At 66.3% G+C, this 56206-nt stretch carries 58 protein-coding genes (2 of these 58 cut by a window edge); 50 read left to right on the top strand and 8 right to left on the bottom strand.

The features are described from left to right. The 23 genes from BLR75_RS14645 to BLR75_RS14535 form a co-directional block, all read left to right on the top strand. Positions 1-738: the end of a multicopper oxidase domain-containing protein gene (locus BLR75_RS14645; RefSeq protein ID WP_371858119.1), read on the top strand. Its footprint begins 2058 nt before the window's first position; the window shows 738 of its 2796 coding nt (coding positions 2059-2796); its start codon lies off the left edge, out of view; the stop codon is at positions 736-738. Positions 739-1310: 572 nt separating this feature from the next. Next, on the top strand, positions 1311-4187 hold the full coding sequence (locus BLR75_RS14640; protein ID WP_090416083.1) for a multicopper oxidase domain-containing protein: 2877 nt from the start codon (positions 1311-1313) through the stop codon (positions 4185-4187). A 559-nt stretch (positions 4188-4746) separates the two neighbouring features. Beyond that, positions 4747-7626, top strand: a complete 2880-nt coding sequence (locus BLR75_RS14635) for a multicopper oxidase domain-containing protein (protein WP_084311349.1) — start codon at positions 4747-4749, stop codon at positions 7624-7626. Between the two features lie 471 nt (positions 7627-8097). After that, positions 8098-8427 (top strand): flagellar hook-basal body complex protein FliE, encoded by a 330-nt coding sequence (fliE, locus tag BLR75_RS14630; protein ID WP_084311348.1) that lies wholly within the window; start codon positions 8098-8100, stop codon positions 8425-8427. A gap of 20 nt (positions 8428-8447) precedes the next feature. After that, a complete protein-coding gene (gene fliF / locus BLR75_RS14625) occupies positions 8448-10223 on the top strand; it encodes a flagellar basal-body MS-ring/collar protein FliF (protein WP_084311347.1) in 1776 nt (591 codons plus the stop codon). Then, a complete protein-coding gene (gene fliG / locus BLR75_RS14620; protein WP_084311346.1) occupies positions 10216-11232 on the top strand; it encodes a flagellar motor switch protein FliG in 1017 nt (338 codons plus the stop codon). Before fliF ends, fliG begins: the two co-directional genes overlap by 8 nt. Further along, positions 11233-12009 (top strand): flagellar assembly protein FliH, encoded by a 777-nt coding sequence (gene fliH / locus BLR75_RS14615; protein WP_084311345.1) that lies wholly within the window; start codon positions 11233-11235, stop codon positions 12007-12009. Then, complete coding sequence (gene fliI, locus BLR75_RS14610) at positions 11999-13345, top strand: flagellar protein export ATPase FliI (RefSeq protein ID WP_084311344.1); 1347 nt, start codon at positions 11999-12001, stop codon at positions 13343-13345. Before fliH ends, fliI begins: the two co-directional genes overlap by 11 nt. Positions 13346-13364: 19 nt before the next feature. Continuing rightward, positions 13365-13805 carry a flagellar export protein FliJ gene (fliJ, locus tag BLR75_RS14605; RefSeq protein ID WP_084311343.1) on the top strand — a complete coding sequence of 147 codons (441 nt, stop codon included), beginning with the start codon at positions 13365-13367 and terminating at the stop codon, positions 13803-13805. Positions 13806-14102: 297 nt separating this feature from the next. Next, a complete protein-coding gene (locus BLR75_RS14600) occupies positions 14103-14408 on the top strand; it encodes an STAS domain-containing protein (RefSeq protein WP_084311342.1) in 306 nt (101 codons plus the stop codon). Positions 14409-14421: 13 nt separating this feature from the next. Next, on the top strand, positions 14422-16125 hold the full coding sequence (locus BLR75_RS14595; RefSeq protein WP_084311341.1) for a fused response regulator/phosphatase: 1704 nt from the start codon (positions 14422-14424) through the stop codon (positions 16123-16125). Positions 16126-16159: 34 nt separating this feature from the next. Further along, a complete protein-coding gene (locus tag BLR75_RS14590; protein ID WP_084311340.1) occupies positions 16160-16498 on the top strand; it encodes an Hpt domain-containing protein in 339 nt (112 codons plus the stop codon). A gap of 59 nt (positions 16499-16557) precedes the next feature. Next, positions 16558-17733, top strand: a complete 1176-nt coding sequence (locus tag BLR75_RS14585) for a flagellar hook-length control protein FliK (RefSeq protein WP_084311339.1) — start codon at positions 16558-16560, stop codon at positions 17731-17733. Positions 17734-17886: 153 nt separating this feature from the next. Then, the gene (locus BLR75_RS14580) at positions 17887-18426 is read left to right on the top strand and encodes an REP-associated tyrosine transposase (protein WP_084311338.1); all 540 of its coding nucleotides are present in this window, start codon (positions 17887-17889) and stop codon (positions 18424-18426) included. A gap of 183 nt (positions 18427-18609) precedes the next feature. After that, complete coding sequence (gene fliL / locus BLR75_RS14575; protein ID WP_084311337.1) at positions 18610-19125, top strand: flagellar basal body-associated protein FliL; 516 nt, start codon at positions 18610-18612, stop codon at positions 19123-19125. Positions 19126-19132: 7 nt separating this feature from the next. Next, positions 19133-20104 carry a flagellar motor switch protein FliM gene (gene fliM / locus BLR75_RS14570; protein ID WP_084311336.1) on the top strand — a complete coding sequence of 324 codons (972 nt, stop codon included), beginning with the start codon at positions 19133-19135 and terminating at the stop codon, positions 20102-20104. Between the two features lie 24 nt (positions 20105-20128). Further along, positions 20129-20590 (top strand): flagellar motor switch protein FliN, encoded by a 462-nt coding sequence (gene fliN / locus BLR75_RS14565; protein ID WP_084311335.1) that lies wholly within the window; start codon positions 20129-20131, stop codon positions 20588-20590. A 1-nt stretch (position 20591) separates the two neighbouring features. Next, positions 20592-21041, top strand: coding sequence for a flagellar biosynthetic protein FliO (fliO, locus tag BLR75_RS14560; RefSeq protein WP_084311334.1), 450 nt, complete (start codon positions 20592-20594; stop codon positions 21039-21041). Continuing rightward, a complete protein-coding gene (gene fliP / locus BLR75_RS14555; protein ID WP_084311333.1) occupies positions 21038-21817 on the top strand; it encodes a flagellar type III secretion system pore protein FliP in 780 nt (259 codons plus the stop codon). The genes fliO and fliP overlap by 4 nt, the downstream gene beginning before the upstream one ends. A gap of 100 nt (positions 21818-21917) precedes the next feature. After that, positions 21918-22187 (top strand): flagellar biosynthesis protein FliQ, encoded by a 270-nt coding sequence (gene fliQ / locus BLR75_RS14550; protein WP_084311332.1) that lies wholly within the window; start codon positions 21918-21920, stop codon positions 22185-22187. Continuing rightward, complete coding sequence (gene fliR / locus BLR75_RS14545; protein WP_084311331.1) at positions 22187-22963, top strand: flagellar biosynthetic protein FliR; 777 nt, start codon at positions 22187-22189, stop codon at positions 22961-22963. Before fliQ ends, fliR begins: the two co-directional genes overlap by 1 nt. 4 nt (positions 22964-22967) lie before the next feature. After that, a complete protein-coding gene (flhB, locus tag BLR75_RS14540; protein ID WP_084311330.1) occupies positions 22968-24107 on the top strand; it encodes a flagellar biosynthesis protein FlhB in 1140 nt (379 codons plus the stop codon). Between the two features lie 466 nt (positions 24108-24573). Continuing rightward, entirely contained in the window at positions 24574-25467 is an 894-nt protein-coding gene (locus tag BLR75_RS14535; RefSeq protein ID WP_084311329.1) for a PA4780 family RIO1-like protein kinase, read from the top strand. A gap of 34 nt (positions 25468-25501) precedes the next feature. On the opposite strand, the gene BLR75_RS14530 is transcribed toward BLR75_RS14535, so the two are convergent. After that, entirely contained in the window at positions 25502-26245 is a 744-nt protein-coding gene (locus tag BLR75_RS14530) for a class I SAM-dependent DNA methyltransferase (RefSeq protein WP_084311328.1), read from the bottom strand. A gap of 329 nt (positions 26246-26574) precedes the next feature. Here BLR75_RS14530 and BLR75_RS14525 point away from each other — a divergent pair, with 329 nt between their 5' ends. Next, positions 26575-26952, top strand: coding sequence for a hypothetical protein (locus BLR75_RS14525; protein WP_084311327.1), 378 nt, complete (start codon positions 26575-26577; stop codon positions 26950-26952). A gap of 216 nt (positions 26953-27168) precedes the next feature. Here the strand turns inward: BLR75_RS14525 and BLR75_RS14520 are convergent, their stop codons facing one another. Next, positions 27169-27735 carry a GIY-YIG nuclease family protein gene (locus BLR75_RS14520; RefSeq protein ID WP_245726147.1) on the bottom strand — a complete coding sequence of 189 codons (567 nt, stop codon included), beginning with the start codon at positions 27733-27735 and terminating at the stop codon, positions 27169-27171. A 284-nt stretch (positions 27736-28019) separates the two neighbouring features. Here BLR75_RS14520 and flhA point away from each other — a divergent pair, with 284 nt between their 5' ends. The 14 genes from flhA to BLR75_RS14450 all read left to right on the top strand — a co-directional run bounded on the left by flhA (position 28020) and on the right by BLR75_RS14450 (position 42011). After that, positions 28020-30143, top strand: coding sequence for a flagellar biosynthesis protein FlhA (gene flhA / locus BLR75_RS14515; RefSeq protein ID WP_084311326.1), 2124 nt, complete (start codon positions 28020-28022; stop codon positions 30141-30143). A 26-nt stretch (positions 30144-30169) separates the two neighbouring features. Further along, positions 30170-31435, top strand: coding sequence for a flagellar biosynthesis GTPase FlhF (gene flhF, locus BLR75_RS14510; protein WP_084311325.1), 1266 nt, complete (start codon positions 30170-30172; stop codon positions 31433-31435). 106 nt (positions 31436-31541) lie between these two features. Then, positions 31542-32375 (top strand): flagellar synthesis regulator FleN, encoded by an 834-nt coding sequence (fleN, locus tag BLR75_RS14505; RefSeq protein WP_084311324.1) that lies wholly within the window; start codon positions 31542-31544, stop codon positions 32373-32375. After that, positions 32372-33118: an RNA polymerase sigma factor FliA gene (fliA, locus tag BLR75_RS14500; protein ID WP_371858117.1), complete on the top strand. Its 747-nt coding sequence runs from the start codon at positions 32372-32374 to the stop codon at positions 33116-33118. The genes fleN and fliA overlap by 4 nt, the downstream gene beginning before the upstream one ends. Positions 33119-33300: 182 nt before the next feature. Further along, the gene (cheY, locus tag BLR75_RS14495) at positions 33301-33675 is read left to right on the top strand and encodes a chemotaxis response regulator CheY (protein ID WP_090416087.1); all 375 of its coding nucleotides are present in this window, start codon (positions 33301-33303) and stop codon (positions 33673-33675) included. Positions 33676-33695: 20 nt separating this feature from the next. Continuing rightward, the gene (locus BLR75_RS14490) at positions 33696-34481 is read left to right on the top strand and encodes a protein phosphatase CheZ (RefSeq protein WP_084311322.1); all 786 of its coding nucleotides are present in this window, start codon (positions 33696-33698) and stop codon (positions 34479-34481) included. A gap of 66 nt (positions 34482-34547) precedes the next feature. Then, complete coding sequence (locus BLR75_RS14485) at positions 34548-36731, top strand: chemotaxis protein CheA (RefSeq protein WP_084311321.1); 2184 nt, start codon at positions 34548-34550, stop codon at positions 36729-36731. Between the two features lie 50 nt (positions 36732-36781). After that, positions 36782-37864 (top strand): protein-glutamate methylesterase/protein-glutamine glutaminase, encoded by a 1083-nt coding sequence (locus tag BLR75_RS14480; protein ID WP_084311320.1) that lies wholly within the window; start codon positions 36782-36784, stop codon positions 37862-37864. Then, a complete protein-coding gene (locus BLR75_RS14475) occupies positions 37864-38604 on the top strand; it encodes a flagellar motor protein (RefSeq protein ID WP_084311319.1) in 741 nt (246 codons plus the stop codon). The genes BLR75_RS14480 and BLR75_RS14475 overlap by 1 nt, the downstream gene beginning before the upstream one ends. A gap of 10 nt (positions 38605-38614) precedes the next feature. Then, positions 38615-39451: a flagellar motor protein MotD gene (gene motD, locus BLR75_RS14470; protein ID WP_084311318.1), complete on the top strand. Its 837-nt coding sequence runs from the start codon at positions 38615-38617 to the stop codon at positions 39449-39451. A gap of 19 nt (positions 39452-39470) precedes the next feature. After that, positions 39471-40259 carry a ParA family protein gene (locus BLR75_RS14465; protein ID WP_084311317.1) on the top strand — a complete coding sequence of 263 codons (789 nt, stop codon included), beginning with the start codon at positions 39471-39473 and terminating at the stop codon, positions 40257-40259. A gap of 67 nt (positions 40260-40326) precedes the next feature. Further along, entirely contained in the window at positions 40327-41058 is a 732-nt protein-coding gene (locus tag BLR75_RS14460; protein ID WP_084311316.1) for a CheW domain-containing protein, read from the top strand. Positions 41059-41122: 64 nt separating this feature from the next. Continuing rightward, on the top strand, positions 41123-41602 hold the full coding sequence (locus tag BLR75_RS14455) for a chemotaxis protein CheW (protein ID WP_084311315.1): 480 nt from the start codon (positions 41123-41125) through the stop codon (positions 41600-41602). A gap of 1 nt (position 41603) precedes the next feature. Beyond that, positions 41604-42011, top strand: coding sequence for a DUF2802 domain-containing protein (locus tag BLR75_RS14450; RefSeq protein ID WP_084311314.1), 408 nt, complete (start codon positions 41604-41606; stop codon positions 42009-42011). Between the two features lie 6 nt (positions 42012-42017). Here BLR75_RS14450 and BLR75_RS14445 read toward each other — a convergent pair whose 3' ends face one another. Genes BLR75_RS14445 through BLR75_RS14435 form a run of 3 tightly spaced genes read right to left on the bottom strand, consistent with a single transcriptional unit; the run spans position 42018 to position 45225 of the window. Then, entirely contained in the window at positions 42018-43118 is a 1101-nt protein-coding gene (locus BLR75_RS14445) for a M48 family metalloprotease (protein WP_084311313.1), read from the bottom strand. Positions 43119-43146: 28 nt separating this feature from the next. Continuing rightward, positions 43147-43584, bottom strand: coding sequence for a hypothetical protein (locus tag BLR75_RS14440; protein ID WP_084311312.1), 438 nt, complete (start codon positions 43582-43584; stop codon positions 43147-43149). 12 nt (positions 43585-43596) lie between these two features. Continuing rightward, positions 43597-45225, bottom strand: coding sequence for a CHASE2 domain-containing protein (locus tag BLR75_RS14435; protein WP_139207027.1), 1629 nt, complete (start codon positions 45223-45225; stop codon positions 43597-43599). Between the two features lie 389 nt (positions 45226-45614). Here BLR75_RS14435 and BLR75_RS14430 point away from each other — a divergent pair, with 389 nt between their 5' ends. Further along, positions 45615-46052 carry a hypothetical protein gene (locus BLR75_RS14430; protein ID WP_139207026.1) on the top strand — a complete coding sequence of 146 codons (438 nt, stop codon included), beginning with the start codon at positions 45615-45617 and terminating at the stop codon, positions 46050-46052. On the opposite strand, the gene BLR75_RS26750 is transcribed toward BLR75_RS14430, so the two are convergent. Further along, a complete protein-coding gene (locus BLR75_RS26750; RefSeq protein ID WP_169720237.1) occupies positions 46010-46453 on the bottom strand; it encodes an autotransporter domain-containing protein in 444 nt (147 codons plus the stop codon). The genes BLR75_RS14430 and BLR75_RS26750 overlap by 43 nt on opposite strands. Before the next feature lie 107 nt (positions 46454-46560). On the opposite strand from BLR75_RS26750, the gene BLR75_RS26745 reads away from it, so the two are divergent. Beyond that, positions 46561-46785 carry a hypothetical protein gene (locus BLR75_RS26745; RefSeq protein ID WP_169720236.1) on the top strand — a complete coding sequence of 75 codons (225 nt, stop codon included), beginning with the start codon at positions 46561-46563 and terminating at the stop codon, positions 46783-46785. 250 nt (positions 46786-47035) lie between these two features. On the opposite strand, the gene BLR75_RS14420 is transcribed toward BLR75_RS26745, so the two are convergent. Both BLR75_RS14420 and fliK read right to left on the bottom strand, forming a co-directional pair. Next, positions 47036-47323 carry an EscU/YscU/HrcU family type III secretion system export apparatus switch protein gene (locus BLR75_RS14420; protein ID WP_084311309.1) on the bottom strand — a complete coding sequence of 96 codons (288 nt, stop codon included), beginning with the start codon at positions 47321-47323 and terminating at the stop codon, positions 47036-47038. Further along, positions 47320-48843 carry a flagellar hook-length control protein FliK gene (gene fliK / locus BLR75_RS14415; RefSeq protein WP_084311308.1) on the bottom strand — a complete coding sequence of 508 codons (1524 nt, stop codon included), beginning with the start codon at positions 48841-48843 and terminating at the stop codon, positions 47320-47322. Before fliK ends, BLR75_RS14420 begins: the two co-directional genes overlap by 4 nt. Before the next feature lie 146 nt (positions 48844-48989). On the opposite strand from fliK, the gene ccmA reads away from it, so the two are divergent. From ccmA to BLR75_RS14365, 10 genes are all read left to right on the top strand, one after another. Continuing rightward, positions 48990-49676 carry a cytochrome c biogenesis heme-transporting ATPase CcmA gene (ccmA, locus tag BLR75_RS14410; protein ID WP_090416081.1) on the top strand — a complete coding sequence of 229 codons (687 nt, stop codon included), beginning with the start codon at positions 48990-48992 and terminating at the stop codon, positions 49674-49676. Then, entirely contained in the window at positions 49669-50340 is a 672-nt protein-coding gene (ccmB, locus tag BLR75_RS14405) for a heme exporter protein CcmB (protein WP_084311307.1), read from the top strand. The genes ccmA and ccmB overlap by 8 nt, the downstream gene beginning before the upstream one ends. A 63-nt stretch (positions 50341-50403) precedes the next feature. After that, complete coding sequence (locus BLR75_RS14400) at positions 50404-51150, top strand: heme ABC transporter permease (protein ID WP_090416080.1); 747 nt, start codon at positions 50404-50406, stop codon at positions 51148-51150. Further along, on the top strand, positions 51147-51323 hold the full coding sequence (ccmD, locus tag BLR75_RS14395) for a heme exporter protein CcmD (RefSeq protein WP_084311305.1): 177 nt from the start codon (positions 51147-51149) through the stop codon (positions 51321-51323). The genes BLR75_RS14400 and ccmD overlap by 4 nt, the downstream gene beginning before the upstream one ends. Continuing rightward, positions 51320-51796, top strand: a complete 477-nt coding sequence (ccmE, locus tag BLR75_RS14390) for a cytochrome c maturation protein CcmE (protein WP_084311304.1) — start codon at positions 51320-51322, stop codon at positions 51794-51796. The genes ccmD and ccmE overlap by 4 nt, the downstream gene beginning before the upstream one ends. A 2-nt stretch (positions 51797-51798) precedes the next feature. After that, positions 51799-53772, top strand: a complete 1974-nt coding sequence (locus BLR75_RS14385) for a heme lyase CcmF/NrfE family subunit (protein WP_084311303.1) — start codon at positions 51799-51801, stop codon at positions 53770-53772. A 2-nt stretch (positions 53773-53774) separates the two neighbouring features. Continuing rightward, a complete protein-coding gene (gene dsbE, locus BLR75_RS14380) occupies positions 53775-54317 on the top strand; it encodes a thiol:disulfide interchange protein DsbE (RefSeq protein ID WP_084311302.1) in 543 nt (180 codons plus the stop codon). Beyond that, positions 54314-54799 (top strand): cytochrome c-type biogenesis protein, encoded by a 486-nt coding sequence (locus BLR75_RS14375; protein ID WP_084311301.1) that lies wholly within the window; start codon positions 54314-54316, stop codon positions 54797-54799. The genes dsbE and BLR75_RS14375 overlap by 4 nt, the downstream gene beginning before the upstream one ends. Next, on the top strand, positions 54796-56007 hold the full coding sequence (gene ccmI, locus BLR75_RS14370; protein WP_084311300.1) for a c-type cytochrome biogenesis protein CcmI: 1212 nt from the start codon (positions 54796-54798) through the stop codon (positions 56005-56007). Before BLR75_RS14375 ends, ccmI begins: the two co-directional genes overlap by 4 nt. 16 nt (positions 56008-56023) lie before the next feature. Next, a protein-coding gene (locus BLR75_RS14365) for a hypothetical protein (RefSeq protein WP_084311299.1) crosses the window boundary here: on the top strand, positions 56024-56206 show its beginning. It continues 225 nt past the right edge of the window; 183 of the gene's 408 nt are visible here — the first part of the coding sequence; it begins with the start codon at positions 56024-56026; the stop codon falls past the right edge of the window.

The raw sequence follows: 56206 nt of genomic DNA, 5'->3' as shown, positions 1-56206 counted from the left end.
CAGCCCTACGGTGGCCAGGACCTGGCGATGAATCCGGCGGACTACGAGCCGGCCAAGCCGGCGATCGGTGGGCACCCGGCCAAGCCGGAAGGCAAGCTGATGATTCCGCTCACCCTGCACCGCAACGACCCGGCCGACAAGGCGCTGCTCGCCCAGGCCCGCCACCGCACCTTCCTCTTCGGCCGTTCCAACGGTACCGACGAGCAGCCCTGGACGATCAAGACCGACGGCGGCGACGGCTTCAACATGGACCCGCGGCGCATCTCGGCGGCCCCGCAACTGGCCAGCGGACCGACGCCAGCCGGCGCGCCGACCACCCCGGGCACCCTGGAGATCTGGAACATCGTCAACGGCGGCAACGGCTGGGAGCACCCGGTACACGTGCATTTCGAGGAAGGCATCATCCTCAGCCGCGGCGGCAAGGCGCCGCCGGTGTGGGAGCAGGGCGCGCGCAAGGACGTGTATCGCATTGGCGATGGCAATCCGGAAAGCGGTGAGCAGGTGGAGATGGCGATCCACTTCCGCGAATTCGCCGGAACCTACATGGAGCACTGCCACAACACCCAGCACGAGGACAATTCCATGCTGCTGCGCTGGGACGTCGAGCATCCCGGCCAGGTCCAGCTGATGCCGACCCCGCTGCCGACCTGGGATGGCGTGACCTACGCAGCCTCCGCAGCCCTGCCGACCTACCACCGCGGCGACGGCAAGGGGCCGCAGGTGCAGGCGAAGAACTGATCCATCCCTCCGACCGGCCGGGCCGCAGTCCGCAAGGGCGCGGCCCGGCTGCCCCTTTCGAGGTCAGAATTTTTCGTTCTGAGCCTTCCCTCGCAAAGAGTCGAATGACAGCAGAATCGACAAGATCGTCATTTTGTTGACGTTGTCTTTTCAGCGCCTGATTCGACCCGTCTCCCTCAGGCACCTTTCTAGAGCCGTTTCGCTATCCGATTGGAAGAATCCGCAAGAAATCTAATTGCACTTTGCTATTGGGGTGCTGGTTGCGATTAACAATAATTTGACTTTTTTCATTTGAAAAATACGATTACAGGTACAAAAGTCAAATTACTGACAATGATGAGCCGCAGAGAATGCGGCCTGAGCTCTTTTTGCCTTGCGTTTTTCCATATAAAACAAAGATGTGGATTTCATAACCACATTATTAGCCAAAACCGTCAAGGTATTGGGGAATTGACGGGGGTGAGTGCCCGGCCACGAGTGCCGGGCGCTATGGCATGAAATGGATCGAGGCAAACCAGGGTTATTCCGCAAGAAGGAAGTATTCCGCGGGGGAATAACAATGGAGATGCCGTATGAGAACGCTAAAAGCCACCAAAGGCAGGGCTAGGGCAGAAACAACCACCCGTTCGAAAAACAGGGAATCCAGGATCGTACCCGGCGCATTCCTGTTGCTGGGGCTTTCCGTGGCGGTGGCCGCCGCCTCGCTGGATTACTTCGGGTCTCCGCCACCCGGAGACCCTTCGGCCTACACCGACGCGCCGAAGGACCCGGCGGCTGTCCTTCTCCAGGGCGCGGACCTGGCCAACGCCGGGGCTTTCGTGCAGGCCGGCGGGGTGGAGGGCAACCGCAAGACGCCGCTGAAGGAAAACGTCCTCCCGCCGAATGCGCAGACCTCCTTCAAGATTCCCACCAACGGCAAGCCGAGCCCGCTGTTCGGCGCCCAGCCGTTCACCCAGTCGCTGCTGCTGTTCGAGGAGTTCGGTCCGGAGCCCTTCGAGCCCAATCCCGAACCCTATCCGGGCATCTTCCCGCTGCCCAAGCCGGGCTATGCGCCGGAGCAGGACCCCATCGTCGCCCGCAGCTCCCCGCGGGGCGTGGAGCTGGACGCCTTCCTCAGCCATCCGGGGTTGTACCCGCTGCCCACCGAATACGCCAACGACCGCGATCGCAACCCCTGGTCCCCGCAGGTGAGCGCTTTCCTCAAGCGCATCGTCTATTCCCCCGCCGAAGGGCGGCCGCCGGGACGGGGCTGGGCGCACCAGCGCTACAACGAGTTCTATCCGCAGGGTGAGTTCAAGACCGTGCAGGCAGGGGCGCGGGTCAACAACGGACCGCGCGACAGCTACCAGCTGCACGGCTATGCCGGCGGCGAGTTCGGGCCGGGTGGCCTGTACTATTCCACGCTCACCTACCAGGGCAGCCTCAAGGTTCCGGGATACCGGGTCCAGGGCTCGACCAAGGGCATCGGCGTACGCTTCCACCCGGAAATGCCGGTGCAGAACCACAAGAGCCTGTGGACCTTCGATGGCACCTTGCCGCCGAAGCTGCTGATGGTGCGCTACGGCCAGCCGATCGTGATGCGCCACTACAACGCGCTGCCCATCGATCCGGCGGCGAACATGGGCTTCGGCATCCACACCATCTCCACCCACGAGCACAACGGCCACAATCCGGCCGAGAGCGATGGCTATACCAATGCCTTCTTCTTCCCGGGGCAGTACTACGACTATCGCTGGCCGCTGCAGCTGGCGGGCTACGACAGCATCAACACCACGGCGAGCGACCCGCGCGCGGCCTTCCCCTGCGAACCGGGCGAGACGCTGTACGTGAACGACGCGAATCCCGGCCTGAAGCAGTGCATGAACGGGCGGATCAACATCCGCGGCGACTGGCGCGAGACCATGAGCACCCACTGGTACCACGACCACATGCTCGATTTCACCGCGCAGAACGTCTACAAGGGCAACGCCGCGATGATGAACTACTACAGCGCCATCGACCGCGGCTACGAGGGGCCGCTGATGGACCAGTACGACCCCAACCTGCGCTTCCCCAGCGGCACCGCGCGGAGCTGGGGCAACCGCGACTACGACGTCAACCTGCTGATCGCGGACAAGGCCTGGGACAAGAACGGCCAACTGTGGTTCAACCCCTTCAACACCGACGGTTTCCTCGGCGACCAGCTCCTCGTCAACTGGCAATACAAGCCCTACATGGACGTGCGCGCGAGGAGCTACCGCTTCCGCATCCTCAATGGTTCGGTATCGCGCTACTTCAAGCTGGCCATCGTCAAGGAAGTGAAGGGTACCGGTGGCGAGTTCAAGGGACCGAGCACGACGGTTTCCTACAGCCGCGTGCCGTTCCACATGATCGGCAACGACGGCAACATCATGGAGCACGCGATTCCCTTCGACGGAACCATGGACCTCAACGGCGACGGCGACCTCAAGGACAACTTCGGCATCCTTCCGGTACAGGGCATCGCCGAGCGCTACGACATCATCGTCAACTTCGGCAAGAACGGCCTCAAGGCGGGCGACAAGATCTACTTCGTCAACCTGATGGAGCATGACACCGGCAGGGGCACCAAGCAGGTGATCCCGCTGGCCGACGTGCTGTCCGGCAAGTACAAGCCGGTGATCAAGGACGCCGACAAGCCGGACAAGGCCAAGTGGGAAAATGGCGACCCGGGCGTCGGCATCTTCATGCAGATGCGCGTGTACTCCTACGGCGGCCAGGACCTGGCGATGAACCCGGTGGACTACGAGCCGGCCAAACCGGCGGTCAATGGGCAGCCGGCCAAGCCGGAAGGCAAGAAGATGATCCCCCTGCACCTGGATCGCGACAGCCTGGCCGACAAGGCGCTGCTCGCCCAGGCGCGGCACCGCACCTTCATCTTCGGCCGCTCCAACGGCACCGACGAGCAGCCCTGGACCATCAAGACCGACGGCGGAGACGGCTACCAGATGGACCCGCGGCGCCTCACCGCAGCGATCCAGCTGGCCAGCGGACCGACCAAGGGCGGCGCGCCGACCACCCCGGGCACCCTGGAAATCTGGCGCATCGAGAATGGCGGGGACGGCTGGGAGCACCCGGTGCACGTGCACTTCGAGGAAGGCATCATCCTCAGCCGCGACGGCAAGATGCCGCCGGTATGGGAGCGCTGGGCACGCAAGGACGTGTACCGGATCGGCGGCTTGTTCGACAGCAGCGAAGTCGTCGAAGTGGCGCTGCGTTTCCGCGAATTCGCCGGGACCTACATGGAGCACTGCCACAACACCCAGCATGAAGACACCTCCATGCTGCTGCGCTGGGACGCCGAGTATCCCGGCCAGGTCCAGCTGATGCCGGCGCCGCTGCCGACCTGGGATGGCGTGACCTATGCGCCGTCCGTGGCGCTGCCGACCTTCCGCAAGGGCGACGGCAAGGGGCCGCAGGCGGGGAACTGATCGATCCCCAGCCAGCCGGACCGCAGGGACGCGGTCCGGCAGCTTTGCCCGTCAGAATTTTTCGTTCCGAACACTCCCCGTTAAAGAATCCAATGCCGGCAAAAAACGCGGATTCGTCATTTTATTGGCGTTACATTTTCAGCGGGTCATATGACCCACTCGTCCCAGGCGCCCGGCTAGAGCCATTTTGACGCTCTTTTGGAAATCTTTTGAAAAACTTAATAGCGCAGTGCTATTAGTTTGCCATCTTCCATTAACAATAACTTGACTACTTGAGATTGCAAAATGCATTGATCGGTATAAAAGTCAAAGTGCTGACTGAATTTGGGTCACAAAGAACGCGGCCAAGACTCTTTGCCTTGCGAATTTCCATATAAAACAAAAAGTAAGTACGAATAACGGCATCATGAGCTGGAAACGTCAAAGTACGGGGAGATCGGGCGAAGTGGCGGCCCGGCGCGAGTGCTGAAGCGCTTCGGCATGAGATGGATCGAGGCAAACCAGGGTTATTCCACAAAAGGAGGTGTTCCGAAGGGGGGAATAACAATGGAGAAGCCGCATGAGCATCCAAGAGGCCAATACAGGCACGACCAGGGCAGAAAAAAACACTCCATCCACTCGAAGCAGGAAATCCAGCAACCTCCCCGGCGTGTTCCTTCTGCTGGGGCTATCGGCGGCGGTGGCAGCCGCTTCACTGGAATATTTCGGACCTCCACCACCCGGCGATCCCTCCGCCTACACCGACCCGCCGAAGGATTCCAGGGCCTATCTGCTGGAAGGCGCGGAATTGGCCAACCTCGGCGCCTTCGAGCAGGCCGGCGGCGTAGCTGGCAGTCGCAGGACCCCACTGGCGGAAAACGCCCTGCCACCCAGATCGCAGACCTCCTTCAAGATACCCACCAACGGCAAGCCGAGCCCGCTGTTCGGCGCCAAGCCCTTCACCCAGTCGCTGCTGCGGTTCGAGGAGTTCGGTCCGGAGCCCTTCGAAGCCAACCCCGAGCCCTATCCGGGCGGCTTCCCGGTGCCCAAGCCGGGCAGCGCGCCGGAACAGGACCCCGTCGTCGCCCGCAGCTCGCCGGCGAGCGCCGAGCTGGACGCCTTCCTCAGCCATCCGGGGCTGTACCCGCTACCGGCGGAGTTCTCCAACGACCGCGACCGCAACCCCTGGTCCCCACAGGTGAGCGGCTTCCTCAAGCGCGCCCTGTACTCCCCGGCCGAGGGCCGGCCGCCGGGACGGGGCTGGGCGCACCAGCGCTACAACGAGTTCTTCCCGCAGGGCGAGTTCAAGACGGTGCAGGCAGGGGCGCGGGTCAACAACGGACCGCGCGACAGCTACCAGTTGCACCATTACCTGGACGGCGAGTTCGGGCCTGGCGGCCTGTACTACAGCACATTCGCCTTCCAGGGCAGCGCCAAGGTTCCGGGATACCGGGTCCAGGGCTCGACCAGGGGTATCGGCGTGCGCTTCCACCCGGACATGCCGGTGCAGGATCACAAGAGCCTGTGGACCTTCGACGGTACCTTTCCGCCCAAACTGCTGATGGTGCGCTACGGCCAGCCGATCGTGATGCGCCACTACAACGCGCTGCCGATCGATCCGAGCGCCAACATGGGCTTCGGCATCCACACCATCACCACCCACGAGCACAACGGTCACAGCCCGGCCGAGAGCGATGGCTTCACCAACGCCTTCTTCTTCCCGGGGCAGTACTACGACTACCGCTGGCCGTTGCAACTGGCCGGTTACGACAGCATCAACACCACGGCGAGCGACCCGCGCGCGGCCTTCCCCTGCGAGCCGGGCGAGACGCTGTACGTGAACGATGCGAACCCGGGGCTGAAGCAGTGCATGAACGGCCGCATCAACATCCGCGGCGACTGGCGGGAAACCATGAGCACCCACTGGTACCACGACCACATGCTCGATTTCACCGCGCAGAACGTCTACAAGGGCAATGCCGCGATGATGAACTACTACAGCGCCATCGACCGCGGCTACGAGGGGCCGCTGATGGACGCCAGCGACCCCAACCTGCGCTTCCCCAGCGGCACCGCGCGGAGCTGGGGCAACCGCGACTACGACGTCAACCTGCTGATCGCGGACAAGGCCTGGGATCGCAACGGCCAGCTGTGGTTCAACCCGTTCAACACCGATGGCTTCCTCGGCGACCAACTCCTGGTCAACTGGCAATACAAGCCCTACATGGACGTGCGCGCGCGCAGCTACCGCTTCCGCATCCTCAACGGCTCGGTGTCGCGCTACTTCAAGCTGGCCATCGTCAAGGAAGTGCAGGGCAAGGGCGGCGAGTTCAAGGGCGAGAGTTCGAAGGTGTCCTACGACCGCGTGCCGTTCCACCTGATCGCCAACGACGGCAACATCATGGAACACGCGGTTCCCTTCGACGGAACCATGGACCTGAACGGCAACGGCGACCTGAAGGACAACTTCGGCATCCTGCCGGTGCAGGGCATTGCCGAGCGCTTCGACATCATCGTCAACTTCGGCAAGAACGGCCTCAAGCCGGGCGACAGGATCTACTTCGTCAACCTGATGGAGCATGACACCGGCAAGGGCACCAAGGAGGCCATTCCGCTGGATGAAGTGCTGTCCGGGGACTACAAGCCGGTACTCAAGGACGCCGACCGGCCGGAAAAGACCAAGTGGGACAAGGGTGATCCGGGCGTCGGCATCTTCTTCCAGCTGCGCGTGCAGTCCTACGACGGCCAGGACCTGGCGATGAACCCCGAGGAATACGAGCCGGCCAAACCGGCGACCAGGGGCAAGCCGGCCAAGCCGGAAGGCAAGAAGATGATCCCCCTGCACCTGGACCGCAACAGCCCGGCCGACAAGGCGCTGCTCGCCCAGGCGCGGCACCGCACCTTCATCTTCGGCCGCTCCGATGGTACCGACGAGCAGCCCTGGACCATCAAGACCGACGGCGGCGACGGCTTCAACATGGACCCGCGGCGCATTTCCGCAGCGATCCAGCTGGCCAGCGGACCGACGCCGGGCGGCGCGCCGACCACCCCGGGCACCCTGGAGATCTGGCGCATCGAGAACGGCGGCAACGGCTGGGAACATCCGGTCCACATTCACTTCGAGGAAGGCATCATCCTCAGCCGCGACGGCAGGACGCCGCCGGCATGGGAGCGCTGGTCGCGCAAGGACGTCTACCGGGTGGGCGGTGATTTCGACAGCAGCGAAGTCGTCGAGGTGGCGCTGCGCTTCCGCGAGTTCGCCGGGACCTACATGGAGCACTGCCACAACACCCAGCATGAGGACACGTCCATGCTGCTGCGCTGGGACTCGGAATATCCCGGCCAGGTCCAGCTGATGCCGACGCCGTTGCCGACCTGGGATGGCGTGACCTACGCGCCGTCCGTGGCGCTGCCGACGTACCGCAAGGGCGATGGCAGGGGGGCGCAGGCGAAGAACTAGAGAACAGGGCGGGGAATGGGCCGCGCCAGGGGATTGGCGCGGCCTTTTTATTGGATGTCATTCGTCGTCCCCGCGAACGCGGGGAACCAATGAATCGTCGTGTGTAGGGTGGATCACGCTCCATCGATCCACCATGGCTGCGCAGGCGGCCCCTGGGGTGGTGGATGGAAAAGCGCCATCCACCCTACGCCCGCGGACAGCCCGTAGGGTGAATAACGCCGAAAGCGTTATCCACCATCCGAGAGGTACGCACGCACCGAACCTGTAGGAGCCAGCTTGCTGGCGAAGCCGGGCGATCCGGTGGCGTTGGCGTACCCGGCATACACCGATGATCGCCAGCAAGCTGGCTCCTACGAAAAGCCCATCGCCGCACCAGTTCGACGAGTTCACCAACCTGGCACCCTTGTTGCAGATCACCCCGGCAAAACCCGCGCGGCGTCAAAAAAGCCGCGGTCAGTCGGAGGGAAGGTGATGAGTCAGGGTGTCGAGTTCAATCGTCTGTTGCTGGAAATGCGCTCCATGCAGATGGAAGCCATGGCCAAGGCACGGCCGCAGCAAACGGAGCAGGTGCAGGGCATGCCCAGCTTCCAGGACCTGCTCGGCCAGGCGGTGAACAAGGTCAGCGCCACCCAGCAGACCGCCAGCGACATGGCCAGCGCCTTCGAGATGGGCCAGGGCGGCGTCGACCTGACCGACGTGATGATCGCCTCGCAGAAGGCCAGCGTTTCCTTCCAGGCCATGACCCAGGTGCGCAACAAACTGGTACAGGCCTACCAGGACATCATGCAGATGCCGGTGTGAGCGGCGGGGACGAGTGATTCATGGCTGAAGCCGTAGACAGCCGGGTACCCGCCAAACTGGGCGCGGACCTGCCGAAGAAGCCGCTGGTCGGACTGGCGTTCCTCGAGAACCTCGCGGACCTGCCGATGCTGCGCCAGGTCGGCCTGCTGGTCGGGCTGGCGGCGAGCATCGCCGTCGGTTTCGGCATCGTGCTCTGGTCGCAGCAGCCGGACTACAAGCCGCTCTATGGCAGCCTCAACGGTGTCGACGCCAACCGCGTGGTCGAGGCGCTGACCGTTGCCGACATCCCCTACAAGGTCGAACCGAATTCCGGCGCGCTGCTGGTCAGGGCCGACGATCTCGGCCGCGCGCGCATGAAGGTCGCCGGCGCCGGCGTGGCGCCCACCGACAACAACGTCGGCTTCGAGATCCTCGACAAGGAACAGGCCCTCGGCACCAGCCAGTTCATGGAAGCCACCAACTACCGCCGCGGCCTGGAAGGCGAGCTGGCGCGCACCGTGGCCAGCCTGAACAACGTCAAGGCGGCGCGGGTGCACCTGGCAATCCCGAAGAGCTCGGTGTTCGTTCGCGACGAACGCAAGCCCAGCGCCTCGGTACTGGTCGAGCTGTATGCCGGCCGCACCCTGGAACCGAGCCAGGTGCTGGCGATCGTCAACCTGGTGGCGACCAGCGTGCCGGAGCTGGAGAAAGGCCAGGTCACGGTGGTCGACCAGAAGGGCAACCTGCTCTCCGACCAGCAGGAGCTGGCCGAGCTGAGCATGGCCGGCAAGCAGTTCGACTACACCCGGCGCATGGAAGGCCTGTTCACCCAGCGCGTGCACAGCATCCTGCAGCCGGTGCTGGGCAACGGCCGCTACAAGGCGGAAGTCTCCGCCGACGTCGACTTCAGCGCCGTGGAGTCCACCTCCGAAACCTACAACCCGGACCAGCCGGCGCTGCGCAGCGAGCAGAGCAACAGCGAGGAGCGGCAGACCGCTTCCGGCCCGCAGGGTATTCCCGGCGCGCTGTCCAACCAGCCGCCCGGCCCGGCCAGCGCGCCGCAGCAGACCGGCAACCGCCAGGCTGCCGACTTCGTCGCCCCCGGCCAGCCGCTGAAGGACGCCAGTGGCCAGCCCATCATCGATCCGAAGACCGGCAAGCCGGAGCTGGCGCCGTATCCCACCGACAAGCGCGCGCAGAACACCCGCAACTACGAGCTGGACCGCTCGGTCAGCTACACCCGCCAGCAGCAGGGCCGCCTGCGCCGGCTTTCCGTCGCGGTGGTGCTGGACGACAAGACCATCGTCAATCCGAAGACCGGCGAGGTCAGCCACCTGCCGTGGAACGCCGAGGAACTGGCGCGCTTCACCCGCCTGGTGCAGGACGCGGTGGGCTACGACGCCAGCCGCGGCGACAGCGTCAGCGTGATCAACGCGCCGTTCGCCGCGGAGCAGGGCGAGGAGATCGTCGCGCCGCCGTTCTATTCGCAGCCGTGGTTCTGGGACGTGGTCAAGCAGGGCCTCGGCCTGGCCTTCCTGCTGGTGCTGGTGCTCGGCGTGCTGCGCCCGGTGCTGAGCAACCTCAGCGGCAGCAAGAGCAAGGAGCTGGTGCCGGTCGAGCCGGGCATCGGCGAGCTGTCGGCGCTGGACAGCGACCTGGCGGAAGACCGCGTCAGCCTCGGCGGGCCGCAGAGCATCCTGCTGCCGAGCCCGACCGACAGCTACGAAGGCCAGCTCAACGCGATCAAGAACCTGGTGGCCCAGGACCCGGGCCGCGTCGCCCAGGTGGTGAAGGAGTGGATCAATTCCGATGAGTGATACCCGCGTGACCGCCAAGCTGAACAAGGTCGACAAGGCCGCCATCCTTTTGCTGTCCCTCGGCGAGACCGATGCCGCGCAGGTGCTGCGCCATCTCGGGCCGAAGGAAGTGCAGCGCGTCGGCGTGGCCATGGCGCAGATGCGCAACGTGCAGCGCGAGCAGGTCGAGCAGGTGATGGGCGAGTTCGTCGCCACCGTCGGCGACCAGACCAGCCTCGGCGTCGGCGCCGACAGCTACATCCGCAAGATGCTCACCCAGGCCCTCGGCGAGGACAAGGCGAACAACCTGATCGACCGCATCCTCCTCGGCGGCAACACCAGCGGCCTGGACAGCCTGAAATGGATGGAGCCGCGCGCGGTGGCCGACGTGATCCGCTACGAGCACCCGCAGATCCAGGCCATCGTGGTCGCCTATCTCGATCCCGACCAGGCCGCCGAGGTGCTCGGCCACTTCGAGCACAAGGTGCGCCTGGACATCGTCATGCGCGTGTCGGCGCTGAACACCGTGCAGCCGTCGGCGCTGAAGGAACTCAACCAGATCCTCGAGAAGCAGTTCGCCGGCAACAACAACTCCACCCGCACCACCCTGGGCGGCGTGAAGCGCGCGGCGGACATCATGAACTACCTGGACAGCTCGGTGGAGGGCGCGCTGATGGACTCCATCCGGCAGGCGGATTCCGACCTGTCGGTGCAGATCGAGGACCTGATGTTCGTCTTCGACAACCTCGCCGACGTCGACGACCGCGGCATCCAGGCGCTGCTGCGGGAAGTCTCCTCCGACGTGCTGGTGCTGGCGCTGAAGGGCGCCGACGAGCCGGTGCGCGAGAAGGTCTTCCGCAACATGTCCAAGCGTGCCGCCGAGCTGCTGCGCGACGACCTCGAAGCGCGCGGCCCGGTGCGCGTCAGCGAAGTGGAGGGCGCGCAGAAGGAAATCCTCACCATCGCCCGGCGCATGGCCGATTCCGGCGAGATCGCCCTTGGCGGCAAGGGCGGCGAGGAGATGATCTAAATGGACGACACCCGCGAGAGCGATGCCGGCGAACTGATCCGCGCCCGTGATGGCCGCGGCTTCGACCTCTGGTCGCTGCCCAGCTTCGACCCGGTGGTCGAGCTGCCCGAGCCGGAGCCCGAGCCGGAAGCGGCGGAGGAAGCCGTCCAGGTCGAGGAAGTCCCGGTGGAGGACGTCAAGCCGCTGACGCTGGAAGAGCTGGAGGCGATCCGCCAGGACGCCTACAACGAGGGCTTCGCCACCGGCGAGAAGGACGGCTTCCACGCCGGCCAGCTGAAGGCGCGCCAGGAAGCCGACGCCATCCTGCAGCAGCGCCTGCACGGCCTGGAAACCCTGATGAGCCAGCTGTTCGAGCCGATCGCCGAACAGGACCAGCTGATCGAGCAGGCGCTGGTCAACCTGGTCCAGCACGTCGTCCGCCAGGTCATCCAGCGCGAACTCGGCCAGGATTCCAGCCATGTCCGCCAGGTCCTGCGCGAGGCACTGAAGCTGCTGCCGATGGGCGCCGACAACATCCGCATCCACGTCAATCCGCAGGATTTCGACCTGATCAAGGCGCTGCGCGACCGCCACGAGGAGACCTGGCGCATCCTCGAGGACGATGCCCTGCTGCCCGGCGGCTGCCGCATCGAGACCGAACATTCCCACGTCGACGCCAGCATCGAGACGCGCCTGGCGCAGGCCACCAAGCAACTGTTCGAGCAGCAGCGCGAACAGGCCACCCACCCGCTGCAGGCGGACCTCGGTATCGAGCTGGAGACGGCCGATGCGCCTTGAGCGGGTCAGCTTCGCCCGCCGCCTGGAGGGCTACACCCGCGCGGTGGACGTGCCGTCCCAGCCGGTGGTGGAAGGGCGCCTGCTGCGCATGGTCGGCCTGACCCTGGAGGCCGAGGGCCTGCAGGCGGCGATGGGCAGCCGCTGCCTGGTGATCAACGACGGCAGTTATCACCCGGTGCAGGTCGAGGCCGAGGTGATGGGCTTCTCCGCCGGGCGCATCTTCCTCATGCCGGTCGGCAGCCTCAACGGCATCGCCCCCGGCGCGCGGGTGGTGCCGCTGCCGGACAGCGGCCGCCTGCCGATGGGCAAGTCCATGCTCGGCCGCGTGCTCGACGGCCTCGGCCGTGCCCTCGACGGCAAGGGCGGGATGCGCGCCGAGGACTGGGTGCCGATCGACGGCCCGCTGATCAACCCGCTGGCGCGCGATCCGATCCACGAGCCGATGGATGTCGGCATCCGCTCGATCAACTCGCTGCTCACCGTCGGCCGCGGCCAGCGCCTCGGCCTGTTCGCCGGCACCGGCGTGGGCAAGAGCGTGCTGCTCGGGATGATGACCCGGTTCACCAAGGCCGACGTCATCGTCGTCGGGCTGATCGGCGAACGGGGCCGCGAGGTGAAGGAATTCATCGAGCACATCCTCGGCGAGGAAGGCCTGAAGCGCTCCGTGGTGGTGGCCTCGCCGGCGGACGACGCACCGCTGATGCGCCTGCGCGCCGCCACCTACTGCACGCGCATCGCCGAATACTTCCGCGACAAGGGCAGGAACGTCCTGCTGCTGATGGACTCGCTGACCCGCTTCGCCCAGGCCCAGCGCGAGATCGCCCTGGCCATCGGCGAACCGCCGGCGACCAAGGGCTATCCGCCCTCGGTGTTCGCCAAGCTGCCGCGCCTGGTGGAGCGCGCCGGCAACGGCGAGAAGGGCGGCGGCTCGATCACCGCCTTCTATACCGTGCTCAGCGAGGGCGACGACCAGCAGGACCCGATCGCCGACGCCGCGCGCGGCATCCTCGACGGCCACTTTGTGCTGTCGCGGCGGCTGGCGGAGGAGGGGCACTACCCGGCGATCGACATCGAGGCGTCCATCAGCCGGGTGATGCCGCAGGTGGTCAGCGCGGAACAGCTTTCCAGCGCCCAGCGCTTCAAGCAGCTGTGGTCGCGCTACCAGCAGAGCCGCGACCTGATCAGCGTCGGCGCCTACGTGGCCGGCGGCGACGCCGAGACCGACCTGGCCATCGCGCGCTTCCCGGCGATGCGCCAGTTCCTCCGCCAGGGCCTGGGCGAAAGCCAGAGCCTGGAGGAAAGCGCGCAGCTGCTGGACGGCGTGCTCGGCGGATGATGGTCATGCAGGGTAATCGATGACCCGCCGCGCCGAACGCCTCGCTCCGGTGGTGGACATGGCTGTCAAGGCCGAACGCGAGGCCGCACGCCAGCTCGGCCAGGTCCAGGCGCAACTGCTGCAGGCGCAGCGCCAGCTCGCCGACCTCGAACGCTACCGCCTCGACTACCAGCAGCAGTGGCTCGAACGCGGCCGCCAGGGCGTCAGTGGCCAATGGCTGATCGACTACCAGCGCTTCCTCGGCCAGTTGGAAGGCGCCGTCGAACAGCAGGGCCGCAGCGTCGACTGGCACCGCGGCGTGGTCGACAAGGCGCGCAACGCCTGGCAGGAGAAATACGCCCGCGTCGAAGGCCTGCGCAAACTGGTCGAACGCTACCGCGAGGAAGCGCGAAGGGCGGAAGACAAGCGTGAGCAGAAGCAGCTCGACGAACTCTCCCAGCGAGTGCGGCATACGCCGTGACGCAGCGGCAGTGACATAACCCCGTCCCGTAGGAGCGAGCTTGCTCGCGAACCTCGGCCCCGCCATTCGCGAGCAAGCTCGCTCCTACAAAAGAGCACGGCTATGGCCCCGCACGGGAGCCTGGGAACGATTGCCGATGCCAACTGTACAAGCGGGCCATGCCCGCGAATCGCGCGCATGGCGCGCGCACCCCCAGCGCGAGCCAGCCCTTTCCTCCGCCCCCGGTTGCCCCTCCCCGGGCAAGCTGCTACATCTTCATCGGCGCACTGGCGCATCCCCAGCATGAGGAGAAGTCCGATGGCCATCACTTCCGTTCCCTCCAGCGACGGGCAGGAGCTGAGCATCGTCATAGAGGGACGTTTCGATTTCGGCGCGCACCAGGAATTCCGCGACGCCTACGAGCGCGTCGAGATCACGCCGAAGCGCTACGTGGTGGACCTCAAGGGTGCCACCTACCTGGACAGTTCCGCGCTGGGCATGCTCCTGCTGCTGCGCGACCACGCCGGCGGCGAGCAGGCGCAGATCAGCCTGATCCACTGCAACCCGGACGTGCGCAAGATCCTCTCCATCTCCAACTTCGAGCAGCTGTTCAGCATCAGCTAGCCGGGGCGCAGCCATGGCCGATTACCTGACGGTACTGATCGCGGAAGACAACGCGGCGGATCGCCTGCTGCTGTCCACCATCGTCAGCCGCCAGGGGCACCGGGTGGTCACCGCGTCCAACGGCCTGGAGGCGCTCGCCCAGTTCTCCCAGGAGCGCCCGCAGCTGGTGCTGATGAATGTGATGATGCCGGTGATGGACGGCTTCGAGGCGGCGCGGCGGATTCGTGCGCGGGCCGGCGAGGAGCTGGTGCCGATCATCTTCCTCACCTCGCTCAGCGCCACCGGCGAGCTGGGGCAGGGGCTCGCGGCCGGCGGCGACGACTTCCTCATCAAGCCCTACAACCGCGTGGTGATCGAGGCCAAGATCCGCGCCATGGCGCGCCTGCATCACCTGCAGCGCGAGGTGCTGGAGCAGCGCGACCTGATCGCCCGGCACAACGAGCACCTGCTCAACGAGCAGCGCGTGGCCAAGGCGGTGTTCGACAAGGTGGCGCACTCCGGCTGCCTCGACGCGGCGAACATCCGCTACCTGCAATCGCCCTTCGCGGTGTTCAACGGCGACCTGCTGCTGGCGGCGTTCAAGCCGTCCGGCGGCATGCACGTGCTGCTCGGCGACTTCACCGGCCACGGCCTGCCGGCGGCGATCGGCGCCATGCCGCTGGCCGAGGTGTTCTACGGGATGACGGCCAAGGGCTACCCGATGCCGGACATCCTCCGCGAGATGAACGCCAAGCTGAAGCGCATCCTGCCGGTGGGCGTGTTCTGCTGCGCGAGCATGCTCAACCTGAGCTTCCACCGCGGCCTGGTGGAGGTGTGGACCGGCGGGCTGCCGGATGGCTTCCTGTATCGGCGTGCCAGCGGCGAGCTGGTGCCGCTGGTATCGCGTCACCTGCCGCTGGGCATCCTCGACGCGGCGTCCTTCGACGATCGCTACGAAGTGCACTCGATGAGCGAGGGCGACCGCGTCTTCCTGTTCTCCGACGGCGTGCTGGAGGCCGCCAATGCCGCCGGCGAGATGTTCGGCGAGGGGCGCCTGCGCGCGGTGTTCGAGGGGCAGCAGGATGCATCGCGGCTGTTCGACGACATCCAGGCGGCACTGTCGCGCTTCCGCGGCGGCGCGGCGCAGGACGACCTGAGCATGCTGGAAGTCGCCCTGGTACCCCAGGCCAGCGTGCAGCGCCCGCCGCTGGCGTTCTCCGACAGCGGCCTGAGCAACCCGCTGGACTGGTCGGCGAGCTTCGAGTTCCGCGCGCCGACCCTCAAGCACTTCAACCCGCTGCCGTTCCTGCTGCAGCTGCTGATGGAAGTTCAGGCCCTGCGGCCCAGGGGCGGCGCCCTCTACAGCGTGCTCGCCGAGCTCTACTCCAACGCCCTGGAGCACGGCGTGATGGGCCTGGATTCCTCGCTCAAGCGCGACGCCCAGGGCTTCGCCCGATACTACGAACAGCGCGCCACCCGCCTGGCACAGCTGCAGGACGGCTACGTGCGCTTCCATCTCGATCTTTCGCCCCATGCCGATGGCGGCGGCCGCCTGCTGATCCGCATGGAGGACAGCGGCGGCGGCTTCGACGTCGACGGCGCCCTGCAGGCCCAGTGCCAGGTCGACCGCTTCTGCGGCCGCGGCCTGACCCTGGTGCGGCAACTGGCGGATAGCTGCCAGTGGTCGGCGGACGGCAAGTCGGTGTCCGTGGAGTTCTTCTGGGAGGCTTCGGCATAATCAGGGAATGAGCAGTCACACCGGGAACCAGCGAATGTCTGATGTGCATCTCGATGACGCGGTACAGAGCGCTCTCCAGGAGGTCATGGAAGACGAATACCCGCTGCTGCTGGACACCTTCGCCGACGACTCGCGGGAGCGCCTGCGCAGCATCCGCCAGGCCGTGGCGCGCGGCGACATCGTCGCGCTGCGCCAGGAAACCCACAGCTTCCGTGGCAGTTGCAGCAACATGGGTGCGCTGCGGCTGGTCGAGCTGTGCAGCCAACTCGAAGCCAGCGCCGTGCAGCGGGACATGACGCGCGCCGGGGAGCTGTTCGCCGAGATCGAGGCGGAATTCGCCACCGTCCTGCGGCTGCTTGGCCGGGCGGCCTGAAAACCTGGCCTGCGCCTTGCTATCTCCGTTCACATCACCTTATCGAACGGAGAACCCCGATGGCTGTCGCCCCGGACCTGCTCTTGACCACGGCCCCTTCCGGCAAGCCCGCCGCGGCGCTGTCCCGGCCGCCTCACAACACGGCGCATGCCGCGCAGGACAAGGGCTCCAGCTTCGCCGACGTCTATGCCAGGGAGAACCGCCCGGCCGCCCCCGAGCGCCCCGCGCATGCCTCCCGCGCCGCTCGCGAACGCCCGCGCGACACCCAGCCCGAACCCGCCGCAGCCGACCGCACCGCCGCTTCTGAGCAGCCAAAGGTTGCCGATGACGGCAAGGACTTGCCGGCCGCCAGCGAGGACAAGGCGGAAACCACCGACAGCACCGCCCAGGACCAGGCCGGCGCGCAGGCCGTGGCGCCGGAGCAGGCATCGCAGGTGCTGGCGAACCTCGGCATGTTCCCGCAGAACGGCGACAGCGACCTGGAAAACCTCAACCAGGCCAATGCCCTCGATCTGGAGGGCGGGCAGAACCTCCAGCTCCAGCAGGACGGCAACGCGCGCGGCAAGCTGGACCTCTCCGCGCTGCAACTGAATGCCGCGCAGCCGCAGGTGGCCGAAGGCGAGGGCGGCGAGGGCGAGCTGCAACTGGCCGCCAGCCTGTTCCGCCTGCCGGAAAAGGCCGCCGATACCAAGCTGGAAGGCCGCAGCGAAACCTTCGCTGCCCGCCTCGACAGCCTGACCCAGGCACTGAATTCCCCCTCGGCGCTGAGCCAGCGGCCGGTGAACCCGCTGCTGCCCGGCCAACCCGTGCCGCTGCAGCACGGCGGCATGAGCGAGGCGCTGGTCGACCGGGTGATGTGGATGTCCAGCCAGAACCTGAAGTCCGCCGACATCCAGATGGAACCCGCCGACCTTGGTCGCCTGGAAGTCCGCATCCACATGAGCCCCGACCAGACCCAGATCACCTTCGCCAGCGCCAACGCCGGCGTCCGCGACGCCGTGGAAAGCCAGCTGCACCGCCTGCGCGACATGTTCGGCCAGCAGGGGATGACCAGCCTGGACGTCAACGTTTCCGACCAGTCGCTGTCGCGCGGGTGGCAGGGACAGCAGGGCGAGGGGCGTGGTGGTTCCGGGCGCGTGGTCGAGGAGGGTGAAGAGCCGGTGCGGGGTGGGGTGATGGAGGTGAGGAGCCAGCCGGGGCGGATGGGAAGGGGGTTGGTGGATTATTTCGCTTGAGGCATTGGTGGAAAACGCTTCGCGTTTTTCTCCCTGCGCCGCGAAAAACGCCATGTGATTTCTCACGCCATGGTTCGGGACCTGTAGGGTGGACGAGGCTTTTTTCGTCCACCACCGACGGCTGGATGCCGCCGCGTACGCTCAGGAGGAGCCATGTCCAACTACCGGCGCGCCCGTGTCACTGGAGCGACCTATTTCTTCACGGTCAACCTGGGTGACCGTTCCAGCGATCTGCTTGTCCGCCATATCGATCTGCTTCGCCATTCGGTTCGACTTGCAAAGGCTCACTATCCCTTTCATATCGACGCCTGGGTGGTCCTGCCCGAACACATGCATTGCCTGTGGACGCTGCCCGAAGGCGACGGCAATTTCTCCACTCGCTGGAAGATCATAAAGTCCGTTTTCTCCAGGCGTCTGCCGAATACCGAAGCAAGAAGCGCCACCAACTTCGCGCGCGGCGAGCGTGGCATCTGGCAGCGGCGTTACTGGGAGCACCTGATCCGGGACGCGGACGATTACCGCCGGCATCTCGACTACATCCATTTCAATCCTGTGAAGCACGGATATGTCCGGTGCGTGCGGGACTGGCCCTTTTCCAGTTTCCACCGCGCTGTCCGGGACGGGATTTATCCGATGGATTGGGGTGGCAATGGTGAGGAAGAAGGTGGAGTGCATTTTGGCGAGTGGCGATAAGATGCATGGCGCATTTGCAGGGTGAGTTTTCGGCCATCTGGTTGAGCCTTGCGATTGATTGGTGGAAAACGCTTCGCGTTTTTCACCCTACGGGGAGTTCGACCGCATCGCGCAAGCTGGCACACCCCTTGCTCCACTCCCTCCATAACCCCTTTCGCGCCGGATTAATGACGGATTCTTGGCATGGCTAGAAAAGATCAGCAGACTCCTTCCCCCATGGCCGGACGGCTGAGCAAGATCAAGCTGCCGCTCCTGCTGGGCGTGGCGTTCCTGCTGGCTATCGGCCTGTCGGTGGGTGGGACCTGGTTCTTCCTGAGCAAGCAGGACAAGGACGAAACGGCCGCCGAGAGCAGCGCCGAGCAGGCCGGGAATGGCAGGAAACCGGCGCTTTATGAGCAACTGGCGCCGGCTTTCGTGGTCAATTTCAGTCAGGGAGGGCGGCCGCGCTACATGCAGGTGTCGCTGGCGCTGATGGGCCGCGACCAGGCGCAGCTGGATGCGCTGCGCGAGCAGATGCCGCTGGTCCGCAATCAACTGGTGATGCTGTTTTCCGGTCAGAATTTCGATTCGCTGACCACGCCGGTGGGCAAGGAAATGCTCCGTCAGATGGCCACCGCCAAGGTCCAGGAGGTGGCGAAGAAGGCCACCGGCAAGGTGGTCGTGGAACAGGTATTTTTCACCAACTTCGTATTGCAGTAGGTGCCGCATGGCCGTGCAGGATCTGCTTTCCCAGGATGAAATCGACGCGCTGCTGCACGGCGTCGACGATGGCCTGGTGGAGCCCGAAGAGGAACTGGAGCCCGGTACGGTCAAGTCCTACGACCTGACCAGCCAGGACCGCATCGTCCGCGGTCGCATGCCGACCCTGGAGATGATCAACGAGCGCTTCGCCCGCTATACCCGCATCAGCATGTTCAACCTGCTGCGCCGCTCGGCGGACGTGGCGGTGGGCGGGGTGCAGGTGATGAAGTTCGGCGAGTACGTGCACTCGCTGTACGTGCCGACCAGCCTCAACCTGGTGAAGATGAAGCCGCTGCGCGGCACCGCGCTGTTCATCCTCGACGCCAAGCTGGTGTTCAAGCTGGTCGACAACTTCTTCGGCGGCGACGGCCGCCACGCCAAGATCGAGGGCCGCGAATTCACGCCCACCGAGCTGCGCGTGGTGCGCATGGTGGTCGAGCAGGCCTTCGTCGACCTCGCCGAAGCCTGGAGCGCGGTGATGCCGATCGCCTTCGAGTACGTCAACTCGGAGGTCAACCCGGCCATGGCGAACATCGTCAGCCCCAGCGAAGTGGTGGTGGTCTCGACCTTCCACATCGAGCTGGACGGCGGCGGCGGCGACCTGCACATCACCCTGCCGTACTCGATGATCGAGCCGGTCCGCGAACTGCTCGACGCCGGCTTCAAGTCCGACGTCGACGACCAGGACGAGCGCTGGATCAACGCCCTGCGCGAGGACATCCTCGACGTGCGCGTGCCGCTGGACGCCACCGTGGTGCGCCGGCAGCTCAAGCTGCGCGACATCCTGCACATGCAGCCGGGCGACGTGATCCCGGTGGAGCTGCCGGAACACATGATCATGCGCGCCAACGGCGTGCCTTCCTTCAAGGTCAAGCTGGGTTCGCACAAGGGCAACCTGGCGCTGCAGATTATCGATCCGCTCGAACGCCCGCGTTGAGCGCATCAACCAGAGGACTAACCCATGGCAGACCAGAACAACGTGACCCCCGAGGAGCAGGCGCTGGCCGACGAATGGGCCGCCGCGCTTTCCGAATCGGGCGACATCGACCAGAGCGGCATCGACGCGCTGATGACCCCGCCGAAGAGCCCGCCGCGCGCGCCCCGTGCGCCGATGGAGGAGTTCGGCATGGCGCCCAAGGCGCCGACCATCGCCGGCCTGGAAGGGCCGAACCTGGACGTGATCCTGGATATTCCGGTGACCATCTCCATGGAGGTCGGCCGCTCCGAGATCAGCATCCGCAACCTGCTGCAGCTCAACCAGGGCTCGGTGATCGAACTCGACCGCCTGGCCGGAGAGCCGCTCGACGTGCTGGTCAACGGCACCCTGATCGCCCACGGCGAGGTGGTGGTGGTGAACGAGAAGTTCGGCATCCGCCTCACCGACGTGATCAGCCCCAGCGAACGCATCAAGAAGCTGCGCTGACATGAACCGCCTGATCGCCTTCCTCGCCTTGCTGCCGGCGCTCGCCATCGCCGAGGAAACCCCTGCGCCGGCCATCGTCCACGCCACCACCACGCCGGGGATGATCACCGGCAGCGCTGGCACGCAGCTGATGCAGCTGCTGTTCGGCCTGGTGCTGGTGGTCGCGCTGATCTTCCTGCTCGCCTGGCTGTTGCGCCGGGTGCAGCAGGTCACCCCGCGCGGCAACCAGGTGATCCGCGTGCTCTCCACCCAGCCCCTCGGTCCGCGCGACCGCCTGGTGCTGGTGCAGGTGGGCAAGGAGCAGATCCTCCTCGGCCTCACCCCCGGCCGCATCACGCCGCTGCACGTGATGCAGGAGCCGGTGCACCTGGCCGATTCCGAACCCGCCAGCCCCGATTTCGCCCGTGGCCTGCTGGAACTGCTGAACAAGGACAAGGGCCGCCCGCAATGACCTTAGCTTCCGCGCGGTGCGCCCTGCTGCGCTGGGCGCCGCTGGCGCTCGGCCTGTTTCTGCTCGGATTGCCCCAGGCCTTCGCCGCCGACCCGCTGCAGATTTCGGCGATCACCGTGACCACCAACCCGCAGGGCCAGCAGGAATACTCGGTCAGCCTGCAGATCCTGCTGATCATGACCGCGCTGAGCTTCATCCCGGCGTTCGTCATGCTGATGACCAGCTTCACGCGGATCATCATCGTCTTCTCCATCCTGCGTCAGGCGCTGGGCCTGCAGACCACTCCGTCGAACCAGGTGCTGGTCGGCATGGCGCTGTTCCTCACCCTGTTCGTCATGGCGCCGGTGTTCGACAGGATCAACGGCCAGGCGCTGCAGCCCTATCTCAATGAGCAGATCCCGGCGCAGGAAGCGCTCAGCCGCGCCGAGGTGCCGCTGAAGGAATTCATGCTGGCGCAGACCCGGCAGTCCGACCTCGACCTGTTCGTGCGCCTGTCCAAGCGCACCGACATCGCCAGCGCGGACGCCACGCCGCTGACCATCCTGGTCCCGGCCTTCGTCACCTCCGAGCTGAAGACCGCGTTCCAGATCGGCTTCATGATCTTCATCCCGTTCCTGATCATCGACCTGGTGGTGTCCAGCGTGCTGATGGCGATGGGCATGATGATGCTGTCGCCGCTGATCATCTCGCTGCCGTTCAAGATCATGCTGTTCGTGCTGGTGGACGGCTGGGCGCTGATCATCGGGACGCTGGCGGGCAGTTTCGGAACCGTATGACGATGTTCGCTTTTCGTAGGAGCGAGCTTGCTCGCGAAGCTTTTCCATTGCCTGTGTTCGCGAGCGAGCTCGCTCCTACATTGATTGCGCAGGACCAGACATGACCCCCGAAATCGCCGTAGACCTGTTCCGCGAAGCGCTCTGGCTGACCGCCATGATCGTCGGCATCCTCATCGTGCCGAGCCTGCTGGTCGGCCTGCTGGTGGCGATGTTCCAGGCCGCCACGCAGATCAACGAACAGACCCTGAGCTTCCTGCCGCGCCTGATCGTGGTGCTGCTCACCCTGATCGTCCTGGGCCCGTGGCTGATCCGCCAGCTGATGGAATACACCCAGACGCTGATCGCCAATATCCCGACGCTGATCGGCTGATGCTGGAACTGAGCAACGCGCAGATCGGCGGCTGGATCGGCAGTTTCCTCTGGCCGCTGTTCCGCATCGCCGCGCTGCTGATGACCATGCCGATCATCGGCACCCAGCTGGTGCCGGTGCGCGTGCGCCTGTACCTGGCGCTGGCGATCTGCGTGGTGCTGGTGCCCAGCCTGCCGCCGATGCCGCAGGTGGACCCGCTGAGCCTGCGCGCGCTGCTGATCATCGGCGGCGAAATCCTCGTCGGCGCCATGCTCGGCTTCGTCCTGCAGCTGATGTTCCACGCCTTCGTCATCGCCGGGCAGATCATCTCCATGCAGATGGGCCTCGGCTTCGCCTCCATGGTCGACCCGGCCAACGGCATCTCGGTGCCGGTGCTCGGGCAGTTCTTCACCATGCTGGTGACCCTGCTGTTCCTCGCCATGAACGGCCATTTGGTGGTGTTCGAGGTGATCGCCGAAAGCTTCGTCACCCTGCCGGTGGGCGAGGGGCTGGCCGGCGCGCACCTGTGGGAAGTGGCCGGCAAGCTCGGCTGGGCGATCGGCGCCGGCCTGCTGCTGGCGCTGCCGGCGATCACCGCGCTCTTGGTGGTCAACCTGGCGTTCGGCGCCATGACCCGCGCCGCGCCGCAGCTGAACATCTTCTCCATCGGCTTCCCGCTGACCCTGGTTATGGGCCTGGTGATCCTCTGGATCGGCACCGCCGACATCCTCGCGCAGTACCAGGTACTGGCCGGCGAGGCCCTGCAACTGCTGCGCGAACTGGCCCGGGCGAGGTAGGCGGATGGCCGAGAACGACCACAGTGCCGAGGACCGCACAGAGGAACCCACGGAGAAGCGGCGGCGAGAGGCGCGAGAGAAGGGCCAGCTGCCGCGATCCCGCGAACTCAACACCCTGGCGGTGCTGGTCGCCGGCGCCGGCGGCCTGCTGATCTTTGGCGCGGCGCTGGCCGACGCCCTGCTGCGGCTGATGCGCGGCAGCTTCCAGCTGTCCCGCGAGACGGTGATGAACACCGACAGCATGCTCCAGCTGCTCGCCGCCGGCGGGAAACTGGCGGCTTCCGGCGCCTGGCCGGTCCTCGCGCTGCTGCTCCTGGCCGCGCTGGTCGGCCCGATTGCGCTGGGCGGCTGGCTGTTCTCCAGCGAGGCGCTGGCGCCGAAGTTCGAGCGCCTGAACCCGCTGGCCGGGCTGAAGCGGATGTTCTCGGCGAAATCCCTGCTGGAGCTGTTCAAGGCGCTGGTGAAGTTCGTCGTGGTGCTGCTGGTGGCGCTGCTGGTGCTGCAGTCGGACAGGGACGACCTGCTGTCCATGGCCCACGAGCCTCTGGAACAGGCCATCGTCCATAGCGCGAAAGTGGCGGGCTGGAGCGCGCTGTGGCTGGCGGTCAGCCTGCTGCTGATCGCCGCCGTGGATGTGCCCTACCAGCTGTGGGACAACCGCAAGAAGCTGATGATGACCAAGCAGGAAGTCCGCGACGAATACAAGGACAGCGAAGGCAAGCCGGAGGTGAAGGCCAAGGTCCGCCAGATGCAGCGCGAGATGGCGCAGCGGCGGATGATGCAGGCGGTGCCGAACGCCGACGTGGTGATCACCAACCCGACCCACTTCGCCGTCGCCCTCAAGTACGACCCCGACGCCGCCGGCGCGCCCAGGCTGCTGGCCAAGGGTGGCGACCAGATCGCCCTGAAGATCCGCGAGATCGCCAACGAGCACAAGGTGACGGTGCTGGAGTCCCCGGCGCTGGCGCGGGCGGTGTTCTATTCCACCGAGCTGGACCAGGAGATTCCGGCCGGCCTGTACCTCGCCGTGGCGCAGGTGCTGGCCTACGTGTACCAGCTCAGGCAGTTCAGGGCAGGGAAGGGCAAGCGCCCCGACCCGCTGGGCGAGCCGACGATTCCGGAAGATCTGCGCAGGGATCAGTAGGAACTGGCGTAGGGTGGATCAGCTCCATCGATCCACCATGGCCGCGCATGCGGCCCGCACGGGGTGGATGAAAAAAGCCTCATCCCGCCCCCGGCCCCTGGTGGAAATGCTTCGCGATCTCCACCCTACGGTTGAGACCTCTGTCGGACCTGTAGGAGCCAGCTTGCTGGCGATCAGTGGTGGGCGAGATTGGATCGCCAGCAAGCTGGCTCCTGCGAAAAGCAGTGTGCAGGGTGGGCAACGCTCCGCTTGTCCACCATCCCGCCCCCGGACCCTGGTGGAAATGCTTCGCGATTTCCACCCTACGGTTGAGTCCTCTGCCGGACCTGTAGATGCCCGCTCGCTGGCGAAAATTTGCGCAGGACTGCGACGCAGCCCGTCGCGTCATGGATAGCCGTATGCGGCGGCATGCCGTATAACGTCCCCCCTTTGTTTCCATTCTCCTGGTGCCGGCCGCTACACCCGCATGAAAACCCCGAAACGCCTTGAGCCATTGCTGGAAGATGGCCTGATCGATGAAGTCCTGCGCCCGCTGATGAGCGGCAAGGAAGCCTCCGTCTATGTGGTGCGCTGCGGCAGCGAGCTGCGCTGCGCCAAGGTCTACAAAGAGGCCAACAAGCGTGGCTTCCGCCAGGCCGCCGAGTACCAGGAAGGCCGCAAGGTGCGCAACAGCCGGGACGCCCGGGCCATGGCCAAGGGCTCGAAATACGGCCGCCGCGAACGCGAGGACAACTGGCAGAACGCCGAAGTCGCCGCGCTGTTCCGCCTGGCGAATGCCGGCGTGAGGGTTCCGAAACCCTACGATTTCCTCGATGGCGTGCTGCTGATGGAACTGGTCGGCGACGGTATGGGCGACGCCGCACCGCGCCTGAACGACGTCGACCTGACGCCCGAGGATGCCCGTGAATTCCATGCATTCATGATCGGCGAGATCGTCAAGATGCTCTGCGCCGGCCTGATCCACGGCGACCTGTCCGAATTCAACGTCCTGCTCGATCCCTATGGTCCGGTGATCATCGACCTGCCGCAGGCCGTGGACGCCGCCGGCAACAACCATGCGCTGCGCATGCTCGAACGCGACGTCGGCAACATGGCCGCCTACTTCGGCCAATTCGCCCCCGAGCTGCAGTTCACCCGCTACGCCAAGGAAATGTGGGCGCTCTACGAGGCGGGCGAACTGACCCCCACCACGCAACTCACCGGCGAATTCGCCGAACCCGAGGACGCCGCCGACCTCGACGCCGTGATGCGCGAAATCAAGGCCGCCCTGGCCGACGAAACCCGCCGCCAGGCAGCGCGGGCCGAGCAGGATGCTCCGCTCGAGAAGGAAGAGCCGACGCCGCCGTGGATGCTCCACTGAGGCCGGGCAGGGTGGAAAAGCGCTCGGCAGGTTCCTAGCGCTTCACGCAGACAAACAATGCATTCCCGGACGTTCCGCCCCAGGGAGTGATGCGTTCGTAGTCATGCTCGAAGACCTGCACCTCGAAGTGCGGCTGCAACAGCTGCTGCAGCTCGGTGAAACTCAGGGCGACCATGGCATGTTCGTCCTCCCAGACCTGGGTCACCCCCGCCGTGGTCTTCTCGATACTGAGGCGCAGCGCCTGCCGCTCGCCCTCGCCGCTGTAGTACCAGCCGGAACCAAAGGTGAAGTGGCTGCCCTCGTGCTCCACGCTATGGCGCACGAATGAGCGGTTGTCGATCTGCCGCTTGTCCACCGCGTTGAAGCAGAACACACCGTTATCCTCGAGCGCCCCGTGCACGCTGGCCAGGCACGCGCGCAACTGCTCCAGCCCGGCGTTGTAGTGGATCGAGTAGAGGAAGCAGGTGATCAGATCCACTGGCTCGTCCACCCGGAAGCTCGCCATGTCCTGCCGGCTGAACTGCGCCTCGGGGCAGCGCAGCTGGGCGATATCCAGCATCGGCTGATTGATGTCCAGGCCGGCACTGCGGTAGCCGAAGTCGAGGAAATGGCGCACGTGCGGCCCGGTGCCACAGCCGAGATCCAGGTGCCTGCGCCCCTGATTGCCGAACAACTGGTGCAGCCGGCGCACGCTGTGGCTCTGCGCCCGGTAGTCGATGTCGGCGCACATCAGGTCGTAGTAAGTGGACAGGTCGGTGTACAGCGCATTGGAGGACATAAGCGGCCAAGGGATTCGACGGAGGTTTCGGCGCAGCATGGTACCTCAGTCCCGAGCGGTCCCCAGCGAAAACGAATAGCCAGGTGGGCGCAGCCGGGTAGGGTGGAAAACCGCGAAGCGTTTTCCACCATGATCCATTTTGCGGAATACGGACTGCCTACTGGGGACGATAACAGCCGCTCCGTACTGGCTGGCCAGTTGTAGCCGTTCGCGGCAGTTTGCAGCCAGCCAGGACCAGAGCCAGGTTTGGGGGAGTCCAGCAAGAAACTGAATATGCCCCCGTTTTCGCAGACCATACTTGTCGCTTTCCAGGAACGTGAGGTGACGAGATGATTCGTGGAGCAGAGAACAGTGGGCTTTACCAAGAGTATTACGAGATCGTGCGTAGCCCGGAAGCTAAGCGCGCGTTCTTGTTCATGGTTGGATGGGCATCAACTCTGAGAGGCTATGACTTCTTCCCTGCCTCGCATGGGCACATCAAGGATTTTCGATTCTTGCGCGGTAATGATTGGGATTTTGCATTTATCCCTAACCAGAAGTGGCTGCTGTTCTACTTCAGGAAGCCTTGCCTGCGACTCCCAAAGTACTCAAGGGATGAAATCCTGGGTCAACTTTCGAGCGCAAGGCAAACCAACGCTGGCGAGTTCACTGTCAGGCTAGAAAAAGTGAGCGATGTAATACGATTGGCCAGCTATATCGAGAGTTGAAAGTGAGAAAAGAGGAAGGATTTGTTCAGTTTCGTTAGCTCTGTCTGCCCACCCTCATGCCTGCCTGCTGTTGAGCCGCCCATCACTTTCGCGCCGATCCAAGTTGGCCCATGCCTTCCCCTCCAAGGACACGAAAAAGGGACAAATTTATCTTTCTACTACTAGAGTAGGAAAATAAATCTGCCCCTTTTGCTCCTTTTCGCTTGCAGGGCTTCTTTAGACCCTTTCGAACAACAGACCACGAATCTCCAACTGACCAGCCTCCTTCCACTTAATCCGCGCAGTTTTGCGACCTGGGGTTGCTTCGCCGAATAGTTCAATCCACGCATTTCGGAAGCTCTTGTATGTCACGCCATTGACCCTGCATTGGGGACTATCCAAGCGTGCTGCTCGCACCTCCGGAATGTCCCAACCATTCATTCTGGACGGGACTTTGCTGTGGCCTTCGATATCGCACACCTGATAGCCCTCACCCAACGGTGACTCCAGCGCAGCGTAAAGGAGGTTTCTCACTAAGCGTAGGTAGCCAATACGAAAACATTCCGTATGGCCATCAGTGATACGACTCGCACCCTTGCCGCGTGCGCTTGGTAGCGAGCGCAGAATTAGCAACTCGATGTGACGGGCGGCGTCGATATTCGGCAGCTTGTAGAGCGTCCCCTCAGCGACAACAAAGTCTTGGCGGGTGTGTTTGTAGAGACGGCTGGTAGGCTCCGTGCTGATACCAACCTTGAACACATCGCCGTCACTGTGGACCAGCAAGTAAAGATACCCATGGGACATGGTCATTACTCCGGTGAGGATCGTCCAGTTGCAAATCATCGTATCCCATGAAGTAGGTGCCGAAGCACCACTCGCGAAGTGAATCGACCCTGATTTCGTAGACATCTTCGAACGGCGCTAGGGGGCAACGCTCTGCCTGCCGACCATCTGCTGTTGAGCCGCCCATCGCGTTCGCGCCTATCCAAGTTGGCCCACTTCCTGCACTTCCCCCTCCCAGCGCCAATTCGGCGTCAAGATTTTGATCTCGCGGGCTTTTTCGTCCGCCTGGGTAGCAGGGAGTCAAGGTGGACCGCACGCAACTGATCGGGCAGATGCGCAGCAATCTGGCAGGGCTGGGCCGGGGCAGTCTCGGGGTGCCGCTGCTGCTGCTGGCGATGCTCGCCATGATGACCCTGCCGATCCCGCCGTTCCTGCTGGACGTGCTGTTCACCTTCAACATCGCCCTGTCCATCGTCGTCCTGCTGGTCTGCGTGTACGCGCTGCGGCCGCTGGATTTCGCCGTGTTCCCGACCATCCTGCTGGTCGCCACGCTGCTGCGCCTGGCGCTGAACGTCGCCTCGACGCGCGTGGTGCTGCTCCACGGCCACGACGGCCACGCCGCGGCGGGCAAGGTGATCCAGGCGTTCGGCGAGGTGGTGATCGGCGGCAACTACGTGGTCGGCGTGGTGGTGTTCGCGATCCTCATGATCATCAACTTCGTGGTGGTCACCAAGGGTGCCGGGCGGATCTCGGAAGTCAGCGCGCGCTTCACCCTCGACGCCATGCCCGGCAAGCAGATGGCCATCGATGCCGACCTCAACGCCGGCCTGATCGAGCAGGCGGAAGCCAAGAAGCGCCGCAGCGAGGTGGCCCAGGAGGCCGACTTCTACGGCTCCATGGACGGTGCCAGCAAGTTCGTCCGCGGCGACGCCGTGGCCGGCCTGCTGATCCTCTTCATCAACCTGCTCGGCGGTGTCGCCATCGGCATGGCCCAGCACGGCATGCCGTTCGCCGAGGCGGGCAAGGTCTACGCGCTGCTGACCATCGGCGACGGCCTGGTGGCGCAGCTGCCGTCGCTGCTGCTGTCCACTGCCGCGGCGATCATGGTGACCCGCGTGTCCAGTTCCGAGGACATGGGCCAGCAGGTCAACCGGCAGATGTTCGCCTCGCCCAAGGCGCTGGCGATTTCCGCCGCGATCCTCATCGCCATGGGCCTGGTGCCGGGCATGCCGCACGTGTCCTTCGTCGGCCTCGGCGCGCTGGCCGCCGGCGGCGCCTGGCTGATCTGGAAGCGCCAGCAGCAGGCTGCCGTGCAGGTGGAGCAGGAAACCCGCCAGCAGCAGGACCAGTTGCCGGCGCAGCGCGCCCAGGAAGTGAAGGAGCTGGGCTGGGACGACGTCACCCCGGTGGACATGGTCGGCCTGGAAGTCGGCTACCGGCTGATCCCGCTGGTGGACCGCAACCAGGGCGGGCAGCTGCTGGCGCGGATCAAGGGCGTGCGCAAGAAGCTGTCCCAGGACCTCGGTTTCCTCATGCCGTCGGTGCACATCCGCGACAACCTCGACCTGCTGCCCAACTCCTACCGCCTGACGCTGATGGGCGTCAGCGTGGCCGAGGCGGAGATCTATCCGGACCGCGAACTGGCGATCAACCCCGGCCAGGTGTTCGGCACGCTCAACGGCATCGCCGGCAAGGACCCGGCGTTCGGCCTGGAGGCGGTGTGGATCGACGCCGGCCAGCGCGACCAGGCGCAATCGCTGGGCTACACCGTGGTCGACGCCAGCACCGTGGTCGCCACCCACCTCAGCCAGGTGCTGAGCAAGCACGCCCACGAGCTGCTCGGCCACGAGGAAGTCCAGCAACTGCTGCAACTGCTGGCGAAGAGTTCGCCGAAGCTGGCCGAGGAGCTGGTGCCCGGGCTGGTTTCCCTGTCGACCCTGCTCAAGGTGCTGCAGGCGCTGCTGCAGGAGCAGGTGCCGGTGCGCGACATCCGCACCATCGCCGAGGCCATCGCCAACACCGCCGCCAGGAGTCAAGATCCCGCCGCCATGGTCGCGGCGGTGCGGGTCTCGCTGGCCCGCGCAATCGTGCAAAGCGTTGTGGGGCTTGAGCCGGAGCTGCCTGTGATCACCCTCGAACCGAGGTTGGAACAGATCTTGCTGAATAGCCTGCAGAAGGCCGGACAGGGTTCGGAAGACGGCATGTTGCTGGAGCCGGGCATGGCCGAGAAGCTGCAACGCTCGCTGGTCGAGTCGGCGCAGCGCCAGGAAATGCTCGGCAAGCCGGCGATCCTCCTGGTGGCAGGCCCCATCCGCGCGATGATGTCGCGCTTCGGGCGGATGGCGGTGCCGGGCATGCACGTGCTGGCCTACCAGGAAATACCGGACAACAAGCAGGTCACCATCGTCGCCACCGTTGGCCAGAACTAAGCGGCACAGAATTAAAGGGACGGGTCATGCAGGTAAAACGCTTCTTCGCCGCCGATATGCGTCAGGCCATGAAACTGGTTCGTGACGAGCTGGGCGCGGATGCCGCGATCATCGGCAACCGCCGGGTTGCCGGCGGCGTCGAGCTGACCGCGGCGCTGGACTACCAGCCGCCGGCGGCGCCGAGCCGGCCGAATCCCGCGCTGGAAAGCGAGCTGCGCAAGACCCAGGCGCGCATAGCCGAGGCTCGGGCCGAGCTGGAGGCACCGACCCGCAAGGTCGAGGCCCCGGCGAAGGACCGTCAATTGTACGGCGCGCAGCCCGAGGCGATGCCGGCTCCGCTCGCCGCACCGGCAGCCGGTGGCGAGCAGACGCTGGAAGCCATGCGCAACGAACTCAACGGCCTGCGCGAACTGATCGAAGTGCAGCTCGGCTCCATCGCCTGGGGCCAGATGCAGCAGCAGCGGCCGAGGCAGGCCAACCTCTGGCGCCGCCTGCAGCGCATGGGCCTGCCGGCGGACCTGAGCCGCCAGCTGCTGGAACAGGTGGCCGGCATCGCCGACCCGAAGCAGGCCTGGCGCATGCTGCTGGCGCACCTGGCGCGCGCGGTGGAAACCCCGGAAGACGACCTGCTGGAGCAGGGCGGGGTGGTCGCGCTGGTCGGTCCGGCCGGCATGGGCAAGACCACCACCCTGGCCAAGCTGGCCGCCAGCTACGTGCTGAAGTACGGCGCGCAGAGCCTGGCGCTGGTGAGCATGGACAGCTACCGTCTCGGCGCGCAGGAGCAGATCAAGACCCTCGGGCGCATCCTCGACGTCTCGGTGACACTGGTCGATCCCGGCCAGTCGCTGGTCCAGGCCCTGGCCCCGCTGGCGCGCAAGCGCCTGGTGCTGATCGACACCGCCGGCCTGACCGCCAGCGATCCGGCGCTGCGCATGCAGCTCGGTGCGCTGGCCGCGCAGAGCCTCAGGGTGCGCAACTACCTGGTGCTGGCGACGACCAGCCAGAGCCAGGTGCTGAAGTCCGCCTGGCATGCCTACCGCGAATGCGGGCTGGCCGGTTGCATCCTGACCAAGCTGGACGAAGCGGGTAATCTCGGCGACTCGCTGGCCCTGGCGATCAGCCAGCGCCTGCCGGTGGCCTACCTGGCCGACGGGCCGAGGATTCCGGACGACCTGCAGGTGGCGCGCAGCCACCAGCTGGTCAGCCGCGCGGTGAGCCTGCAGACGGCCGAGGAGCCCTGCGAGGACACCATGGCCGGGGTGTTCTCCGGGCTGGTGCGGCGCGCCGGCTGAAGATTTCGAAGAGGGCCCGCCAGGTGCGGGCCGGGTGGCCAGGGTTGGCCGGACGATGCGGATGCCTGGAAGACAGATCCGCGAATGACCAGACAAGGTAAGACATATGGGTAGCATGCATCCCGTTCAGGTAATCGCAGTCACCGGTGGCAAGGGTGGCGTCGGCAAGACCAACGTGTCGGTGAACCTGTCCCTGGCGCTGGCCGAACTGGGCCGGCGCGTCCTGCTGCTGGACGCCGACCTCGGCCTGGCCAACGTCGACGTCCTGCTCGGCCTGACGCCGCAGCACACGCTGGCCGACGTCATCGAAGGCGAGTGCGAGCTGCGCGACGTGCTGCTGCAGGGGCCGGGCGGCATCCGCATCGTGCCGGCGGCGTCCGGCACGCAGAGCATGGTGCACCTGACGCCCATGCAGCACGCCGGCCTGATCCAGGCCTTCAGCGACATCAGCGAGAACGTCGACGTGCTGGTGGTGGACACCGCCGCCGGCATCGGCGACTCGGTGATCAGCTTCGTCCGCGCCGCGCAGGAGGTGCTGCTGGTGGTGTGCGACGAGCCGACCTCGATCACCGACGCCTACGCGCTGATCAAGCTGCTCAACCGCGACTACGGCATGACCCGCTTCCGCGTGCTGGCGAACATGGCCCACAGCCCGCAGGAGGGCCGCAACCTGTTCGCCAAGCTGACCAAGGTCACCGACCGCTTCCTCGACGTGGCGCTGCAGTACGTCGGCGCCATTCCCTACGACGAGATGGTGCGCAAGGCGGTGCAGAAGCAGCGCGCGGTGTACGAGGCGTTCCCGCGCAGCAAGGCGTCGCTGGCGTTCCGCGCCATCGCGCAGAAGGTCGACAGCTGGCCGCTGCCGGCGAACCCGCGCGGCCACCTGGAATTCTTCGTCGAACGGCTCGTGCAGAGCCCCGGTTCAGGACCCAGCGCATGATGACAGCCGGAGCCCGCATGTACGGCAAGGCCCAGGCGCAGAGCGCCCAGGAGCAGCTGATCCAGCGCCACGCGCCGCTGGTCAAGCGTATCGCCTACCACCTGCTCGGCCGCCTGCCGGCCAGCGTGCAGGTCGAGGACCTGATGCAGGCCGGGATGATCGGCCTGCTGGAAGCGGCGAAGAAGTACGACGCCGGCAAGGGCGCCAGCTTCGAGACCTACGCCGGCATCCGCATCCGCGGCGCGATGCTCGACGAGGTGCGCAAGGGCGACTGGGCGCCGCGTTCGGTGCACCGCAACACGCGCCTGGTGAGCGATGCGATCCGCACGGTGGAAGCGCGAACCGGACGTGACGCTAAAGATCAGGAGGTCGCTGCCGAACTCAATATGAGTCTCGACGATTACTACGCGATCCTCAGCGACACCCAGGGCAGCCGGCTGTACAGCTTCGACGACCTGCTGCAGGACGGCGAGCAGGGCGGCGGAATGCGCGAGGACAGCTCGCAACTGGACAACGAGCCGTCCCACGGACTGGAGGACGAGCGCTTCCAGGCGGCGCTGGCGGATGCCATCAGCAAGCTGCCGGAGCGCGAGCGGCTGGTGCTGGCGCTGTACTACGACGAGGAACTCAACCTCAAGGAGATCGGCGAGGTGCTGGGAGTCAGCGAATCGCGGGTCTGCCAGCTGCACAGCCAGTGCGCCGCCCGCTTGCGCGCGCGCCTGGCGGAATGGCGCGCGCCCTGACGAACGGGCGGGGCGTGGCCAGCGAATAGCGGCGGGAGGATTTGTCCTCCCGCTGTTCCGTCGGTCCGGCGAATCCGCCGACGGAACGAACGAACAGGCCCGGCACGCGCCGGGCGACGAAGATCGAGGGACACGTCCGGGGGCGTGTCCGGAAATGGATGGAGGCGGGTTTGGACAAGAACATGAAAATTCTCATCGTGGACGACTTTTCCACGATGAGGCGCATCATCAAGAACCTCCTGCGCGACCTCGGGTTCACCAACACCGCCGAGGCCGACGACGGCACCAGCGCGCTGCCGATGCTGCAGAGCGGCAACTTCGATTTCCTCATCACCGACTGGAACATGCCCGGCATGACCGGCATCGACCTGCTCCGCACGGTGCGCGCCGACGCCCGCCTGCAGCACCTGCCGGTGCTGATGGTGACCGCCGAGGCCAAGCGCGAGCAGATCATCGAGGCGGCCCAGGCCGGGGTGAACGGCTATGTGGTCAAGCCCTTCACCGCGCAGGTCCTGAAGGAAAAGATCGAGAAAATCTTCGAACGGGTCGGCGCCTGATACGGGCCTTGGGGGCGTCAATGGAACTGGTCAACGAAGCCGTGGGCGATTACGAATCGACCCTCAAACAACACGCGCAGGAACTGCTCGCCAGCCTGGAACGCGGCGAACTCAAGGATGCGGCCCAGCTCATCACCGAACTCAACCGGGTCCGCGACAGCGGCCTGTACCGGGAAGTCGGCAAGCTCACCCGCGAACTGCACAACGCCATCGTCAACTTCCAGGTCGACCCGCGCTCGCCGTACGCGCAGGAAGTCTCGGAGATCGCCGACGCCACCGACCGCCTGTCCTACGTGGTGCAGATGACCGAGAACGCGGCCAACCGCACCATGGACCTGGTGGAGCAGAGCACCCCGCTGCTCGCCGACCTGGGCAACGAGGCCGGCGCGCTGTACGAGGAATGGCAGCGCCTGCGCCGCCGCGAGCTGGGCGCGGAAGACTTCCGCCAGCTGGCCGCGCGCATGGAGCGCTTCCTCCAGCGCAGCGTCGAGGACAACCGCGCGCTGTCGGCCAACCTCAACGACATCCTTCTCGCCCAGGACTTCCAGGACCTCACCGGCCAGGTGATCAAGCGCGTCACGCGGCTGGTCACCAACGTCGAGAGCGACCTGGTGAAGCTGGTCTGCATGGCCGGCCAGGTCGACCGCTTCGTGGGCATCGAACACGACCACGCGCAGATGCGCGAAGAAGTCGCCAAACAACGAGCATCCCAGGGTGAAGGTCCGCAGGTCGCTGCCGATAAGAGAGAAGACGTGGTGTCCGGCCAGGACGACGTCGACGACCTGCTGTCCAGCCTTGGTTTCTGAGTCGTCGATGGGCGCTTCCGGCCGGCCCGGAACCGACACCGAACGACCCTATTTGGGGAGCACCGAATGAGCTTCGACGCCGATGAAGAAATCCTCCAGGACTTCCTGGTGGAGGCCGGCGAGATACTCGAGCAACTGTCCGAACAGCTGGTCGAGCTGGAAAGCCGTCCAGATGACATGGACCTGCTCAACGCGATCTTCCGAGGTTTCCATACCGTGAAGGGTGGGGCGGGCTTCCTCCAGCTGCATGCGCTGGTGGATTGCTGCCACATCGCGGAAAACGTCTTCGACATTCTGCGCAAGGGCGAGCGCAAGGTCGGCGCCGAGCTGATGGACGTGGTCCTGCAGGCGCTGGACAGCATCAACGAGATGTTCGACCAGGTGCGCGACCAGCGCGATCCGGTGCCGGCATCCCCGGAGCTGCTGGAGGCGCTGTCGCGCCTCGCAGAGCCGGAAGGCGCCGAGCTGCCGCCGGTGATCCAGGAAATGGTGGAGAAGGCGGAAAGCGCCGGCTACGCCGACATCACCGACGACGAGTTCGAACAGTTGCTCGACGCCCTCGAACCGCCCGCCGCGCATCCCGCCGCTGCGACCGCTGCGCCGGCCCCGGCCGATGGCGATGACGAGATCAGCGACGACGAGATCAGCGACGCCGAGTTCGAGGCGCTGCTCGACCAGTTGCACGGCAAGGGCAAGTTCGGCGGCGCGCCGTCCGCTCCGGCCCCGGCCGCCGCGGCGCAGTCCGCAGCGCCTGCGGCGGACGACGACGAGATCACCGACGACGAATTCGAGGCGCTGCTCGACCAGCTGCACGGCAAGGGCAAGTTCACCGGCGCCGTGGAAACCCCGCCCGCCGCCCCGGTCCAGCCTGCCGCGCCGGTACCGCCAGCCGCCGCGGCGGACAGCGAGCACATCAGCGAGGACGAGTTCGAGGCGCTGCTCGACCAGTTGCACGGCAAGGGCAAGTTCGGCGGCGCTCCCGCCGCCCCCGCCGCGCCGAAGCCGGCAGCGGCGGCCAGCGCCGCCGGGAAACCGGCGCGTGCAGCCGAGCCCCCGAAACCTGCGGCGGAGAAGGGCCACGAGGCGGAAACCACGGTGCGCGTGGATACCGCGCGGCTCGACGAGATCATGAACATGGTCGGCGAGCTGGTGCTGGTGCGTAACCGCCTGGTGCGCCTCGGCCTGAACAGCGAGGACGAAGCCATGGCCAAGGCCGTGGCCAACCTCGACGTGGTCACCGCCGACCTGCAGACGTCGGTGATGAAGACGCGCATGCAGCCGATCAAGAAGGTCTTCGGCCGCTTCCCGCGGCTGGTCCGCGACCTGGCGCGCAGCCTGAAGAAGGAAATCAGCCTGGAGCTGGTGGGCGAGGACACCGATCTCGACAAGAACCTGGTCGAGGCGCTGGCCGACCCGCTGGTGCACCTGGTGCGCAACGCCGTCGACCATGGCATCGAAAGCCCCGCGGAACGCGAGGCGGCGGGCAAGCCGCGGGTCGGCCAGGTGCTGCTGTCGGCCGAGCAGGAGGGCGACCACATCCTCCTGTCGATCTCCGACGACGGCCGTGGCATGGACCCCGACGTGCTGCGCGCCAAGGCGGTGGAGAAGGGCCTGCTGGATCGCGACGCCGCCGAGCGCCTGAGCGAATCCGACTGCTACAACCTGATCTTCGCCCCCGGCTTCTCGACCAAGACGGAGATTTCCGACGTCTCCGGCCGCGGCGTCGGCATGGACGTGGTGAAGACCCGCATCGCCCAGCTCAACGGCATCATCAACATCCACTCGGCCAAGGGCCAGGGCTCGAAGATCATCATCAAGGTGCCGCTGACCCTGGCGATCATGCCGACCCTGATGGTGATGCTGGAGAACCAGGCGTTCGCCTTCCCGCTGGTCAACGTCAGCGAGATCTTCCACCTCGACCTGTCGCGCACCAACGTGGTCGACGGCCAGGAAGTGGTGATCGTCCGCGACAAGGCGCTGCCGCTGTTCCATATCAAGCGCTGGCTGGTGCCCGAGGCCGCCTGCGAGAACCCCGGCGAGGGCCACGTGGTGATCATCGCGGTGGGCAACCAGCGCATCGGCTTCGTCGTCGACCAGCTGGTCGGCCAGGAGGAAGTGGTGATCAAGCCGCTGGGCAAGATGCTCCAGGGCACGCCCGGCATGGCCGGCGCCACCATCACCGGCGACGGGCGCATCGCCCTGATCCTCGACGTTCCCGGCATGCTCAAGCGCTACGCGCGGCGCGGCTGATCGAACGCGCGGGCCTCCCGGCCCGCGCGCATCCGCTTCAAGGAGTTCTTATGGTTGTCAAAGTCCTGGTGGTGGACGATTCCGGGTTCTTCCGCCGGCGCGTCTCGGAAATCCTCGCCGCCGATCCGCAGATCCAGGTGGTGGGCACCGCCACCAACGGCCGCGAGGCCATCGACCAGGCGCTGGCGCTGCGGCCCGACGTGATCACCATGGACTACGAGATGCCGACCATGGACGGTATCACCGCGGTGCGCCACATCATGCAGCGCTGCCCGACGCCGGTGCTGATGTTCTCCTCGCTGACCCACGAGGGCGCCCGCGTCACCCTCGATGCGCTGGATGCCGGCGCGGTGGACTACCTGCCGAAGAACTTCGACGAAGTCTCGCGCAACCCGGAAAAGGTCCGCCAGCTGCTCTGCGAGAAGGTCCACAGCATCGCCCGCAGCAACCGCCGCCACTATGGCGGCCTGGCCAGCGCGCCGGCCGCACAAACACCGGTCGCCGGTGTGCGCCCGGCGCCGAGTGCGCTGCCCCCGGCCTCGGCCGCGCCGAAGCGCAAGGCCTACCGGCTGGTGGCCATCGGCACTTCCACCGGCGGGCCGGTGGCGCTGCAGCGCGTGCTCTCGCAGCTGCCGGCGAACTTCCCGGCGCCGCTGCTGCTGGTCCAGCACATGCCGGCGGCCTTCACCCGCGCCTTCGCCGAGCGTCTGGACAAGCTCTGCCGGATCAGCGTCAGGGAAGCCGAGGAGGGCGACCTGCTGCGCCCCGGCCTGGCGCTGCTGGCGCCGGGCGGCAAGCAGATGATGGTGGACTCCCGCGGCGCGATCCGCATCCTTCCGGGTGATGAGCGCCTGAACTACAAGCCCTGCGTCGACGTGACCTTCGGCTCGGCGGCCAAGGCCTACGGCGACAAGGTGCTGGCGCTGGTGCTCACCGGCATGGGCGCCGACGGCCGCGAGGGCGCGCGCATGCTGCGCCAGAGCGGCAGCCAGGTGTGGGCCCAGGACGAGGCCAGCTGCGTGATCTACGGCATGCCGCTGGCGGTGGTGAAGGCCGGGCTGGCCGACGCGGTGTACGGCCTCGACGACATGCCGCGGCATCTGGTCGAAGCCTGCGCGGGGCCGCGCGACTGATGGATGTGCTGAGCCTCGTCGGCCTGATCCTCGCCCTGGTGGCGATAGTCGGCGGCAACTTCCTCGAAGGCGGCAACGTCGGCGCCCTGGCCAACGGCCCGGCGGCGCTGATCGTCCTCGGCGGAACCCTGGCGGCGGCGCTGGTGCAGACGCCGCTGCAGGTGCTCAAGCGCGCCGTGGTCATGCTCGGCTGGATGCTCTTCCCGCCGCGCATCGACCTGGAGGGCGGCATCCACCGCGTGGTCGGCTGGTCGATGACCGCGCGCAAGGAAGGCCTGCTGGGGCTGGAGGCGGTGGCCGACAGCGAGATCGATCCCTACGCGCGCAAGGGCCTGCAGCTGCTGGTGGATGGCGTCGAGCCGGAATCCATCCGCAGCATCCTCGAGGTCGACCTGTTCAACCAGGAGGAGCGCGACCTGCAGGCGGCGAAGGTGTTCGAGGCCATGGGCGGCTACGCGCCGACCATCGGCATCATCGGCGCGGTGATGGGCCTGATCCAGGTGATGGGCAACCTCGCCGATCCCAGCCAGCTCGGCGGTGGCATCGCCGTGGCCTTCGTCGCCACCATCTACGGCGTCGGCCTGGCCAACCTGCTGCTGCTGCCGGTGGGCAACAAGCTGAAGAGCATCGTGCTGCGCCACTCCAGCTACCGGGAGATGCTGATGGAGGGCCTGCTGTCCATCGCCGAGGGCGAGAACCCGCGTTCCATCGAACTGAAGCTGCAGGGCTTCAGCGGCTGACGGGGGCGCCATGGCACGTCGTCGGCAGCGGGTGGAACACGAGAACCAGGAACGCTGGCTGGTCTCCTACGCGGACTTCATCACCCTGCTGTTCGCCTTCTTCGTGGTGATGTACTCGATCTCCTCGATCAACGAAGGCAAGTACAAGATTCTTTCCGAGACCCTGACCGGCGTGTTCAACCAGCCGGAGCAGGCCATGCGGGCGATCCCCATCGGCGCGGAACGCCCGCGCACCACGCAGCAGGAGCAGTTGCCGCAGGTGCAGTCCGGCACGGCCGATGCCGACCCGCTGCAGCGGATCGCCGACAGCGTGCGCGCGGCGTTCGGCGACCTGATCGCCAGCGACCAGCTCAGCGTGCGCGGCAACGAGCAGTGGATCGAGATCACCCTCAATTCGGCCATGCTGTTCTCCAGCGGCGAGGCGATCCCCAACCAGGCGGCCTTCGCCATCATCGAGAAGGTCGCCGGGATTCTGGCGCCCTACGCCAACCCGGTGCGGGTAGAGGGCTTCACCGACAACGTGCCGATCCACAACGCGCGCTACCCGACCAACTGGGAGCTGTCCGCCGCCCGCGCCGCCAGCATCGTCCGCCTGCTGGCGCAGGACGGCGTCGATCCCGGCCGGCTGGCGGCGGTGGGCTACGGCGAATTCCAGCCGGTGGCGGACAACGCCGACGCCGAGGGCCGCGCGCGCAACCGCCGGGTGGTGCTGGTGGTGTCGCGCAACCTGGAGGTGCGCAACCCCGGTAGTGGCACCACGCCGCGCGATGCTGGCACGCAATCTGCACCTGCTTCTGCCGGCACGGTTTCCACTGGGGGAGCCGTCAATTCTTCGTCGGGCGGCTGATGGCCGGGGGACACGCATCATGAAAGTCTGGGCGGTTGCCAACCAGAAAGGTGGCGTTGGCAAGACCACATCGACCATTGCCCTGGCCGGCCTGCTGGCCGATGCCGGCAAGCGCGTGCTGGTGGTCGACCTCGACCCGCACGGCTCGATGACCAGCTATTTCGGCTACGATCCGGACGGCCTGGAACACAGCCTGTTCGACCTGTTCCAGCACCAGGGCCAGGTGCCGGACGGCCTGCCGCGCCGGCTGCTGCTGTCGACCAGCCACGAGAACCTCAGCCTGCTGCCCTCGAGCACCGCGCTGGCGACGCTGGAGCGCCAGGCGCCCGGGCAGAACGGCCTCGGCCTGGTGCTCTCGAAGAGCCTGGCGCAGCTGTGGAACGACTTCGACCACGCGATCATCGACAGCCCGCCGCTGCTCGGCGTGCTGATGGTCAACGCGCTGGCGGCCAGCCAGCACCTGGTGGTCCCGGTACAGACCGAGTTCCTCGCGCTGAAGGGGCTGGAGCGGATGCTCGCCACCCTGCAGATGATCAACCGCTCGCGGCGCCAGGCGCTGCCGTTCAGCATCGTGCCGACCCTGTTCGACCGCCGCACCCAGGCCTCCATCGGCACCCTGCGGGTACTGCGCGACAGCTATCCGGACAACCTCTGGCCGGCCTTCATCCCGATCGACACGCGCCTGCGCGACGCCAGCCGCAACGGCCTGGTGCCGTCGCGCTTCGATTCCAACAGCCGCGGGGTGATCGCCTATCGCGCGCTGCTGCAGCATCTGCTGAGCCGACAGCCGGCAGCGCAGGTGGCCTGAGCATGGATTCAAGTCCGGGCCGCCTCCTGCCGATACAGCGGCCAAGCCAACCGTGCGGATTTCCGTCATGAGCCATTCCGCTACCGCCACCCGCCCGCAGATCGCCCTGCAGTCGTACCTCGACGCGCTGCTGCAGGAGGCCACCTGCGCCGAGCCGGAAAGCAGCGTCAGCGCGGACGAGTTCCAGGCCGCGGTGCTGGAGGAGCAGATCCGCGATGCCCGCCTGCGCGAGCAGAAGCCCGTGGTCCCGCTGCTGCCGGACGCCATCGAACTGCGCCGCCCGGGCGCCGCGGAACTGCCCCCGGCGCCGCTGGCGCTGCTCGACGACGGCCGCCCGCAGTGGGCCGGCGAGCCGTTCGAGTGCCTGCTGTTCGACGTCGCCGGGCTGACCCTGGCGGTGCCGCTGGTGTGCCTCGGCTCGATCCATTCGCTGGAAGGCCGCGAGCTGACCCCGCTGATCGGCCAGCCGGACTGGTTCCTCGGCCTGCTGCCGGGCCGCGACGGCGGCAGCCTGAAGGTGCTGGACACCGCGCGCTGGGTGATGCCCGAGCGCTATCGCGACGACTACCGGCAGGGCCTGAAATACGTGATTTCCGTGCAGGGCTACGAGTGGGGGCTGGCGGTGCACCAGGTCAGCCGCTCGCTGCGCCTCGACCCGGCCGAGGTCAAGTGGCGCGGCCGCCGTCAGCAGCGGCCATGGCTGGCCGGCACGGTGATCGACCAGATGTGTGCGTTGCTCGACGTCTCGGCGCTGGCCGGGATGCTCGACGGCGGCAAACCCGGTTCCGGCAGGCCCTGAGCGCCGGAACCGACGAACAGACAGAAACGCCGCGCGGTCGCGGCTGCAGAAGAGGCGAGGGGATATGAGCAAAGTAGCAGCGCAAGGTGCCGAGGATCCGATCCTGCAGTGGGTGACCTTCCGCCTGGACAACGAGACCTACGGCATCAACGTGATGCAGGTGCAGGAAGTGCTGCGCTACAGCGAGATCGCGCCGGTACCGGGCGCGCCGTCCTACGTGCTGGGCATCATCAACCTGCGCGGCAACGTGGTGACGGTGATCGACACCCGCCAGCGCTTCGGCCTGGTCCCGGCGGCGGTCACCGACAACACGCGGATCGTCATCATCGAGGCGGATCGCCAGGTGGTCGGCATCCTGGTCGACAGCGTCGCCGAGGTCATCTACCTGCGCCAGTCGGAGATCGAGACCGCGCCGAACGTCGGCAACGACGAGTCGGCCAAGTTCATCCAGGGCGTGTGCAACAAGAACGGCGAACTGCTGATCCTGGTCGAGCTGGAAAAGATGCTCAGCGAGGAAGAGTGGTCGGAACTGGAGGCCATCTGAAATGCTGATCGCGCTGGTGGTTCTCGGCGTGGCCTGCGTCGCGCTGGCGGTGAGCATCGCCTTCCTGCTGCGCGACCAGCGCCGCCAGTCCGCGCTGCTCGCGCAGCAGGGCGGACAGCTGGCGGAGCTGGAGCAACGGCTGAAGGACGCCGGCAAGCGCGCCGAGACCTACCAGCAGGTCAGCGTGCGCCTCGGCGAGCAGCTGGGCGAATTGCGCGAGCAACTCGCGCCGCTGCCCGACCGCCTGACCCGCCTGGAGCAGCGCGACCCGTCCAGCCTGTCGTTCAGCCAGGCACAGCGGCTGGTCCAGCTCGGCGCCACCGCCGCCGATCTCAGCCAGAGCTGCGGCATCTCCCGCGCCGAGGCGGAACTGGTGACCCGCCTGCACCAGGCGCGCACCGGCAGCTGATCCCGTTCACTGCGCTGCCGTGGTGGTGCTGGTCACCTCGCGGTAGATCGTCTGCAGGTTGTCGGTGCGCTCGCGGGTGTTGGGGTGGCGCATCATCGGCGAGTTGACGATGTCGTAGACGTTCTCCGGCAGCGCGCCGGCGCCGCTTGCCGTGGCTCCGCCCAGCGGCTGCACCTGCGGCAGGTCCCTGACGAAGGCGTCGATCGACCTGGCCAGCGCCTGGCTGTCGGGATAGACGCGGCCGAGCATCTTCACCGCGCAGGAGTCGGCCTGCAGCTCCTGGTCGACGTGGTGCTGGGTGAACTGGCCCTTTTCCAGCCTGATGCGGTCGACCACGGCGGCCGGGTTGCCCTTGGCCGACTGCATGGTGTCCACCAGCTCTTCCTTCACCGTGAAGGAGTCCACCACCAGGCTCTGCATCTCCTTGGTCTCGTGGCGCTGCAGCACGTGGCCGATCTCGTGGGCCAGGGCGAAGTAGCCCTTGGCCTGGTGCTCGGGGGTGTCCAGCAGGCCCTGGTCGAGGTACAGGTAGCCGCCGGGCAGGGCCAGGGCGTTGCGCCCGTCGGTCTTCACGATGAACAGCTTGAAGCGGTAGTCGTAGGGCTCGCGGATGCTGGCGAGGATGTCGCTGAGCATCTTGTCCGCCGTCGGGTAGTACTTCCTGCCGAGCTTGCTGGTGCGCGACAGCAGGTCGGTGCGCTTGGCGTGCTGGCGCTCGGCGTAGAGCTCCTCGGCGGACATCGGCAGCCAGTTGAGCTGCTTGGCGGCCTGCTTGGTCGAGTCGGACAGCTTGCCGCCGTCGACGGCCGCCGTGGGTTTGGCTCCGCCGAGCATGCTGGTCAGCTGGCTGCTGACGCCCTTGAGGCCTTCCTTGACGCTGAACATGGTCATCGAGGCGACGTTGTCGGAGAGCCGGTAGGGCTGCACCAGGTCCGGGCAGTTCTTGTCGAGCACCACCGACGCGCGCGGCGAGAGGTGGGTGATTTCCTTCACATGCACGTCGTCGCCTGCCGTCGCCAGCGGATTCGGAATCGGCGATCCGCTGCACCCGGCCAGCAGCGCGCCGAGCGCCAGCGACCAGCGGATGGATGATGGACACAGGGTCATGAAGCCTCCCCGGACAGGCGCGGGCCTGTCACTTGAGTTGTTGGCGCAACTGGCGCACGAGCATGTCCCGCGCGCCGTAATAGCCTTCCTCGTCGAGAATCGCCGCCTGGTAGAGCAGGCGCAGGTTGCCGTCGCTCACTTCCTTGCCGACCTGGTCCAGGCGCTGGCGCACGTCGGGGTCGGCCTGCGCCTGGGCGTAGTTGGCCTGGGCCTGGGAGGGGTTGTAGGGGCGGTCTTCTTCGAGCTTGCGGCCGCCGGTCCGGCCGGTGTTCATCAGGCTGCCCCAGACGGAGGTGAGCGTGCCGCAGTCGGTGGGCGGGGCTTTATCTGCATTGACTGCTCTGAACAGTTCATTGCTGGCAGGGGATGAAGACTGCAGATCGCTCAGGCCGCGGCATTCGCCATAGGAGTTTCCAGCGACCAGTAGCAGCACGGTGGCGCAGGCATGGATGGGAGTCAGGGACATCGTTCGTCTCCTCTAATGGAAAAGGGTGAGCAGGGCCCAGCCCAGAAGGAGGAAGAAGATCAGGCGCCCCAGCCACTGCAATAGGGCTGGCCATCGCTTTTCCTTGAAAGAATCCAACGGTTCCAGGCCAAGGAAGCTCAGTCCCTGGTGATGGTGGGCTGGGTGGGAATATTTCCGTTCTTCCTGATCGATCGCCGCCTGCAACTGGTCCGGGCCGCCCGCGAACGCCAGTTTCAGTTCCTGCGCCAACTCACGACGCAACTGCAGTCCTTCCTTCACCGCGCCGTGCACCGCGCCGGTGAAGAAACTCTCGATCAGCATCCCCAGGGCGATGGGAATCGGTGATAGCCAGAGGTCGCTAAGGCCGAGCAGGTAGTAGGAAAGCAAGGTGACGCCTCCCACCAGCACGCACAGGCAGATACCCAGCCCGACCACCAGCAGAGGCGCGGAGCGCTTCTTGCCATCGCTACTGCTGAAACGCAGCGAGTAGTACCAATGCCAGCAGAAGGCGATGACCAGCCCGAAGAACAGGCCGATGGCGACTTCCAGGAGAAAGGCGACCAGATGGGAGAAATCGCTGGCCGGCTCCAGCAGGGAAAGAAATGCCGCTGCATGTATGTCGAGCCCATACAGGGGGCCCAGCGGTGTCAGATACAGATCGTCTTCTCCGTAAGAAGCTCCGAAGAACACCACCTGCTTCTCGTAGGATAAGTGTCCGATTCTGATCTTTTTATCGTTGTTCTCTTCTTTCGTGTCCTTGTCGTTGACTTTGAGCCAGAGGTGCCGGCCCAGAATCTCCTCGACATCAAAGCTGGGCAGCAGGGCGATATATTGACGGGGGCTGATCCAAAGCTGACCGCCTGCGTCGGCTTTTGCCAGGCAATTATTGATGGAGGCATTTGGTGAGAGCGTGCGGAAGGCGGTGGCAGCCAGTCCTTTTTCATTGCAGGCGATTTTGCTGATGAGTCCGTAACGTATGGAAAGGGTCGGGTCGCCGAATGCTATCCCTTTGTCTTCCATACGTTTCTGCCATTGTTGTGTGATGGCTGTTGCGCCGCTGTCTTCGCTGGGAAAGGGGGTCATCAACACCGTCTTGGTGACGCATTGCCTGCTTTCAAGCAAGCGGTACAGTTCTTCTTCGCAAACTGCTTCTTTGCGTTCCCCACTCAACAAATTCCTTTGTTCTTTACTTACACGACGCTTGTCGAGCGGAATGTGGCTTAGCAGGGTAGATGGCGAGAGATCCAGGTCGATGACCATGACTTTCGGGCTGCGCCCCTCAGGTCCGACGTAAAGCGCTTGCAGATCGTTCAGCAGCTCGCAGCGATTCAGCGGAGAGCGTCCGCGATAGTACTTTTCATGGCTGGCCGGTCCGATGGATACCACCGCAGTTGTGGCGCTCTGCTCCCTTGAGGTGGCGAAAGCGCTGCGGTTGCCAATGGCAAGGAATGCGTAGCTGTCGATCGCATCCAGCATATGGAACTGGTGATGGCCGATTGTCACCAGCGAGGCGACGACCAGCGCGGCAGGCAGGTGATGCAGGAGACCATGTATTCCATGGCCGAGCCAGCGAAGCGCGCCGAGGCAAAACTCGACCCCGCCCTGGAGCCAGGAAGCGAATGATCGCGGTGTTTCCGCCATGCCTGCGCGCTCCATGCCCCGGCAAAGCTCAGCCCCAGGGAATCAACCAATGACTGAGCAGGGCGAGCTGCCGCTGCCGTCGCTGCGTCACTGCGAGAGCCAAGGGCGGGCATCGGCACGATCGGGTGTCCGGAGATGGCAAGACGCTATTGCCAAAAATCTAGCATCCGGCGTCTCGCTGGCAACGACCTCTGATCGGGTCGGAGGCGCTCTAGATCGCACCTGTTAGGCTGATGAAACACTCCGCTTCACGGATGTTGAAGGTTTTTTCTGACTTGTTGTTCAGATTTGTCTGATGGGGGCAGGGCGGATGACCTTCTAGATTGTCCGACATTGTCGCTAATCCATGAAGGTCTCCCCAAATGTCGCCCAATCGACCCAGAGTGCTGGTGCTGTGTTCCCACCCCGGCCGTCTGCTGAACTACAGCGTTCTGCTCAATCGCCTGAATTTCTTCCACCTGAGCCTGTGCCAGAACCTGGAAGAAGTGCGCAAGGTACTGCTGAAGAAGAATCCCTATGCGCTGTTCATCTACGACGATTTCATTCCCGGCGTCGTCGAGCTCGCCACCCTGCGGCGGCTCAGCGAAAACCATTCGATCGGCCAGTTCCTGCTGACCGGCAGCTTCAACGAACAGGACAAGGCCCGGCTGTTCCAGTGGGCATGCGGCAGCCGGGTGCCGTTGCTGCAGGTGCTGGACAAGCCTTTCACCCTGAAGCAGCTGCGCGAAGTGACCAGTCGCATCCCCGGGGACGAGGCGATTCCGGAAGAGCCGCACTCCGCCAGTCACCAGGACAAGCGCATGCCGATGACGCCGGTCAGCGCCTGAGCGTGGTTGCTGTCGAGGTTTTCCGCATGGCTGGCGGTGGCGTAGAGGCTGAGCGCCGAATGCAGGTCCACCGTCACGCCGCCGGCCAGTTCCGCCGTACTGGAGCGGCGCCGGGTTTCCACCGGCGCGCTGCTGCCGAAACGCACTGAATCATCCCCGCCGAAGTCCTGCCAGAAATCGATCTTCAGATAGGGCCGCACCTGCGCCGAAGGCGTCCGCAGCGACACACCCAGGCGCGCGCTGAGCGGATTGGAATCCTCGAAATCGATGCTGGAAAAACGGTCGCGGGTCGATTCGAAATCCAGATGCTGCCAGACCAGTTGCGCCTGGGGCTCGATCTCCAGGTTGCCGCGCCGCGCGAAGGGATAGCCGAATTCCGCCGATGCGGCGACGCCCAGCACGCTCTGCAGCAGCAGGCGGCCGCTGCCGCTGTAGTCGCTGTCCAGATCGAGCCGGCTGCCCTGGGTGACGGCGATGTTTTCCAGGTTGTGCGGGCGACGCCATCCAGTTGCGTACTGACAAGCAGCAGGCGATCGCTGCCGGCGCCGCCGTCGAAACAGCTCAGGGCGGCCAGATTGGCGGCACCGGCATTGCTCAGGGCGGCGCTGTCGTCGCCATCGCCCAGCTGCACCAGGCTGCCGAGCAGGCCGCCGGAGAGGTGGAAGCTGTCGTTGCCCGCGCCCTGGCTCAGCACGCTGCTCTGGCTGTCGATACGCGCACCCGCAACGGGTAGATGGCCGGGGTGCTGGTGTCGCAGAGCACGCCGTCGCCGGATTGCGGGTCATGGATGTTGCAGGTGGCCTGCAGCTCCGGGGTGCCTGCCGGCAGGCTACAGAACAGCGCGAGTCGGGGGAGAGTGCGTCGTCGTGGGACGGAGCAGGGCGGTTTCATCGGCGCAGCTCCGAGGTTTTCGGTCTGGCACGGGCGGGGTGGGTCTGACCGGGATAGTTTTTCCGCACTGGCCAAATGTCCGGGGAATGCGCTCAGTCGCTGTCGGACGGCCCGGTGGAGGACGGCGCCGGGCTCTTGCCTTTCAGGTACCAGGCGAAGGCGATGATCTCGGCGATGCTGCGGTACAGCGCCTCGGGAATCGCCTCGCCCAGTTCCAGCCGCGCCAGCAGGCGCACCAGTTCGGCGTTCTCGTAGATCGGCACCTCGCAGTCGCGGGCGATGGCGAGGATGGCCTCGGCCAGTTCGTCGTCGCCCTTGGCGGAAAGGGTCGGGGCGTTCTGCCCGTCGTAGTTGAGCGCGATGGCCTGGCGCAGGGTCATGCCTGTTCGTCCACCCAGCGCTGTTCCACCGCCGTGCGTTCGCCGCGTGGCGGCTTGCCCTGGCGGCAGGACAGCTGGTTCACGCTGAGGCCGGCGTCGCAGAGACGCTGGCGCAGGTTGTCCAGCTCATGGTCGATGAGGCTGGCGGTGCTTTCCCGTTCCGCCCACAGCTGGCTGGACACCGCGCCGCGGGCGAGGCTGGCCTGCACCTGCAGCGGTCCGAGGCTGTCCAGGTCGAAGGCCAGTTCGACGTGCCAGATCATCTCGCCCTGCTGTTCCTGCGCGGCGCTGCGGTCTTCCTGCTGGATGCGCACCTGCAGCGGGGTCACGGAGCTTTGCTGGCGCATGGGGATTTCCGTCTGCCAGGTGGTCAGCAGGGTGCCGTCCGGCAGCCGGTCGCTCTGCGCCAGGCTGCTCAACTGGTGGGTCTGCAGTCGCGCCACGGCGGCGGCGGCCAGCTTGAGCAGGGTTTCCAGGTCGCCGCTTTCCTGCAGGCCGGCCAGCAGCCGGCTGGAGAGGGGGAAGGCCGCTTCCTCGCCACGTCCACCGATCTGGCCGAGGGTGCCGCGGAGCAGGGCGGGCAGGCGATTGCCGTCGCCCAGGCTGGCGAGCAGGGCAGGATTGATCGTGGCCTGGCTCGGCAGCAGGGTGGCGATCAGGCGCAGCAGGTTGGCCTTGAAGTCGTGCTGTCCGGGCGCGCCATGCAGCAGCCCGGACTCGAGGAAGCCGCCGCTGTGCAGCAGGGCTTGCGCCAGGCCGCGCGGATCGGCGAGCTGGCGGGCGTCGGGGAGGCCGGCGAGCAGGCTGTCGACGGCCTGGCGCAGTCCGGACGGCAGTCCATCGGCCTGGTCGAGACCGCGCAGGGCGTCGAACAGCGCCGGCAGCGCGGCCTGGCGACCCTGCTGGGTGGCGAGCTGGCGGCCTATCTCCAGCCGTTCCATGCGCGCCGAAGGTGGCAGGAACAACAGCGCCTGGCTGGCCTGGACCTGGGCGCTGAGCAGGCTGCCGACCGACAGCGGGCGCGCCGATTCCAGGCTGAGCACGCGCTCGGCCAGCGGGCTGTCGAGCACCCGCAGCAGCACGCGGTAGAGCGGCTGCTGCGCCGGCTGCGATTCGATCCGTTCGCTGGACAGCACCTTGCCCTGCAGCAGGGTGCCGGGTGGAAGCTGGTCGAGGTCGATCTGCGTCAACGGTGCTTCGCTGCGCTGCGCCAGCAGGCTGGCGGCGAGGCGGGTGGGCGACAGCGCGGCGATGTTCAGCTGGCTGCCCTGGGCCAGCGGCTGCGGACTCTCGGCGGTGGCGATGGTCTGCCGGCCGTCCGCCAGGGTCAGGCGCAGCAGCAGCTGGAAGCTCGCCTGGGCGGCCTTGACCCCCAGCACCTCGGCCGTGGCGCTGGAGCCGGGCGGCAAAAGGTCGCCGAGGCTGCGGAGCAGCTGCAACGGCACTTCCACCGCGCTCGCCTGGCTGCGGGGCGGGGGAAGGGAAGGGAGCGGGCGGATGGCGCCAATCTCGCTCGGCATGCGGCAACAACCTGTTGAAAAGCTGACTTCGGGGCCGGGACTGGCCGTGTATAATGCCGCACCGTCCAGCGGGCGGCCGCCCATTAGCACCTTATATATAGCGGCCTGTACCCCGCCGACTTGAATACGATTCGTCAGCTTGCCCAATGGGTTCCGATACCTTGACCTCGCCGCTTCTCGAAACCGTTGCTCTCGCCTGCGAGCGGGACTGGCGCATGCTCTTCGAGCGCCTCGACCTGCGTCTGGCGGCGGGGGAGATGCTGCAGGTGGTCGGCCCCAATGGCAGTGGCAAGACCAGCCTGCTGCGCCTGCTCTGCGGGCTGATGCAGCCGACCGCCGGCCTGGTGCGGCTGAACGGCAAGCCGCTGCAGGAGCAGCGCGGCGAACTGGCGCGGATTCTCCTGTGGATCGGCCATGCCGCCGGCATCAAGGGCCTGCTCACCGCCGAGGAAAATCTCGCCTGGCTCTGCGCCCTGCATCGTCCGGCCAATCGCGAGGCGATCTGGCAGGCGCTGGCGGCGGTCGGCCTGCGCGGGTTCGAGGACGTTCCCTGCCATACCCTGTCCGCCGGCCAGCAGCGCCGCGTCGCCCTGGCCCGGCTGTATCTGGATGCGCCGCCGCTGTGGATCCTCGACGAACCCTTCACCGCCCTCGACAAGCAGGGCGTGGCGCAGCTCGAGGAGCATCTGGCGCAGCACTGCGAGCGTGGCGGCCTGGTGGTGCTGACCACCCACCACACGCTGCAGCGCATGCCCGCCGGCTATCGCGCGCTGGATCTCGGCCAGCACGGCCGCGAAGCCGCCCGCCAGGCGCCGGAGCGCGTGCATGAGTAACGTCTTCACCCTGCTGCTGTCCCGCGAGGCGCGCCTGCTGTTCCGCCGCCCGGCCGAACTGGCCAACCCGCTGGTGTTCTTCGCCATCGTCATCGCCCTGTTCCCGCTGGCGGTGGGGCCGGAAACCCAGTTGCTGCAGACCCTCTCGCCGGGGCTGGTGTGGGTCGCCGCGCTGCTGGCGGTGCTGCTGTCGCTGGACGGCCTGTTCCGCAGCGACTTCGAAGATGGTTCACTGGAGCAGTGGGTCCTTTCGCCGCACCCCCTGCCTCTTCTGGTCCTGGCCAAGGTGCTGGCACACTGGCTGATTTCCGGGCTGGCGCTGGTCCTGCTGGCCCCGCTGTTCGCCCTGATGCTCGGCCTGCCGGGCCGCTGCCTGCCGGTGCTGCTGCTTTCGCTGCTGCTGGGCACCCCGATCCTGAGCCTGCTCGGCGCGGTCGGCGCGGCGCTGACCGTCGGCCTGAAGCGTGGCGGCCTGCTGCTGGCGCTGCTGATACTGCCGCTGTACATACCGGTACTGATTCTCGGCAGCGGCGCCCTGCAGGCTTCGCTGCAAGGACTGCCGACCGCCGGGCACCTGCTCTGGCTGAGCAGTCTCACGGCGTTAGCATTGACGCTGACGCCATTCGCCATAGCCGCCGGGCTGAAGATCAGCGTCGGTGAATGAACGACCGCCGGACCGGGAAGCGGGACCGACGGCAGTGTGAAGAGCCCTGATACACAGAGCCTGATGATGAACTGGACTTGGTTTCACAAGCTTGGGTCGCCCAAGTGGTTCTACGAGATCAGCGGACGCTGGCTGCCCTGGTTCGCCATCGCCGCCGTGCTGCTGATGGCCATCGGCATCGTCTGGGGGCTGGCCTTCGCGCCGCCGGACTACCAGCAGGGCGACAGCTTCCGCATCATCTACATCCACGTGCCGGCGGCGTTCCTCGCCCAGTCCTGCTACGTGATGCTGGCGGTGGCCGGCGCCATCGGCCTGATCTGGAAGATGAAGATCGCCGACGTCGCCGTGCAGTGCGCCGCGCCCATCGGCGCCTGGATGACCTTCGTCGCGCTGGTCACCGGCGCCATCTGGGGCAAGCCGACCTGGGGCACCTGGTGGGTGTGGGACGCGCGCCTGACCTCGATGCTGATCCTGCTGTTCCTCTATTTCGGCGTCATCGCCCTCGGCCAGGCCATCACCAACCGCGACAGCGCGGCCAAGGCCTGCGCGGTGCTGGCCATCGTCGGCGTGGTGAACATCCCGATCATCAAGTACTCGGTGGAGTGGTGGAACACCCTGCACCAGCCGGCCACCTTCACCCTCACCGAAAAGCCGCCGATGCCGCCGGATATGTGGATTCCGCTGCTGCTGATGGTGCTCGGCTTCTACTGCTTCTTCGCCGCGGTACTGCTGATGCGCATGCGCCTGGAGGTGCTCAAGCGCGAATCGCGCGCGTCCTGGGTGAAGGCGGAAGTGGAGCGCGCGCTATGAGTTTCCAGTCGTTCGGCGAGTTCATCGCCATGGGCCATCACGGGCCCTATGTATGGTCGGCATACGCCATCAGCCTGGCGGTGCTGGCAATCAACGTGGCGGCGCCGATGCTGGCGCGCCGGCGTTACCTGCAAGAAGAGGCGCGTCGTCTGCGCCGGGAGGCCAACAAGTGAATCCGGTCCGCAAGAAGCGCCTGTACATCGTTCTCGCCATCGTCGCCGGTGTCGGCGTCGCCGTGGCCCTGGCGCTTTCCGCGCTGCAGCAGAACATCAACCTGTTCTACACGCCGACCCAGATCGCCAACGGCGAGGCGCCGCAGGACACCCGCATCCGCGCCGGCGGCATGGTCGAGAAGGGCTCGCTGAAGCGCTCGGCCGACTCGCTGGACGTCGAGTTCGTGGTCACCGACTTCGCCAGGGAAGTCACGGTGAAGTACCGCGGCATCCTGCCTGACCTGTTCCGCGAAGGGCAGGGCATCGTCGCCCTCGGCAGGCTGGACGCCAACGGCGTGCTGACCGCCGACGAGGTGCTGGCCAAGCACGACGAGAAATACATGCCGCCGGAAGTGACCAAGGCGCTCAAGGAGAGCGGCAAGATGGGCGAGTACGAAGCCGGCCAGAACACCACGGCGCAGGGGAGCAACTGAGCATGATTCCCGAACTCGGCCACCTCTCGCTGATCCTCGCGCTGTGCATGGCGCTGGTGATGTCCAGCTTCCCGCTGGTCGGCGCCTGGCGCGGCGACCGTCAATGGATGAGCCTGGCGCGCCCGGCGGCCTGGGGGCAGTTCGCCTTCCTGGTGTTCGCCTTCGCCTGCCTGGCCTGGGCCTTCCTCCACGATGATTTCTCCGTCGCCTACGTGGCGAGCAACTCCAACAGCGCGCTGCCCTGGTACTACAAGCTCAGCGCCGTGTGGGGCGCCCACGAGGGCTCGCTGCTGCTCTGGGCGCTGATCCTCGGCGGCTGGACCTTCGCCGTGTCGATCTTCTCCCGCCAGTTGCCGGAAGTGATGCTGTCCCGCGTGCTGGCGGTGATGGGCATGATCAGCACCGGCTTCCTGCTGTTCCTGATCGTCACCTCCAACCCGTTCAGCCGCCTGCTGCCGCAGGCGCCGGCCGACGGCAACGACCTCAACCCGCTGCTGCAGGACCCGGGCCTGATCTTCCACCCGCCGATGCTCTACATGGGCTACGTCGGCTTCTCGGTGGCCTTCGCCTTCGCCATCGCCGCGCTGCTCGGCGGCCGCCTCGACGCCGCCTGGGCGCGCTGGTCGCGGCCGTGGACCCTGGTGGCCTGGACCTTCCTCGGCATCGGCATCGTGCTCGGCTCCTGGTGGGCCTACTACGAACTCGGCTGGGGCGGCTGGTGGTTCTGGGACCCGGTGGAAAACGCCTCGTTCATGCCCTGGCTGGTCGGCACCGCGCTGATCCATTCGCTGGCGGTGACCGAGAAGCGCGGCGTGTTCAAGAGCTGGACCGTGCTGCTGGCCATCGCCGCCTTCTCCCTCAGCCTGCTCGGCACCTTCCTCGTGCGTTCCGGCGTACTGACCTCGGTGCACGCCTTCGCCTCCGACCCGGAGCGCGGCGTGTTCATCCTCGCCTTCCTGCTGCTGGTGGTCGGCGGCTCGCTGACCCTGTTCGCCCTGCGCGCGCCGGTGGTCAAGAGCCAGGTCGGCTTCGCCCTGTGGTCGCGCGAGACCCTGCTGCTGCTGAACAACGTGGTGCTGGTGGTGACCGCCTCGATGATCCTCCTCGGCACCCTCTACCCGCTGGTGCTGGACGCCATCTCCGGCGCCAAGCTGTCGGTCGGCCCGCCGTACTTCAACGCTCTGTTCGTGCCGCTGATGGCGGCGCTGATGCTGGCGGTCGCGGTCGGTGTGCTGGTGCGCTGGAAGGACACCCCGACCCGCTGGCTGCGCGGCATGCTGACGCCGGTGCTGATCGGCACCGCGGTCCTCGGCGTGGCCGCCGCCTTCCTCTATGGCAACTTCCACTGGGAAGTGCTGGTGGTGTTCCTGCTCGCCGCCTGGGTGGTGCTGGCCGGCGTGCGCGACTTCTTCGACAAGGTCCGCCACAAGGGTGTGGTCGCCGGCGCGGCGAGCCTGAACCGCAGCTACTGGGGCATGCAGCTGGCGCACCTGGGCATCGCGGTGTGCGCCATCGGCGTGGTGCTGACCAGCCAGTTCAGCGCCCAGCGCGACCTGCGCATGGCGCCGGGCGAGTCGGTGGAGCTGGCCGGCTACCAGTTCCGCTTCGAGGGCACGAAGCATTTCGAAGGCCCGAACTTCACCTCGGACAAGGGCACCGTCCGCGTGACCCGCGACGGTGAGGAAGTCACCGTGCTGCATCCGGAGAAGCGCCTGTACACCGTGCAGAGCTCGATGATGACCGAGGCCGGCATCTACGGCAGCCTGACCCAGGACCTCTACGTCGCCCTCGGCGAGCCGCTGGAAAACGGTGCCTGGGCGGTGCGCGTGCACATCAAGCCGTTCGTCCGCTTCATCTGGCTGGGCGGCCTGCTGATGGCCTTCGGCGGACTGCTGGCGGCGCTCGACCGGCGCTACCGGGTGAAAGTGAAAACACGTGTACGCGAGGCCCTCGGCCTCGTCGGACAGGGGGCCTGAGTGTGAAGCGTGCGATCCTGCTGTTGCCGCTGGCGATTTTCCTGGTCGTCGCGGTATTCCTTTTCCGCGGCCTCTGGCTCGACCCCAGCGAACTGCCGTCGGCGCTGATCGGCAAGCCGTTCCCGGCATTCTCCCTGCCCAGCGTCGGCGATCCGCAGAAGACCCTGACCGAGGCCGACCTCAAGGGCCGCCCGGCGCTGGTCAACGTCTGGGGCACCTGGTGCCCGACCTGCCGCTTCGAGCATCCGGTGCTGACCGAGCTGGCCAGGCAGGGCGTGGTGATCCACGGGATCAACTACAAGGACGACAACGCCGCCGCGCAGAAGTGGCTGAACGAACTGCACAACCCCTACCAGCTGAGCATCCGCGACGAGCAGGGCACCCTCGGCCTCGACCTCGGCGTGTACGGCGCGCCGGAGACCTACATCATCGACAAGGACGGCATCATCCGCCACAAGCTGGTCGGTGCGGTGGACGAGAAGGTCTGGCGCGAGCAACTGGCGCCGATCTACCAGGGGCTGGTCGACGAGGCCAACGGCAAATGAAGCGCCTGCTCGCCACCTTCGTCCTGAGCCTTGCGCTGGGCGGTCTCGCCCATGCGGCCATCGATACCTACGAGTTCGCCAACGACGCCCAGCGCGAGCGCTTCCGCGAGCTGACCACCGAACTGCGCTGCCCGAAGTGCCAGAACCAGGACATCGCCGATTCCAACGCGCCGATCGCCGCCGACCTGCGCAAGCAGATCTTCGAGCAGCTGCAGCAGGGCAAGAGCAACCAGCAGATCGTCGAGTACATGGTCGCCCGCTACGGCGAGTTCGTCCGCTACCGGCCGGCGATCACCTCGCGCACCTGGCTGCTCTGGTTCGGCCCGGCCGCGCTGCTGCTGCTCGGCGTGATCGTCATCGGCGCCATCGTGGTGCGCCGCAGGCGTCCTGCCGGCGCCGCTTCCGGCAGCCTGTCCGCCGAGGAACAGGCGCGCCTCGCCGCATTGTTGAAGAATCAAGCGCAGGATAACCAAGACAAATGATCGACTTCTGGCTCGCCGCCGGCCTTCTGCTGCTGGTCGCCCTGGCTTTCCTGCTGATTCCGCTGCTGCGCGGCCGCCGCGCCCAGGCCGAGGAAGACCGCACCGCTCTCAACGTCGCCCTGTACCAGGAGCGCCTCGCCGAGCTGGACGCCCAGCATGACGCCGGCACCCTCGACGATGCCCAACTGGCCGCCGGCCGCGCCGAAGCCGCCCGCGAACTACTGGCCGATACCGAGGGCGGCGACGAGGATCGCCGCTCCCGCCTCGGCCGCGCCGCGCCGCTGATCGCCGCCGTGCTGCTGCCGGTGCTCGGCCTGGCGCTCTATATGCACTGGGGCGCCAGCGACAAGGTCGAGCTGGCCCGCGAATTCGCCACTGCGCCGCATTCCATGGAAGAGATGACCGCGCGCCTGGAACGGGCGGTGAAGGCCCAGCCGGATTCCGCCGAGGGCTGGTATTTCCTCGGTCGCACCTACATGACCCAGGAGCGCGTCGAGGACGCCGCCAGGGCCTTCGAGCAGGCCGCGCGGCTGAGCAACCGCCAGCCGGAAGTGCTCGGCCAGTGGGCGCAGGCGCTGTACTTCGCCGGCGGCAAGAAGATGACCGACCAGGTGCGTTCGCTGGCCGACGAGGCCTTGAAAGGCGATCCTCAGGAAGTCACCACCCTCGGCCTGCTCGGCATCGCCGCCTTCGAGGACAGCGACTACGCCGGTGCGGTGAAGTACTGGGAGCGTCTGGTGGCGGTGCTGCCGGCGGACGATCCGTCGCGCTCGGCGCTCCAGGGCGGCATCGAGCGCGCCCGCCAGCGCATGGCCGATCGCGGCGAAACCCCGCCCGCCAGCAGCCAGCCGGCTCCGGCCAGCGGCGTGACGCTGACCGTGCGGGTCGACATCGCCGACGCGCTGAAAGCCCAGGTCAAGCCCGACGATTCGGTCTTCGTCTTCGCCCGCGCGGTCAGCGGCCCGCCCATGCCGCTGGCGGTCAAGCGCATCAAGGTCGCCGACCTGCCCAGCGAAGTGGCGCTCAGCGACGCCGATGCGATGATGCCGCAGCTGAAGCTCTCCAACTTCCCCCAGGTGCAGCTCGTCGCCCGGATCTCCCGCTCCGGCAATGCCACTGCCGGCGAATGGATCGGACGCAGCCAGCCGTTGTCTACAGCCAGCGCTGGAGAGCAGGCGGTGACCATCGACAGCCCGGACCAGCGCTGACGCAAGAGGGGAGAGCATGAAGGCAAGAATCCTGGCGCTTGGCGCCCTGTTGGCACTTGGCGGCTGCGTGGTGCAGCCGCCGCAGCCGGAACCCCAGCCGCCGGTGCCGCCGCCGAGCAGGCCGGAGGTGATCCCTCCTCCGGTGAAGGCGCCGCCGAAGACCACCATCACCCCGCAGCCTTCCGCCCCCGCGAAGTCC

The organism is Pseudomonas jinjuensis, from assembly GCF_900103845.1.
GTDB classification, from domain to species: Bacteria; Pseudomonadota; Gammaproteobacteria; order Pseudomonadales; family Pseudomonadaceae; genus Pseudomonas; species Pseudomonas jinjuensis.
This window is presented reverse-complemented; position numbering and strand designations above follow the sequence as displayed.

Excerpts from the sequence above, each read along its gene's own strand:
- BLR75_RS14640 (WP_090416083.1), top strand. The coding sequence starts at position 1,311 with ATGAGAACGCTAAAAGCCACCAAAGGCAGGGCTAGGGCAGAAACAACC.
- BLR75_RS14635 (WP_084311349.1), top strand. The coding sequence starts at position 4,747 with ATGAGCATCCAAGAGGCCAATACAGGCACGACCAGGGCAGAAAAAAAC.
- fliE (WP_084311348.1), top strand. The coding sequence starts at position 8,098 with ATGAGTCAGGGTGTCGAGTTCAATCGTCTGTTGCTGGAAATGCGCTCC.
- fliF (WP_084311347.1), top strand. The coding sequence starts at position 8,448 with ATGGCTGAAGCCGTAGACAGCCGGGTACCCGCCAAACTGGGCGCGGAC.
- fliG (WP_084311346.1), top strand. The coding sequence starts at position 10,216 with ATGAGTGATACCCGCGTGACCGCCAAGCTGAACAAGGTCGACAAGGCC.
- fliH (WP_084311345.1), top strand. The coding sequence starts at position 11,233 with ATGGACGACACCCGCGAGAGCGATGCCGGCGAACTGATCCGCGCCCGT.
- fliI (WP_084311344.1), top strand. The coding sequence starts at position 11,999 with ATGCGCCTTGAGCGGGTCAGCTTCGCCCGCCGCCTGGAGGGCTACACC.
- fliJ (WP_084311343.1), top strand. The coding sequence starts at position 13,365 with ATGACCCGCCGCGCCGAACGCCTCGCTCCGGTGGTGGACATGGCTGTC.
- BLR75_RS14600 (WP_084311342.1), top strand. The coding sequence starts at position 14,103 with ATGGCCATCACTTCCGTTCCCTCCAGCGACGGGCAGGAGCTGAGCATC.
- BLR75_RS14595 (WP_084311341.1), top strand. The coding sequence starts at position 14,422 with ATGGCCGATTACCTGACGGTACTGATCGCGGAAGACAACGCGGCGGAT.
- BLR75_RS14590 (WP_084311340.1), top strand. The coding sequence starts at position 16,160 with ATGTCTGATGTGCATCTCGATGACGCGGTACAGAGCGCTCTCCAGGAG.
- BLR75_RS14585 (WP_084311339.1), top strand. The coding sequence starts at position 16,558 with ATGGCTGTCGCCCCGGACCTGCTCTTGACCACGGCCCCTTCCGGCAAG.
- BLR75_RS14580 (WP_084311338.1), top strand. The coding sequence starts at position 17,887 with ATGTCCAACTACCGGCGCGCCCGTGTCACTGGAGCGACCTATTTCTTC.
- fliL (WP_084311337.1), top strand. The coding sequence starts at position 18,610 with ATGGCTAGAAAAGATCAGCAGACTCCTTCCCCCATGGCCGGACGGCTG.
- fliM (WP_084311336.1), top strand. The coding sequence starts at position 19,133 with ATGGCCGTGCAGGATCTGCTTTCCCAGGATGAAATCGACGCGCTGCTG.
- fliN (WP_084311335.1), top strand. The coding sequence starts at position 20,129 with ATGGCAGACCAGAACAACGTGACCCCCGAGGAGCAGGCGCTGGCCGAC.
- fliO (WP_084311334.1), top strand. The coding sequence starts at position 20,592 with ATGAACCGCCTGATCGCCTTCCTCGCCTTGCTGCCGGCGCTCGCCATC.
- fliP (WP_084311333.1), top strand. The coding sequence starts at position 21,038 with ATGACCTTAGCTTCCGCGCGGTGCGCCCTGCTGCGCTGGGCGCCGCTG.
- fliQ (WP_084311332.1), top strand. The coding sequence starts at position 21,918 with ATGACCCCCGAAATCGCCGTAGACCTGTTCCGCGAAGCGCTCTGGCTG.
- fliR (WP_084311331.1), top strand. The coding sequence starts at position 22,187 with ATGCTGGAACTGAGCAACGCGCAGATCGGCGGCTGGATCGGCAGTTTC.
- flhB (WP_084311330.1), top strand. The coding sequence starts at position 22,968 with ATGGCCGAGAACGACCACAGTGCCGAGGACCGCACAGAGGAACCCACG.
- BLR75_RS14535 (WP_084311329.1), top strand. The coding sequence starts at position 24,574 with ATGAAAACCCCGAAACGCCTTGAGCCATTGCTGGAAGATGGCCTGATC.
- BLR75_RS14530 (WP_084311328.1), bottom strand. The coding sequence starts at position 26,245 with ATGTCCTCCAATGCGCTGTACACCGACCTGTCCACTTACTACGACCTG.
- BLR75_RS14525 (WP_084311327.1), top strand. The coding sequence starts at position 26,575 with ATGATTCGTGGAGCAGAGAACAGTGGGCTTTACCAAGAGTATTACGAG.
- BLR75_RS14520 (WP_245726147.1), bottom strand. The coding sequence starts at position 27,735 with ATGTCCCATGGGTATCTTTACTTGCTGGTCCACAGTGACGGCGATGTG.
- flhF (WP_084311325.1), top strand. The coding sequence starts at position 30,170 with ATGCAGGTAAAACGCTTCTTCGCCGCCGATATGCGTCAGGCCATGAAA.
- fleN (WP_084311324.1), top strand. The coding sequence starts at position 31,542 with ATGGGTAGCATGCATCCCGTTCAGGTAATCGCAGTCACCGGTGGCAAG.
- fliA (WP_371858117.1), top strand. The coding sequence starts at position 32,372 with ATGATGACAGCCGGAGCCCGCATGTACGGCAAGGCCCAGGCGCAGAGC.
- cheY (WP_090416087.1), top strand. The coding sequence starts at position 33,301 with ATGAAAATTCTCATCGTGGACGACTTTTCCACGATGAGGCGCATCATC.
- BLR75_RS14490 (WP_084311322.1), top strand. The coding sequence starts at position 33,696 with ATGGAACTGGTCAACGAAGCCGTGGGCGATTACGAATCGACCCTCAAA.
- BLR75_RS14485 (WP_084311321.1), top strand. The coding sequence starts at position 34,548 with ATGAGCTTCGACGCCGATGAAGAAATCCTCCAGGACTTCCTGGTGGAG.
- BLR75_RS14480 (WP_084311320.1), top strand. The coding sequence starts at position 36,782 with ATGGTTGTCAAAGTCCTGGTGGTGGACGATTCCGGGTTCTTCCGCCGG.
- BLR75_RS14475 (WP_084311319.1), top strand. The coding sequence starts at position 37,864 with ATGGATGTGCTGAGCCTCGTCGGCCTGATCCTCGCCCTGGTGGCGATA.
- motD (WP_084311318.1), top strand. The coding sequence starts at position 38,615 with ATGGCACGTCGTCGGCAGCGGGTGGAACACGAGAACCAGGAACGCTGG.
- BLR75_RS14465 (WP_084311317.1), top strand. The coding sequence starts at position 39,471 with ATGAAAGTCTGGGCGGTTGCCAACCAGAAAGGTGGCGTTGGCAAGACC.
- BLR75_RS14460 (WP_084311316.1), top strand. The coding sequence starts at position 40,327 with ATGAGCCATTCCGCTACCGCCACCCGCCCGCAGATCGCCCTGCAGTCG.
- BLR75_RS14455 (WP_084311315.1), top strand. The coding sequence starts at position 41,123 with ATGAGCAAAGTAGCAGCGCAAGGTGCCGAGGATCCGATCCTGCAGTGG.
- BLR75_RS14450 (WP_084311314.1), top strand. The coding sequence starts at position 41,604 with ATGCTGATCGCGCTGGTGGTTCTCGGCGTGGCCTGCGTCGCGCTGGCG.
- BLR75_RS14445 (WP_084311313.1), bottom strand. The coding sequence starts at position 43,118 with ATGACCCTGTGTCCATCATCCATCCGCTGGTCGCTGGCGCTCGGCGCG.
- BLR75_RS14440 (WP_084311312.1), bottom strand. The coding sequence starts at position 43,584 with ATGTCCCTGACTCCCATCCATGCCTGCGCCACCGTGCTGCTACTGGTC.
- BLR75_RS14435 (WP_139207027.1), bottom strand. The coding sequence starts at position 45,225 with ATGGCGGAAACACCGCGATCATTCGCTTCCTGGCTCCAGGGCGGGGTC.
- BLR75_RS14420 (WP_084311309.1), bottom strand. The coding sequence starts at position 47,323 with ATGACCCTGCGCCAGGCCATCGCGCTCAACTACGACGGGCAGAACGCC.
- fliK (WP_084311308.1), bottom strand. The coding sequence starts at position 48,843 with ATGCCGAGCGAGATTGGCGCCATCCGCCCGCTCCCTTCCCTTCCCCCG.
- ccmA (WP_090416081.1), top strand. The coding sequence starts at position 48,990 with ATGGGTTCCGATACCTTGACCTCGCCGCTTCTCGAAACCGTTGCTCTC.
- ccmB (WP_084311307.1), top strand. The coding sequence starts at position 49,669 with ATGAGTAACGTCTTCACCCTGCTGCTGTCCCGCGAGGCGCGCCTGCTG.
- BLR75_RS14400 (WP_090416080.1), top strand. The coding sequence starts at position 50,404 with ATGATGAACTGGACTTGGTTTCACAAGCTTGGGTCGCCCAAGTGGTTC.
- ccmD (WP_084311305.1), top strand. The coding sequence starts at position 51,147 with ATGAGTTTCCAGTCGTTCGGCGAGTTCATCGCCATGGGCCATCACGGG.
- BLR75_RS14385 (WP_084311303.1), top strand. The coding sequence starts at position 51,799 with ATGATTCCCGAACTCGGCCACCTCTCGCTGATCCTCGCGCTGTGCATG.
- BLR75_RS14375 (WP_084311301.1), top strand. The coding sequence starts at position 54,314 with ATGAAGCGCCTGCTCGCCACCTTCGTCCTGAGCCTTGCGCTGGGCGGT.
- ccmI (WP_084311300.1), top strand. The coding sequence starts at position 54,796 with ATGATCGACTTCTGGCTCGCCGCCGGCCTTCTGCTGCTGGTCGCCCTG.